This window comes from Duganella sp. GW821-FHT07F09, assembly GCF_059418705.1.
In genome coordinates this window covers 1-57,671 of sequence record NZ_JBWKQJ010000019.1, presented here as the reverse complement: position 1 = coordinate 57,671, position 57,671 = coordinate 1, and the positions used below count along the sequence as shown (strand labels likewise).

General features: G+C 66.0%; 37 protein-coding genes (1 of these 37 running past the window's edge). 27 read left to right on the top strand and 10 right to left on the bottom strand.

What is annotated here, in order from left to right; genetic code table 11:
* The 3 genes from AC07P1_RS31525 to AC07P1_RS31515 all read left to right on the top strand — a co-directional run.
* Positions 1-427 carry the 3' portion of an NADPH-dependent F420 reductase gene (locus AC07P1_RS31525; protein WP_494699548.1) on the top strand. The gene continues 170 nt to the left of window position 1, outside the view, so 427 of the gene's 597 nt are visible here — the last part of the coding sequence; its start codon lies beyond the left edge, outside the window; the stop codon is at positions 425-427.
* 89 nt (positions 428-516) lie between these two features.
* Entirely contained in the window at positions 517-2,121 is a 1,605-nt protein-coding gene (locus AC07P1_RS31520; protein WP_494699547.1) for a methyl-accepting chemotaxis protein, read from the top strand.
* Between the two features lie 22 nt (positions 2,122-2,143).
* Positions 2,144-2,557 (top strand): hypothetical protein, encoded by a 414-nt coding sequence (locus AC07P1_RS31515; RefSeq protein WP_494699546.1) that lies wholly within the window; start codon positions 2,144-2,146, stop codon positions 2,555-2,557.
* A gap of 167 nt (positions 2,558-2,724) precedes the next feature.
* On the opposite strand, the gene AC07P1_RS31510 is transcribed toward AC07P1_RS31515, so the two are convergent.
* The 3 genes from AC07P1_RS31510 to AC07P1_RS31500 all read right to left on the bottom strand — a co-directional run bounded on the left by AC07P1_RS31510 (position 2,725) and on the right by AC07P1_RS31500 (position 6,084).
* Positions 2,725-4,353 (bottom strand): methyl-accepting chemotaxis protein, encoded by a 1,629-nt coding sequence (locus AC07P1_RS31510; RefSeq protein WP_494699545.1) that lies wholly within the window; start codon positions 4,351-4,353, stop codon positions 2,725-2,727.
* A 203-nt stretch (positions 4,354-4,556) separates the two neighbouring features.
* The gene (locus AC07P1_RS31505) at positions 4,557-4,916 is read right to left on the bottom strand and encodes a DUF4148 domain-containing protein (RefSeq protein ID WP_494699544.1); all 360 of its coding nucleotides are present in this window, start codon (positions 4,914-4,916) and stop codon (positions 4,557-4,559) included.
* 169 nt (positions 4,917-5,085) lie between these two features.
* The gene (locus AC07P1_RS31500; protein ID WP_494699543.1) at positions 5,086-6,084 is read right to left on the bottom strand and encodes an aldo/keto reductase; all 999 of its coding nucleotides are present in this window, start codon (positions 6,082-6,084) and stop codon (positions 5,086-5,088) included.
* Positions 6,085-6,188: 104 nt separating this feature from the next.
* Between AC07P1_RS31500 and AC07P1_RS31495 the strand changes: the two genes are divergently transcribed.
* Together AC07P1_RS31495 and AC07P1_RS31490 are read left to right on the top strand one after the other, a co-directional pair.
* Positions 6,189-7,097 carry a LysR family transcriptional regulator gene (locus tag AC07P1_RS31495; protein ID WP_494699542.1) on the top strand — a complete coding sequence of 303 codons (909 nt, stop codon included), beginning with the start codon at positions 6,189-6,191 and terminating at the stop codon, positions 7,095-7,097.
* A gap of 30 nt (positions 7,098-7,127) precedes the next feature.
* Positions 7,128-8,843, top strand: a complete 1,716-nt coding sequence (locus AC07P1_RS31490) for a M28 family peptidase (RefSeq protein ID WP_494699541.1) — start codon at positions 7,128-7,130, stop codon at positions 8,841-8,843.
* Between the two features lie 110 nt (positions 8,844-8,953).
* On the opposite strand, the gene AC07P1_RS31485 is transcribed toward AC07P1_RS31490, so the two are convergent.
* Together AC07P1_RS31485 and nudC are read right to left on the bottom strand one after the other, a co-directional pair.
* Positions 8,954-10,273 carry a thioredoxin family protein gene (locus AC07P1_RS31485; protein WP_494699540.1) on the bottom strand — a complete coding sequence of 440 codons (1,320 nt, stop codon included), beginning with the start codon at positions 10,271-10,273 and terminating at the stop codon, positions 8,954-8,956.
* A complete protein-coding gene (gene nudC, locus AC07P1_RS31480) occupies positions 10,270-11,088 on the bottom strand; it encodes an NAD(+) diphosphatase (protein ID WP_494699539.1) in 819 nt (272 codons plus the stop codon). Before nudC ends, AC07P1_RS31485 begins: the two co-directional genes overlap by 4 nt.
* Positions 11,089-11,295: 207 nt before the next feature.
* On the opposite strand from nudC, the gene AC07P1_RS31475 reads away from it, so the two are divergent.
* The 13 genes from AC07P1_RS31475 to AC07P1_RS31415 all read left to right on the top strand — a co-directional run bounded on the left by AC07P1_RS31475 (position 11,296) and on the right by AC07P1_RS31415 (position 36,722).
* On the top strand, positions 11,296-23,697 hold the full coding sequence (locus tag AC07P1_RS31475; protein ID WP_494699538.1) for a beta strand repeat-containing protein: 12,402 nt from the start codon (positions 11,296-11,298) through the stop codon (positions 23,695-23,697).
* Between the two features lie 251 nt (positions 23,698-23,948).
* Positions 23,949-27,161: an O-linked N-acetylglucosamine transferase family protein gene (locus AC07P1_RS31470; RefSeq protein ID WP_494699537.1), complete on the top strand. Its 3,213-nt coding sequence runs from the start codon at positions 23,949-23,951 to the stop codon at positions 27,159-27,161.
* Positions 27,162-27,175: 14 nt separating this feature from the next.
* Positions 27,176-28,066 carry a glycosyltransferase gene (locus tag AC07P1_RS31465; RefSeq protein WP_494699536.1) on the top strand — a complete coding sequence of 297 codons (891 nt, stop codon included), beginning with the start codon at positions 27,176-27,178 and terminating at the stop codon, positions 28,064-28,066.
* Entirely contained in the window at positions 28,063-28,485 is a 423-nt protein-coding gene (locus AC07P1_RS31460; RefSeq protein WP_090327764.1) for a sugar 3,4-ketoisomerase, read from the top strand. Before AC07P1_RS31465 ends, AC07P1_RS31460 begins: the two co-directional genes overlap by 4 nt.
* The gene (locus AC07P1_RS31455) at positions 28,482-29,588 is read left to right on the top strand and encodes a DegT/DnrJ/EryC1/StrS family aminotransferase (RefSeq protein ID WP_494699535.1); all 1,107 of its coding nucleotides are present in this window, start codon (positions 28,482-28,484) and stop codon (positions 29,586-29,588) included. Before AC07P1_RS31460 ends, AC07P1_RS31455 begins: the two co-directional genes overlap by 4 nt.
* Positions 29,585-30,328, top strand: coding sequence for an acyltransferase (locus AC07P1_RS31450; RefSeq protein WP_494699534.1), 744 nt, complete (start codon positions 29,585-29,587; stop codon positions 30,326-30,328). Before AC07P1_RS31455 ends, AC07P1_RS31450 begins: the two co-directional genes overlap by 4 nt.
* A gap of 21 nt (positions 30,329-30,349) precedes the next feature.
* Positions 30,350-33,184 carry an O-linked N-acetylglucosamine transferase family protein gene (locus tag AC07P1_RS31445; protein WP_494699533.1) on the top strand — a complete coding sequence of 945 codons (2,835 nt, stop codon included), beginning with the start codon at positions 30,350-30,352 and terminating at the stop codon, positions 33,182-33,184.
* 126 nt (positions 33,185-33,310) lie between these two features.
* Entirely contained in the window at positions 33,311-33,946 is a 636-nt protein-coding gene (locus tag AC07P1_RS31440; protein ID WP_494699532.1) for a PI-PLC domain-containing protein, read from the top strand.
* Positions 33,933-34,568, top strand: a complete 636-nt coding sequence (locus tag AC07P1_RS31435) for an HAD family hydrolase (RefSeq protein ID WP_494699531.1) — start codon at positions 33,933-33,935, stop codon at positions 34,566-34,568. Before AC07P1_RS31440 ends, AC07P1_RS31435 begins: the two co-directional genes overlap by 14 nt.
* Positions 34,561-35,304: a glycosyltransferase family 2 protein gene (locus AC07P1_RS31430; RefSeq protein ID WP_494699530.1), complete on the top strand. Its 744-nt coding sequence runs from the start codon at positions 34,561-34,563 to the stop codon at positions 35,302-35,304. The genes AC07P1_RS31435 and AC07P1_RS31430 overlap by 8 nt, the downstream gene beginning before the upstream one ends.
* Positions 35,305-35,311: 7 nt before the next feature.
* The gene (locus AC07P1_RS31425) at positions 35,312-35,647 is read left to right on the top strand and encodes a nuclear transport factor 2 family protein (protein WP_494699529.1); all 336 of its coding nucleotides are present in this window, start codon (positions 35,312-35,314) and stop codon (positions 35,645-35,647) included.
* Positions 35,648-35,649: 2 nt separating this feature from the next.
* Positions 35,650-35,979, top strand: coding sequence for a hypothetical protein (locus AC07P1_RS31420; protein ID WP_494699528.1), 330 nt, complete (start codon positions 35,650-35,652; stop codon positions 35,977-35,979).
* Positions 35,976-36,722, top strand: coding sequence for a glycosyltransferase family 2 protein (locus AC07P1_RS31415; RefSeq protein ID WP_494699527.1), 747 nt, complete (start codon positions 35,976-35,978; stop codon positions 36,720-36,722). Before AC07P1_RS31420 ends, AC07P1_RS31415 begins: the two co-directional genes overlap by 4 nt.
* Here AC07P1_RS31415 and AC07P1_RS31410 read toward each other — a convergent pair.
* Positions 36,719-37,567 carry a hypothetical protein gene (locus tag AC07P1_RS31410; RefSeq protein ID WP_494699526.1) on the bottom strand — a complete coding sequence of 283 codons (849 nt, stop codon included), beginning with the start codon at positions 37,565-37,567 and terminating at the stop codon, positions 36,719-36,721. The two genes, AC07P1_RS31415 and AC07P1_RS31410, sit on opposite strands and share 4 nt — an antisense overlap.
* A 169-nt stretch (positions 37,568-37,736) precedes the next feature.
* Between AC07P1_RS31410 and rfbF the strand changes: the two genes are divergently transcribed.
* The 9 genes from rfbF to AC07P1_RS31365 are packed head-to-tail and all read left to right on the top strand — an operon-like array spanning position 37,737 to position 48,261.
* Positions 37,737-38,510, top strand: coding sequence for a glucose-1-phosphate cytidylyltransferase (gene rfbF, locus AC07P1_RS31405; protein WP_494699525.1), 774 nt, complete (start codon positions 37,737-37,739; stop codon positions 38,508-38,510).
* Positions 38,507-39,580 carry a CDP-glucose 4,6-dehydratase gene (rfbG, locus tag AC07P1_RS31400; RefSeq protein ID WP_494699524.1) on the top strand — a complete coding sequence of 358 codons (1,074 nt, stop codon included), beginning with the start codon at positions 38,507-38,509 and terminating at the stop codon, positions 39,578-39,580. The genes rfbF and rfbG overlap by 4 nt, the downstream gene beginning before the upstream one ends.
* A 10-nt stretch (positions 39,581-39,590) precedes the next feature.
* Positions 39,591-40,916 (top strand): lipopolysaccharide biosynthesis protein RfbH, encoded by a 1,326-nt coding sequence (gene rfbH / locus AC07P1_RS31395; RefSeq protein WP_494699523.1) that lies wholly within the window; start codon positions 39,591-39,593, stop codon positions 40,914-40,916.
* On the top strand, positions 40,916-42,739 hold the full coding sequence (locus AC07P1_RS31390; RefSeq protein WP_494699522.1) for a thiamine pyrophosphate-binding protein: 1,824 nt from the start codon (positions 40,916-40,918) through the stop codon (positions 42,737-42,739). Before rfbH ends, AC07P1_RS31390 begins: the two co-directional genes overlap by 1 nt.
* Before the next feature lies 1 nt (position 42,740).
* Positions 42,741-43,679 (top strand): NAD-dependent epimerase/dehydratase family protein, encoded by a 939-nt coding sequence (locus AC07P1_RS31385; RefSeq protein ID WP_494699521.1) that lies wholly within the window; start codon positions 42,741-42,743, stop codon positions 43,677-43,679.
* 20 nt (positions 43,680-43,699) lie between these two features.
* Positions 43,700-44,632, top strand: coding sequence for an acetaldehyde dehydrogenase (acetylating) (locus AC07P1_RS31380; RefSeq protein WP_494699565.1), 933 nt, complete (start codon positions 43,700-43,702; stop codon positions 44,630-44,632).
* Positions 44,625-45,650, top strand: a complete 1,026-nt coding sequence (dmpG, locus tag AC07P1_RS31375) for a 4-hydroxy-2-oxovalerate aldolase (protein ID WP_494699520.1) — start codon at positions 44,625-44,627, stop codon at positions 45,648-45,650. The genes AC07P1_RS31380 and dmpG overlap by 8 nt, the downstream gene beginning before the upstream one ends.
* Positions 45,647-46,714, top strand: coding sequence for an NAD-dependent epimerase/dehydratase family protein (locus tag AC07P1_RS31370; RefSeq protein WP_494699519.1), 1,068 nt, complete (start codon positions 45,647-45,649; stop codon positions 46,712-46,714). Before dmpG ends, AC07P1_RS31370 begins: the two co-directional genes overlap by 4 nt.
* Positions 46,714-48,261, top strand: coding sequence for a glycosyltransferase (locus tag AC07P1_RS31365; RefSeq protein WP_494699518.1), 1,548 nt, complete (start codon positions 46,714-46,716; stop codon positions 48,259-48,261). The genes AC07P1_RS31370 and AC07P1_RS31365 overlap by 1 nt, the downstream gene beginning before the upstream one ends.
* Before the next feature lie 150 nt (positions 48,262-48,411).
* Here AC07P1_RS31365 and AC07P1_RS31360 read toward each other — a convergent pair whose 3' ends face one another.
* The 4 genes from AC07P1_RS31360 to AC07P1_RS31345 form a co-directional block, all read right to left on the bottom strand.
* The gene (locus AC07P1_RS31360; protein WP_494699517.1) at positions 48,412-49,461 is read right to left on the bottom strand and encodes a putative sugar O-methyltransferase; all 1,050 of its coding nucleotides are present in this window, start codon (positions 49,459-49,461) and stop codon (positions 48,412-48,414) included.
* A 19-nt stretch (positions 49,462-49,480) separates the two neighbouring features.
* A complete protein-coding gene (locus tag AC07P1_RS31355) occupies positions 49,481-50,845 on the bottom strand; it encodes an HlyD family type I secretion periplasmic adaptor subunit (RefSeq protein ID WP_494699516.1) in 1,365 nt (454 codons plus the stop codon).
* Positions 50,818-52,980, bottom strand: a complete 2,163-nt coding sequence (locus AC07P1_RS31350) for a peptidase domain-containing ABC transporter (protein WP_494699515.1) — start codon at positions 52,978-52,980, stop codon at positions 50,818-50,820. Before AC07P1_RS31350 ends, AC07P1_RS31355 begins: the two co-directional genes overlap by 28 nt.
* Positions 52,981-53,195: 215 nt before the next feature.
* Positions 53,196-57,671, bottom strand: a 4,476-nt coding sequence (locus AC07P1_RS31345) for a beta strand repeat-containing protein (RefSeq protein ID WP_494699514.1), incomplete at its 5' end; no start/stop codon positions are given.

Here is a 57,671-nt window from a genome sequence, read left to right as displayed (position 1 = left end):
GGCCGACGTGGTCTTCCTCGCCGTGCAGTGGAGCCGCATCCCCGAGGCGGTGCGCAATCTGCCGGCATGGAACGGCCGCATCGTCGTCGACGCCAACAACGCGCTCGAAGCGCCGTCGTTCAAAGCCGTGGACCTGGGCGGCCGCGCATCGAGCCTGGTGCTGGCCGACCTGCTGCCCGGCGCCCGCGTGGTCAAGGCCTTCAACCATCTGGGCGCCGCGCTGCTGCAAAGCGATCCGCAAGCGGAGGGCGGACGCCGCGTGCTGTTCTACTCCGGCGACGACGCCGACGCCAAGAAAACCGTCGGTCAACTGATCGAGCAATTGGGATTCGCCGGCGTCGATCTGGGTACCCTCGATGGCGGCGGACGCTTGGCGCAGTTCCCCGGCGGCCCGCTGCCGGTGCTGAACCTGGTCAAATTCGGCTAACGTTGCTGCACCACGACAGCGCATTCCTTTAACGGACACGGACGGGTATATTGGAGAGAATTGCCCCCGTGAACTAAAGGAATGCCGCCATGACCCTCGACCGCGTAAAAATCGGAACGCGCCTCGGCGCCGGCTTCGCCATCGTCCTGGCGCTGCTGGTGGCCGTGCTGGTGCTGGGACTCAGCTCCATGGGCCGCATCGGCAGCCGCACCCAGGACATCATCGAAGACAAGAACGTCAAGATGGAAGCGGCCAACCACATGGTCGACGCCGTCCGCGACATCACACTACACCTGACCAATATCGTCGTCGTCCCGAGCACGCCGGAAGTGAACGCCGAGCTGCAGAAAATCGCCGAGGCGCGCCAGAAGTACGGCGAGGCGAAAAAAATCCTGTCCGGCCTCGCCACGGATGAAAAGGAAAAGGCCATGCTGGCCAACCTGGACGCGCTGATCGCCGACGGCGCGGCCAAGAACAACAAGGTCATCGAGCTACGCAAGGATGGCGAGATCCAGGACGCCACCGCCTATTTGACGCAGACGGCCGCTCCCAGCCTGCAAGGCGTGCTGAAGGTACTGGGCGACATCGTCGCCCACGAAAGCGCGCAGGCCAAGCATGCCGGCGACGAAGTGTCGGCGGTGCTGCGCTCATCCAAGCTGCTGCTGGTGGGTCTCGGTCTGCTGGCCGTGGCGCTGGGTGCGGCGGTGGCCTGGTTCATCACGCGCTCGATCACGGTGCCGCTCAACGCCGCCGTCGACCTGGCCGAGACGGTGGCCGCCGGCGACCTGTCGACCCGGATCGAAGTTACCGCCACCGACGAAACGGGCCGTCTGCTCAACGCGCTCAAGGCCATGAACGACAGCCTGCTCAACGTCGTCGGCCAGGTAAGGCAAGGCACGGACACCATCACCGTCGCCTCCAATGAAATCGCCGCCGGCAACATGGACCTGTCCTCGCGCACCGAGCAGCAGGCCAGCTCGCTGGAGGAAACCGCGTCGTCGATGGAGGAGCTGACCTCCACCGTCAAGCAGAACGCCGACAACGCGCGCCAGGCCAACACCCTGGCGCGCAGCGCGTCGGAGGTGGCCAGCAAGGGTGGCGCCATCGTCGCCCAGGTGGTCGACACGATGGGCTCCATCAACGCCTCGTCCCGCAAGATCGTCGACATCATCTCGGTCATCGACGGCATCGCCTTCCAGACCAACATCCTCGCGCTGAACGCGGCGGTGGAGGCGGCGCGCGCCGGCGAGCAGGGTCGCGGCTTCGCGGTCGTGGCGTCGGAGGTGCGCAACCTGGCGCAGCGCTCGGCGGCGGCGGCCAAGGAGATCAAGGAATTGATCTCGGCCTCGGTGGCCAATGTCGACGACGGCTCCAAACTGGTCAACGAGGCCGGTCAAACCATGGGCGACATCGTCGACAGCATTCAGCGCGTGACCGACATCATGGGCGAGATCACCTCGGCCAGCCAGGAACAGACGATGGGTATCGAGCAGATCAACGTCGCCATCACGCAGATGGACGAGGTCACGCAGCAGAACGCCGCGCTGGTCGAGCAGGCGGCGGCCGCGTCGCAGAGCATGCAGGAACAGGCGGAGGCGCTGGCCAGGGTGGTCGGTTTCTTCAAAACCGGCGCGTCGGCGCCGGCATTGCGGGGGGCGGCGCCGGGGACGGCTATAATGTTGCACACTCGATAGCACCCCGACCGGAAACCCGCCCATGCGCAAGATACTGATAGTACTGATGTCCCTGATGCTGACGGCGTGTGTCGACGATAGCGCCTCGTACTACCCGGAGAGCGGCAACAGCGAGCACGTGATGACCGTGCACCGGACGCAAAAGTACTTTTGGAGCAGCGAGAGCAGCGTGGAATTGATCATGCAGCATCTGCCGCGGTGTTTGCGCAGGATCGAGTTGTCGGACATGCCGGCCGACGATGTCGAGATCGAGTTGCTATCGGGCGGGGATAATGTCTGGACCTTGCGCGCCGGCGGCGAGATGTGGCAGATCGAGACGCAAACCTGCACCCAGTACCCGGATGTCAAAGGCAACGGCGGGGAATTGATCGGCGTGTTCCGCGTGGACGGGGGCAAGCTGGTGTTTGAAGAGGCCGTGCTGGAGCCGGCCCAATAGACCCGCGCAATAAAATATATCAACGGCGACACGTAGGGCGGACTAGGCGGAACGCCGTAATCCGCCATTTATGAGCCGCCGACGGCGCATGCATGGCGGATTACGCTGCGCTAATCCGCCCTACGTGTCTCCCCGAGGGATCGAAATATCCATCCCCCGGACGAATCTCAGCGCGACAACGCCACCCGGCGCGGCGCCGGCTTGGCCACCGGACGCGGCTGATGGCTGGCCACGCTCTGCTGCTGATCGCCGCTCAACTTGAACCGGCTCACCAACTCCGCCAGATTGCCGGCCTGCTCCTGCATGCTGCCCGCCGCGGCGGCCGCCTGCTCCACCAGCGCCGCGTTCTGCTGCGTGACCGAATCCATCTCCGTGATCGCCGTATTCACATGCCCGATCCCCGTGCTCTGCTCGCTCGACGCGGCCGTGATCGCCGACATGATCTGCGTCACGCGCGACACGCTGGCCACCACCTGATCCATCGTCGTGCCGGCCTCGGCCACCAGCGCGCTGCCGGCGCTGATGCTGTCGACCGAAGCGTTGATCAGCTCCTTGATCTCCTTGGCCGCGCCGGCCGAGCGCTGCGCCAGGTTGCGCACCTCGGAGGCCACCACCGCGAAGCCACGGCCCTGCTCGCCCGCGCGGGCCGCCTCGACCGCCGCGTTCAACGCCAGGATGTTGGTCTGGAAAGCGATGCCGTCGATGACGCTGATGATGTCGACAATGCGGGTCGCCGACGCGTTGATCGTGTCCATCGTCTGCACCACCTGCGATACCACCTTGCCGCCTTTTTCGGCGACCGCCGAGGCCGACATGACCAGCTGGTTGGCTTGCACCGCGTTGTCCGCGTTCTGGTTCACGGTCGAGGTCAACTCCTCCATCGACGCGGCCGTCTCCTCCAGCGAGCTGGCCTGCGATTCGGTGCGTGCCGACAAGTCCATATTGCCGGAGGCGATTTCGCCCGAGGCGGTGGCGATGGTGTCGGCGCTGCGGCGGATCTCGCCGATGGTCTCGGCCAGCCGCGCCTGCATCGACTTCATCGCGAACAGGATGCTGGCGTCGTCGGTGGCATGGGTCTTGATCGGCGCGCTCAGGTCGCCGCCGGCGATCTGCAGCGCCACCTGGCTGACGTAGTCGGGGTCGCCGCCGATGGTGTGGCGCAGGCTCTTGTTGACCAGGCTGACGATGGTCCACAGCAACAGGCATACGCCGGCCAGCAGCCCGGCCGATTTGAGCAGCGAGGCGCGGAAGGCGGCGTCGACGTCGTCGGTGTAGACGCCGGTGGTCAAGTCCCAGTTCCATGGCGCGTAGTGCACCACGCGGCTCAGCTTGGGCACCGGCACCGTGGTGTTCGGCCGTATCCACCAGTAGCGCACGAAGCCCGCCCCTTCCGGCGAGGCGCCGGCGGCCTGGATGTCGCGGTACAGATAGGTGCCGTTCGGGTCCTTGAAATCGACCATGTCCTTGCCGTCGTTTTCAGCCTTGAACGGATTCATCAGCGACACGGTGCCGCTGGTGATGGTGATGTAACCGTCCTTGCCGTAGCGCAGACCCTTGATCAGCGCCATGGCTTGCTTTTGCGCCTCTTCCTTGGTCATGGTGCCGTTGGCGGCCTTGTCGCCGAACTGCTTGACGATGCTCAGGCCGGCCTCGTCGATGTGACGCAATTCGTTGCTGCGTTCTTCCAGGCGCAGATTGCGAGTCTGGATCGTCTCATACAGGAAAATCGCGGTGATGCAGAGCAGGCTGCAAATCAACGGCACCCAAAGCTTCTGCTGGAAAGACAATTTGTTCATGGAGGTCTCCTGTTTTCTACAGGAAACTATACCGAAAAATGTTAAATGCCGGGCGTGATAACGCTACCCTGTTGTTTATTTGGGAATGGACTATTGGTAGCTCAACAATAAAAAACGGGCGCGGCGATCTGTATCGCCGCGCCCGTTGGCTGACTATTTGTGTCGGCGGCCGGTGGCCGGGCCCGACACATCGTTGACCGATGTTATTGCGTCGTGCTGCCCTTGGCGGTTTTGGCGGCCATTTGCGCCTTCACGTTGCCCTTGCGGGCGCTCGGCGACATGTAGGCGACGTCGTCATAGGCTTCGTTGCGGTCCAGTTCGCCGGCGTTGCGGGCGGCGATGGTCTGGGCTTTGACGTCGTCACGGCTCAGGGTGCTGGTCGAGGTGTTCGCGAACGATTGATTGATCGTCGCTTCGTTCTGGTCCAGCTGGCCGGCGGCGCGCGCGGCGACGGTCTCGGCGATGACTTGTTCGCGGGTCAGCTGGCCCGATGGTGCCTGGGCGAAAGCGGCGCCGGCGGCAACCAGCAGGGAAACCGATGCGATGATGGATTTGACGTTCATTTTATTGCTCCTTATCTGATTAGCGTAATGCTCCGGAGAGCGCTTTATCGGCTGGGTTGCGGGCTTGCTGCGTTGTTTGTCGATAAGTTCATCTTAGTATTAAAAATTCAGATATAAAAGTGCAATTTTCCGGTCAAATCCATCCGATAATCCGATCTAAAGACTGGTGTCAGCGCTTTTCGCTGTCGAGCGCGACGGCCGCATGGGCGTTGTAGCGATCGCCGGCGGCCGCGTCGGCGGGCACCGCCAGCGCCAGCCGCGCCAGGTCGGCCGCCGACAGCCGCACCGCGTTCGCGCCCAGCGCCTCCGTCAGGCGGGCGCGGGTGCGGGCGCCCACCAGCGGAACGATGTCCCCGCCCTGGGCCGCCACCCAGGCGATCGCCACCTGCGCCACCGACACGCCGAGCTCGTCGGCGATGGCGCGCACTTTTTCCACCAGCCCCAGGTTGTGGTCCAGGTTCTCGCCCTGGAAGCGCGGGCTGGCCAGGCCACGGAAGTCGGCCTCGCCGGCGCGCTGCTTGCTCCAGTGACCGCTGATCAAGCCGCGCGACAGCACGCCATAGGCGGTGATGCCGATGCCCAGTTCGCGGCAGGTCTGCAGGATGCCGTCCTCGATGCCGCGCGAAATCATCGAATATTCGATTTGCAGATCGGAGATCGGATGCACGGCGTGGGCGAGGCGCAATGTTTCGCTGCCCACCTCGGACAGCCCGATGTGACGCACATAGCCGGCCTTGACCAGTTCCGCGATGGCGCCGACGGTCTCCTCGATCGGCACGGCAGGGTCGAGCCGCGCCGGGCGGTAGATATCGATATGCTCCACGCCCAGCCGTTTGAGGCTGTAGGCGGCGAAACTTTTCACGGCCGCCGGACGGGCGTCGTAGCCAATCCAGTTGCCGGCCGGATCGCGCATCGCGCCGAACTTAACGCTGATGCTGACGTTGTCGCGGCCGCCGGCTTGCAGCGCCTCGCTCAGCAGCAGCTCGTTGTGGCCCATGCCGTAGAAATCGCCGGTGTCGAGCAGGGTCACGCCGGCGTCCAGCGCGGCGCGGATGGTGGCCAGGCTTTCGGCGCGGTCGGCCGGGCCGTACAGGTCGGACATGCCCATCAGTCCGAGGCCCAGTTGCGAGACTTGCGGGCCGGTGCGGCCTAGATTACGGGTTTGCATGATGTGCTCCTAAGGTCGGTAAGCGGAGAAATCATTATGCTATTATCGATTGAGGTAATAAATATGCGCATATCCATTACTTAATTCGAAAATTTATAACAATCATGGACCAGTTCAAGGTGATGCAGATCTTCCGGGCGGTGGCCGACTGCAAGAGTTTCACGCAGGCGGCCGAGCGGCTCAACCTGCCCAAGCCGACCGTCACCAACGCCGTGCAGGCGATCGAACAGCAGCTCGGCGTGCGATTGCTCCAACGCACCACGCGCAAGGTCAGCCTCACGGCCGAGGGCGCGCAATACCTGGAGCGCTGCACCGCCCTGCTCAACGACCTGGAGGACATGAACGGTTTGTTCGCCGGCGACGGCCGCCTGCTCGGCGGCGCGGTGCGGGTCGAGCTGCCGGAGCGGCTGGCGCACCTGATCGTCATTCCGGCGCTGCCCGATTTCCTCCAGCGCCATCCGGGCATCCAGGTGCGGCTGGGATCCGGCGACCGGTTTGCCGACCTGGTCGGCGAAGGCATCGACTGCGCCGTGCGCGGCGGCACCCTGCGCGACTCCACCCTGGTGGCGCGGCGCATCGGCAACCTGCAACAGGTCAACCTTGCCTCCCCGGCGTATCTAAAACGCCACGGACGGCCGCAAACACTGGACGATTTACAACAGCACTACGCCGTCAATTTCTTCTCCAGCCAGAGCGGTCGCGACATGGACTGGGAATACGTCGACAACGAGGGCGTCGAGCGCACCCTGGCGATGCGCAGCCAGGTCTCCGTCAGCGGTACCGAGGCGTATATCGCCGCCTGTGTCGCCGGGCTGGGCCTGATCCAGGTGCCCAGCCAGACCATCATGCCGCTGCTGGCATCGGGTGCGCTGGAGGAAGTGCTGCCGGCGTGGCGGCCCGCGACTATGCCCATTCACATCGTTTATTCGCACAATCGCCACCTGTCGCCACGGGTGCGGGTGTTTGTGGATTGGTTAATTAGTGTCATTGGGCAACAAAATGTGTCAGAATGAGGCTATCGTCCCTTAACAAAAGTTATTTTCATGAAACTGCTCCTGTCGACGGCGCTGCTGGCTGGTTTTTCGTGCGCCGGCTTCGCGGCCACGCCCCAAGCGTCCGGCACGGCCAAGGCCGCCGCAGCGCCGTCGCCGGCCCGGATGCTGCACAACGCGCAGCAGCAGATCGACGCCGCCAGCTGGCTTGAGCACGTCGCCATGCTCTCGTCGGACGACTTCGAGGGGCGCGCGCCCGGCACGCGCGGCGAGCAGCTCACGATCGACTATCTGCAGCAGCAGTTCCGGAAACTGGGCCTGGAGCCGGGCAATCCGGACGGCAGCTATCTGCAGCAAGTGCCCACCGTCGGCATCTCCAGCCATCCGACGATGAGCTACACCCCCAAGGACGGGCCGGCCACCCAATTGATCTTCGGCGACGACTACGTCGCCTGGTCGGCGCGTGCCGAGCGGCAAATCGACGTCATCGACTCCGAGCTGGTGTTCGTCGGCTACGGCGTGCAGGCGCCGGAATATCGTTGGGACGACTACAAGGGCGCCGATCTGAAAGGCAAAACCCTGGTCATGCTGATCAACGACCCGCCGCTGCCGGACCCCAAGCATCCCAAGCGGCTGGACCCGGCCGTGTTCGGCGGCGCCGCGATGACCTACTACGGCCGCTGGGCCTACAAATACGAAATGGCCGCCAGGATGGGCGCGGCCGGCGCGCTGATCGTGCACGAAGCCAAGCCGGCCGCCTACCCGTACGAGGTCGTGCGCAACAGCTGGAGCCGCGAGAACTTCGCCATTTTCGACAAGACGCCGGACCCGGACTTTCCGGCCGTGCCCGGATGGCTGCAGATCGACCGCGCGCGCGACGTCTTCCGGGCCGGCGGCCACGACTTCGAAGCGCTGAAAAAGCAGGCGCTGTCGCGCGACTTCAAGCCGGTGCCGCTGGGTGTCAAGCTCAGTGTGAGCGAGCTCAACGCGTGGCGCGAAATCGTCTCGCACAATGTCGTGGCGAAGATCGCCGGTTCCGATCCGCAGTTGAAGAACGAAGTCATCGTCTACAGCGCGCACTGGGACCACTTCGGCATCGATGAAACCCTGCCCGGCCCGCGCACGCAACAGATCTTCCACGGCGCGCTCGACAACGCCGCCGGCGTCGCCACCTTGCTGGAGATCGCCAAGGCGTACAAGGCGTTGCCGGTCGCGCCCAAGCGCACCATCGTGTTTCTGGCGACCACAGGCAAGGAGCGTGGCCAGCTGGGCGCCAAATACTACACGCGCAACCCGCTGTACCCGATCGACAAAACGCTGGTCAACATCAACCTGCAGGGTATGAACGTCTGGGGCCGCACGCGCACGGTGGAATTGCGCGGCATGGGCCAATCGACGGCGGACGACGTGGTGGTCAAAGTAGCGCGCGGCCAGGGCCGGGCCGTGCGTCCGGACAGCAACGGCGAATACGGCAATTTCTACCGTGGCGACCAGATCGAATTCGCCAAGGCCGGCGTGCCGGTGGTGTATCTCAGCGACAGTCTCGACTTCATCGGCAAGCCGGCCGCGTACGGCCGCGAAAAGCTCATGCGCTACAGCACGCAGCAATACCACACGGTCAACGACGTGATCGATCCCAAGTGGGACACGCGCGGCGCGGTGGAGGACATCGCCCTGTTATTCCAGACCGGCTACCACATCGCCCAAAACAAAGACGTGCCGCAATGGAAGCCAAACGCCGAGTTCCGCCGCAAGCCGGGCCGGTAACCGCGATAAACCTCTCAACCACGTAGGGCGGATTAGGCGGAACGCCGTAATCGGCCATGTATGCGCAGTCGGCGGCTCGTGCATGGCCGATTACGCTGCGCTAATCCGCCCTACTTTGCGCGTCCTGCGAGCCATTTCTCATCGCGCAGTTTTTGTAGCTGCGCCAGGTTGCGTTGCTCGAAGGCGTCGGGGCCGGCTGCGGCGATGTCGGCCCGCAAGCCTTGCCCGGCTTGATCGATGCGCGCGGCGTCCTGCGGCAGCAACTCCGTCAAACTGTTTAGATACGTTACGCCCCACTGCAAGCGCGTCGCCGGACCAACCGCCGCGTTCCACGCCTTTTCATACCAGTCGACCGCGGCCGCCATGTCGCCGCGCCGCTTCGCGCCTGTCGCCAGGCTTAGCATGAAATAGTAGGGCGAATGGGAGCGCGGCAATTCCGCCATCAACACCTGCTCCGCTTGCGCGCCCAAGCCGACATCGTTCAGCGCGCTGACCGCCGTGTTGACCAGCGTGTGCCGCTCATATGGATCGGTCGATTCCGCCAGCGCCGCTTCCACGCGATCGCGCACCTGCTGTTGCAACCCCTGCGTCGATGCGAGCAAACGCGTCAGCCGCATTTGCAGCCGCACCGCCGCCAGGCGGTCCGGCGCGCCGAGCCAGAAATCGTCGGCCCATTGCGCGGCGGCGACGCCGAGCACGGCGGCCAGCTCCTCGCGCCGGCTGGCGAACTTGATCAGATTGACGCCGCTGTTGCCAAGGATGTCCATGTTGGCGCGCGCCAGGCGCGCATCCGAAAACACCGCCATCAAAGCATCGGCGTTGGCCGCCGCGTCGACGCCTTTGCCGGCGGCGGCCAGCTGCGCATGCAGGCCCAGGCGCGCGGCCGCGTCGGCATCGTCGCACACGCGCGTCAGCGCCAGCAAGGTCGCGGCCGGATCGCGTCCGCCCAGCAAACGCCCCTCGTCGGTATCCCAGGAATAATGACTCAGCAACGACCATTCGTTGGCGCCGAGCTTGCGGGCGCCGGACAAGGCCGCCTCCAGCGCGACGGCGGCGCTGGAACCGGACGCATGCACGGCCAGCGCCGTGTCGAAAGCGCCGACGAATAGTTCGCCGTCGAGCTCGCACGGCAGGCGCGTGATCTCGCCGCCGCCGGGCGCGAACAGCACCAGGGTGGGATAGCTGCGCAGCCCGTAGCGCGCGGCCAGCGCCTGCGCGCGGGGACTGTCGCCGTCGAGGCGGCAGCACAATACCGACGCCGAACGCCGCACGAATTCATCGCGCGCGAAGATTTCGGCTTTGACGCGATTGCACGGCGGACACCACACCGCGCCCCAGTACAGGAACAGCGGACGTTGTTGCGAGCGCGCCAGCGCGAAGGCGGCCTGCAGTTCGCCGGCTTGCCGGACTTCATTCCATTCTATGCTCATGCTTTGGGACGGTGGGCATTCAATAATTTGGCCGCGATCGACACGGTCACCGGCGAATCGGGCCAGACATCGTCCGGCCCGAACCAGCGCGCATCGGCGATCTCCGTTTGATCGACGCGGATCTCGCCGTCCAGGTAGTCGGCGGTGTAGGCGATCATCAGCGAGTGCGGGAACGGCCACGACTGGCTGCCGAAGTATTGCAGGTTGTGCACGCGCAGCCCGACCTCCTCGAACACTTCGCGGTGGATGGCCTCCTCGATCGATTCGCCCGCCTCCAGGAATCCGGCCAGCGCCGTGTAACGCTTGGCAGGCGAATTGGTGTGCATCGCCAGCAAGACCGAGTCGCCCTTGCGGATCAGCACCATCATCGCCGGCGAGATGCGCGGATACGCGGTCATGCCGCAGTTCAGGCATTTGTAGCAGCGCTCGCCAGTCAGCCGCTGCGTGGGGGTGCCGCAGGCGCCGCAAAAGCGATGCGTGCGCGCCCACTCGGCCAGCTGGAACGCCCTGCCCGCCAGCCCCAGAAAGCCATCGTCGACCGCGCCGAACAGCGAGCGCAGCCCGTGGTAACCATGCTCCGCATCCACCGGCAGCGGCTGGTCCAGCCATGCCAATTGATAGTAACGATCCTCCCATTTTCCCAGCGAATGCACGCGTTCGGCCGGCAAATCGAGCGCCGCGACCGCGTCGGGGTCCGGCAAGCCCAAAGTGGCGTTGTGCAATAGCAACTCCCCGCGATGGAACACGAACGTGAGCGCACGGTCGTGCTGTTCGGGATTAATCAGTGGAATAAAAGTGGCGGGCGTGAGCAGCATAGAGGGAAGGGGAAAGGTTACGCGCGAACGCTTATCTTACAGTGTTTCTTATTTGCTTCTTTTGCCTGGCACATCGTCTTGACAAGCTGATGACAGAAGCAACGCTAAGCCCTTGTTTTTAGACCAAGATTTACCAGGCTTTTAGACGTCTTTTCCCTCAATGAGATCAATTGCCGGTAAGATATATTTCCGTCAGGAGATTAAATTATGCCATCGATAGTACCTGGATTCACCACCGACCAAATCGTCAGCCTGCAACCGAGCCAAATGGCGCTGCTGACGACTGCGGAAATTGCCTTGCTCACGACCACGCATATGACCGTGTTGTCGAGCACGCAGTTGGCCGCGATCGGCACCACCCAGTTACGGGCGCTATCGACCCAGAATCTGCGCGTGCTCAGCACCGACCAGATCGGCCACGGCTTCACCACCAAACAGATCCAGGCGTTGACGACCGGACAAATGATCAGCCTGACGAACGATCAACTGGTCCATGGCTTGACCACCGACCAGTTCGCCGCGCTAGCCACGGTCCAGGTCGCCGCGCTGACGACCGCGCAAATCGCGCTGGTCGAGGCCGACGACATCGCCGCGCTGCAAACGCGCCAGGTGGTCGCGTTGAACACGGCGCAGCTGCGCGCGCTCGGCACCGCCCAGATCGCCGCGTTGACCTCCAGCCAGACGGCAGCCCTGCAAACCCGGCAACTGGCCGCGCTGAGCAGCGCTCAGCTGGCCAGCATCGACACCGACGACATCAGCGCCATGACCACGCAGCAACTGGTCTCGCTCGGCACCGCCGCGCTGGGCGCGCTGACCACCGACCAGATGGCCGCGCTGCGCACCGCGCAAAGCAGCAGCCTGTCGACCGTGCAGATCGGCGCCCTCGGCAGCGATCAGCTGGCCGCGCTGGGCACCGCCGGCTTCGCCGCGCTCAAAACCGCGCAGATCGCCGCGCTGACCACCAAGCAATTCGCCGCGCTCAGCACCGACCAGATCGTCGCGCTGACGACCGCGCAAACCGCCGCGCTGACCACGCTGCAACTGGGCCAGATGAGCAGCGCCCAGCTGGCCGCGATGGAAACCCAGGACTTCGCCACGCTCAAGAGCCAGCAGCTGAACGCGCTCGGCACCGCCACCACCAGCGTCCTCAGCACCGACCAGATCGCCGCGCTGACGACCACCCAGGTGGCGGCGATGCGCAGCGGCCAGTTGCGCGCCCTGAGCACCGACCAGATCGCCGCGCTGGGCACCCAGCAAGTGGCCGCGCTGACCACCGCGCAAATCATCGTGCTGAGCTCTGAACAGGTGACCGCGATCGAGACGCGCGACATCGCCGCCATGAAAACGGCGCAGGTCGCCGCCTTCACGACGGCGCAGCTGAACGCGCTGACGGCCGGCCAGATGGCCGCGCTGACCACCGCGCACGCGGCCGGCCTGACCACGATGCAAATGGCATCGCTGGGCACGGCACTGCTGGCCGCGCTGGAAACCCAGGACCTGGCGGCGCTGCGCACCCACCAGATCGCCGCCATCTCGAGCCAGGGCATCGCCGCGCTCGGCACCCAGCAGGTGGCCGCGATGACGACGGCGCAGATCGGCGCGCTGAAAACGGGCCAACTGGCCGCGCTGGACACGGCCCAGATCGCCGCGCTGGGCACCGCCCAGGCCAACGGTCTGAGCACGCAGAACATGGCGGCATTGTCGACCTTGCAGCTGAGCGCGCTCAGCACCGCCAACCTGGCCTCGCTCAAGACCCAGCAACTCGCCGCGATGGGCACCGCCCTGATCGCCGCGCTCGACACCGACCAGATCGTCGCGCTGAAAACCGCGCAAGCCAACGCCCTGAGCTCGCTGCAGCTGTCGGCCTTGTCGAGCGACCAGCTGAACGCCATGGAAACGCAAGACCTGGCAGCGCTGCGCACGCAGCAGCTGGCCGGGCTGAGCACCGCCAATATCGCCGCGCTGGACACCAGCCTGGTCGCGGCGCTCACCACCGCCCAGGTCGCCGCACTGTCGACCCGGCAAATCGCCGCCCTCGGCACGGACCAGGTCATCGGCCTGACGACCGGCCAGGCCGGCGCGCTGACCAGCCAGCAGATCGGCGCGTTTAGCAGCGATCAGGTCGCAGCCATCGAAACGCGCGACCTGGCCGTCATGAAAACCAGCCAGCTCGCCGCCATGGGCACCGGACAGTTCGGTGCGCTGACCACGCAACAGATCGCCGGACTGACTTCGCTGCAAACGACATCGCTGCTGACGCAGCAAGTGGCAATGCTCAACAGCGACCAGATCGCCGCGATGGAAACGCAGGACCTGGTGGCGCTCAAGTCGCAGCAGGCCGCCGCGCTGTCGAGCAACGCCGTCGCTGCCTTGACGACGACCCAGTTCGCCGCGCTGGCCAGCACGCAGCTGAGCAACTTCACCAACAGCCAGCTCGCCGCGCTGACGACCGATCAGATCGTCGCGATGACGAGCGCCCAGACCGGCGCGCTGAGCACGCGCGCCATCGCCGCCCTGTCGACCGACCAGCTCAACGCGCTGCAAACGATCGACTTCGCCGCGCTGAAAACCGCGCAGATCGCCGCCCTGACTCCGTCCCAGGTGGCCGCGCTCAACACCGACCTGATCGTCGCGCTGACGACCCAGCAGGCCGCCGCCTTGAGCGGCACCCAGTTGCAAGCGCTCACCACCGGCCAGCTCGCGGCGATGGAAACACGCGACTTCGCCGCGCTCAAAACCAGCCAGTTGCTCAGCCTGGGCACCAAGGCTATCGCCACCTTGAGCGCCAACCAGGTCGCCGCGCTGCAAACCGCGCAGATCGCGCAACTGAGCTCGGACCAGATCCAGGTATTGAACACGGCCCAGCTGGGCGCGCTGACGACGGCGCAAGTCAACGCCTTCAGCACCGCACAGATCGGCTACCTGCTGACCGCGCAAATCGCCGTGCTGACCACCGCCGACTGGGCCACGCTCAAATCGTCGCAGTTGAACGCGCTGAGCTCGAACCAGCTCGGCGCCGTCACCACCGACCAGATCGTCGCATTGACCACGGCGCAAACGGGCGCCCTGTCCACCCAACAACTGGCGCTGCTGTCGACCGACCAGTTGGTCGCGATGGAAACCCGGGACCTGGTCGCGCTCAAGACGCAACAAGCCGCCGCGTTGTCGAGCAACGCGGTCGGCGCCTTGACGACGACCCAGTTCGCCGCGCTGGCCAGCACCCAGCTGAGCAACCTCACCAACAGCCAACTGGCAGCGCTGACGACCGATCAAATCGTCGCGATGACGACCGCCCAGACCGCCGCGCTCAGCACCCGCGCCATCGCCGCCCTGTCGACCGACCAGCTCAACGCGCTGCAAACGATCGACTTCGCCGTACTGAAAACCGCGCAGATCGCCGCGTTGACGCCGGCCCAGGTGGCCGCCCTGAACACCGACCTGATCGTCGCGCTGACGACCGCCCAAGCCGGCGCGCTGACCGGCGCCCAGTTGCAAGCGCTCACCACCGGCCAGTTGACCGCGATGGAAACGCGGGACTTCGCCGCGCTCAAGACCAGCCAGTTGCTCAGTCTGGGCACCAAGGCCATCGCCACGCTCACCGTCAACCAGGTCGCCGGGCTGCAAACGGCGCAAATCGCGCAACTGAGCTCGGACCAGATCCAGGTGCTGAACTCGGCCCAGCTGGGCGCGCTGACCACGGCCCAAGTCAACGCCTTCAGCACCGCCCAGATCGGCTACCTGCTGACCGCGCAAATCGCCGTGTTGACCACCGCCGACTGGGCCACGCTCAAATCGTCGCAGTTGAACGCGCTGAGCGCGAACCAGCTCGGCGCCGTCACCACCGACCAGATCGTCGCGCTGACCACGGCGCAAACCGGCGCCCTGTCCACCCAACAACTGGCGCTGCTGTCGACCAGCCAGCTGGTCGCGATGGAAACGCAGGACCTGGCCGCCCTCAGAACGCAACAAATCACCGGCCTCGGCACGTCCAACATCGCGGCGCTGACCACCGAACAACTGCAAGCGCTGAAGACCCACCAGCTCGCCGCGCTGAGCAGCAAGCAGATGGCCGCGCTGACGACCGACCAGATCGCCGCGCTGACCACCGCGCAAGCGAGCAACCTCGGCACCGCGCAGATGGCCGTCTTGTCGAGCAAGCAGTTGCTCGCGCTTGAGACCGCCGACCTGGCCGCGCTGACGACGGCACACCTGGCCGCCCTGGGCACCGACCAAATCAGCCTGCTGAGCACCGACCAGATCGTCGCGCTGACCACCATGCAGGTCGCCAACCTGGGCACGCGCCAGTTGCAGGCGTTGACGAGCAACCAGATCGCCGCGATGGAAACGCGCGACCTGGCCGCGCTGAGAACCGCGCAACTGGCCGGCCTGAGCACCGCCAACCTGAACGCGCTAAGCGCCGACCAGATGCAGGCGCTGACCAGCGCCCAGCTGAATGGCCTGGGCAGCGCGCAGCTGCAATCGCTGAACAGCGCGCAAATCGCCGCGCTGGGCACCGCGCAGGTGACCAGCCTGTCCACCGCACAAGTCACTTTACTGAGCAGCGAGCAATTGCTGGCCTTGGGCACCGACGTGCTGGCACTGATGAAAACGGCACAAATCGCCGCCGTCAAAACCGCGCAAATCGCCGCCCTCAACAGCGACCAGCTGATCGCGCTGACCACCGCGCAAGTGAGCGGACTGGCCACGCAGCAAGTCGCCGCCCTCGGCAGCAACCAGCTCAACGCGCTGGAAAGCCAGGACTTCGCCGCCCTGAGAACGTTGCAGATCGCCGCGCTCGGCACTGATCTTTTCGCCAATTTGAGTACGGCGCAGGCGGCCGCGCTGACCAGCGTCCAGGTGGCGGGACTGAGCACCGGCCAGTTGGCCGCGCTTGGCACCGACCAGTTGCAAACCTTCGCCACCGGCGACATCGCCGCGCTGAGGACCGCGCAAGTGGTGGCGTTGACCACCGGCCAGGTCGGCGCGCTGACCAGCGACCAGTTCCGCTCGATGACCGCCGCCCAGATGGCGGTGCTCACCAGCGCCCAGATCCGCGCGCTCGGCACCGACCAGATCGTTGCGCTGAGCACCCTGCAGGCAGGCAACTTGACCACCGACCAGGTGCACGCGCTGACCTCCGGCCAGCTGGCAGCGCTGGAAACGCAAGACTTGGCCGCGTTCAAGACCCAACAAGTGGCGGCGCTCAGCACCGACCAGTTCGTGCTGCTCAACAGCGACCAGATCGCCGGCCTGAGCGTCACGCAAGTGGCCAACCTGACCAGCCAGCAGGTGGCAGCGCTGATCACCGACCAGATCGTCGCACTGGAAACGCGCGACCTGGCCGCGTTGCGGACCGTGCAGTTGCAAGCGTTTAATAGCGCCCAGCTCGGCGCGATCTCCACCGACCAGTTGCAGGGCATGACCGCCGCCCAGCTGGCATCGCTGGGCACCTCGCAATTCCAGAGCCTGCTGACCGCGCAGATCACCTCGCTGACCACGCAGCAGGTCGCCGCGTTGGCCACCGGCCAGATCGCCAGCCTGACCAGCAACCAACTGTCCGCGCTCAACACCGCTGAAATCACCGCCCTCAAGACGGCGCAGATCACCGCGTTCAACACCGCCCATATCGCGCTGCTGAGCACCGACCAGGTCACCGCGCTGACCAGCGCCCAGGTCGCCGCGATGTCGACCAGCCAGCTGTCATCGATGAGCTCGGACCAGATCCACGCGCTGAGCTCGGAAGATTTCGCCGCCCTGAGCGCCGCGCAACTGACCGCCATCGGCGGCCTGAGCTACCTGAACACCGACCAGATCCAGGCCCTGACGCAGAACCAGATCGCCGGCCTGACCACCGACCAGATCGCCGTGCTGAGCACCGACCAGATCGCGGCGCTGACCACGCGCCAGATCGGCAGCATCAGCACCGCCGGCGTCGCCGCCCTGAGCAGCGACCAGTTGCGCGCGATCGAACTGGAAGACATCGCCCAGCTGAAAGTGCCGCAACTCGCCGCGCTGAGCACCGAGCGCATCGCCCAGCTGACCAACGACCAGATCATGTCGCTGACCACCGCGCAGCTCGGCAGCCTGGCGACCGCCCAGATCGCCGCGCTGACCACCACGCAAATGCAGGCGCTGACCACCGGCGAGGTGGTGTCGCTCAAAACCGTGCAAATCGCCGCGCTAGGCAGCGACCAGCTCGCCGCCCTTGTCATCGACCAGGTGCAGGTCCTGAGCTCCGGCCAGCTCAACGCCCTCAGCAGCACGCAACTGCGCTCGCTGACCGCCGACCAGATCATTCAGCTGACCACGCAACAATACGCGCTGCTGGCCACGGCGCAAGTGGCCGCCCTCAGCACGCAGCAACTGGGCGCCATCGAACTGGAAGACCTGGCCGCGCTCAAGACCGCGCAGATCGCCGCGCTGGGCACCGAGCAAATCCAGTCGCTGACCCTCGACCGCGTCGCCGCGCTGACCACCGCGCAGACCCAGGCGCTGGGCACCAACCAGTTGCTGGCGCTGACCACGACCCAAATCCAGGCGCTGACCACCGACGAATTGCTGGCCCTTAAGTCCACCCAAATCGCCGCGCTGGCCACCGACCAGCTCAACGCGCTGCTGGCCGACCAGTGGCAAAGCCTGGGTTCGGCGCAGCTCAACGCGCTGACCACGGACCAATTCCAATCGCTGAGCAACGACCAGATCATCCAGCTGACGACGCGGCAATTCGCCCAGTTGGCGACCACCCAGATCGCCGCGCTGGGCACCGCCCAGCTGAACGCGATGGAGCTGGAAGACCTGGCCGCGCTGGTCAGCAACCAGATCGCCGCGCTGGGCACCTTGCAGGTCAGCCAGCTCGGCCTGACCCAGATCGACAACCTGACCACTGCCCAGGTCGCCGCGCTGACCAGCAACCAGCTGGTCGCGCTCGGCACCGACCAGGTGCGGGCGATCGCCACCGACGACCTGCAGGCGCTCAAAACGTCGCAGGTGCAAGCGCTGACCACCGTCCAGTTGACCGCGCTGACCATCGACCAGCTGCAAAACCTGACCACCGCCCAGCTCGACGCGCTGACGTCGGCGCAGGCGGTCTCGCTGACCACGGACCAGATCGCCGCGTTGACCACCTTGCAGATGGACAACCTGGCCACCCGCCAGATAAGCGTGCTCGGCAGCGAGCAGATCGCCGCCATCGGCACCGACAACTTCGCCACCCTGTCCAGCGCCCAACTGGGCGCGCTCAACAGCGCCCAGTTCGCCGCGATCACGACCGACCAGATCGTCGCGCTGAGCAGCGTGCAGACGGCCGCGCTGAGCACCGCACAAGTGGCCGCGCTCGGCAGCGACCAGCTCAACGCGCTGGAGACGGCCGACTTCGCCGTGCTCAAGACGGCGCAGATCGCCGCCCTGACCACCGCCAACGTCGCCGCGCTGACAACCGACCTGGTTAGTACCCTGGGCACCGCGCAAATCGGCGGCCTGAGCACCGGCCAGATCGCCGCCTTGAACACCGACCAGATCATGGCGCTGGGCACGGCCCAGGTCGGCGTCCTGGGCACCGCGCAGATCAGCGTGCTCAGCACCGACCAGATCGCCGCGCTGAGCACGATGGATTTCGTCGCCCTGCACAGCAACCAACTGGCCGCCTTCAACACCGACCAGATCGGCGCGCTGACCGCCGAACAGCTCAACGCGCTGTCGACCAGCGCCGTCACCGGCCTGACCACGCAACTGCTGGGCGCGCTGACGACCTTGCAATTGAGCCTGCTCGAAACCGCCCATGTGGCGGTGCTGACCTCGATCCAACTGCCGTCGCTGAACACCGCCCAGTTGGCCGCGCTCAACACCGACCAGTTCGCCGCGATCAACACCGGCGCCATCAAGAATCTGCAGGCGGTGCAGTTCGCCGCGTTGACCACCGACCAGATCGTCGCGTTGACCACCGCCCAGGTCCGCGCGCTGGGCAGCACCCAGCTGACCGCGCTGGTCAGCGACCAGGTGGCCGCGCTGGAGACGGTCGATCTGGCCGCGTTGTCCACCGCGCAAGTGACTGTGCTGGGCACCGACCAGTTGCAAGCGCTGCTGACCGACCAGTTGGCCTCGCTGGCCACGGCGCAGCTCACCGCGCTGACCACCGACCAGATCGCCGCAGGCCTCAATACCGACCAGATCGCCGCGTTGACCACGGAACAGGCCGCGTCGCTGGCCACCAAACAGGTGGCGGCGCTGACGACGGCCCAGATCGTCGCGCTGGAAACGGCCGACCTGTCGTCGTTCACCACGCGCCAGATCGTCGCCCTGACCAGCGACCAGATTGGCGTACTGAACAGCGATCAACTCAACGGAATGACCACGACCGAACTGGCCGCGCTGACCACCAGCCAGATCAGCAGCGGCCTGAGCACGGCCCAGCTGGTGGCCTTGGACGCCGACCATGTCAGTTCCCTGACCACCGCGCAACTGGTGTATGGCCTGGGCAGCGACAGCATCGCCGCCCTGACGACCGACCAGCTTGTGGCGCTGCGTACCGCGCAAACCTCGGTGCTGAACAGCAGCCAGGTGCAGGCGCTGACCACCGACCAGATCGTCGCGCTGGGCACCGCACAGGCGTCGACCCTGACCACGCAACAAGTCGCCGCGCTGACGACCGCCCAGGTCGTCGCGCTGGAAACGGCCGACCTGTCCTCCTTCACGACGCGCCAGATCGTCTCGCTCACCAGCGAGCAGATCGGCGTATTGAACAGCGACCAGCTCAATGGCCTTGCCACGAGCCAGCTGGCGGCGCTGACCACCAGCCAGATCAGCAATGGCCTGAGTACGGCCCAGCTGATCGCACTGGATGCCGACCACGTCAGTTCCCTGACCACCGCGCAACTGGTCTATGGCCTGGGCAGCGACAGCATCGCCGCCCTGACGACCGACCAGCTCACCGCATTGCGCACCGCGCAAACCTCGGTGCTGAACAGCAGCCAGGTGCAGGCACTGACCACCGACCAAATCGTCGCGCTGGGTACCGCGCAGGCATCGACCCTGACCACACAGCAAGTCGCAGCGCTGACGACGGCCCAGTTCGTCGCGCTGGAAACAGCCGATCTGTCGTCCTTCACGACGCGCCAGATCGTCTCGCTCACCAGCGATCAGATTGGCGTACTGAACAGCGACCAGCTCAACGGAATGACCACGACCGAACTGGCCGCGCTGACCACCAGCCAGATCAGCAGCGGCCTGAGCACGGCCCAGTTGGTGGCCTTGGATGCCGACCACGTCAGCTCCCTGACCACCGCGCAACTGGTGTATGGCCTGGGCAGCGACAGCATCGCCGCGCTGACGACCGACCAGCTCACCGCATTGCGCACCGCGCAAACCTCGGTACTGAACAGCAGCCAGGTGCAGGCACTGACGACCGACCAGATCGTCGCGCTGGGCACCGCGCAGGCATCGACCCTGACCACACAGCAAGTCGCCGCGCTGACGACCACGCAGGTCGTCGCGCTGGAAACAGCCGATCTGTCGTCCTTCACGACGCGCCAGATCGTCTCGCTCACCAGCGAGCAGATCGGCGTATTGAACAGCGATCAGCTCAATAGCCTTGCCACGAGCCAACTGGCGGCACTCACCACCAGCCAGATCAGCAACGGCCTCAGCACGGCCCAACTGGTCGCACTGGATGCCGACCACGTCAGTTCCCTGACCACCGCGCAACTGGTCTACGGCCTGGGCAGCGACAGCATCGCCGCGCTGACGACCGACCAGCTCGTGGCGCTGCGCACCGCGCAAACCGCGGCGCTGAACAGCAGCCAGGTGCAGGCGCTGACCACCGACCAAATCGTCGCGCTGAGCACCGCGCAGGCGTCGACCCTGACCACGCAACAAGTCGCCGCGCTATCGACCGCCCAGGTCGTCGCGCTGGAAACGGTCGACCTGTCGTCCTTCACCACGCGCCAGATGGTCGCCCTGACCAGCGACCAGATCGGTGTACTGAACAGCGACCAGCTCAACGGCCTGACCACGACCGAACTGGCCGCCTTGACGACCAGCCAGATCAGCAACGGCCTGGGCACGGCCCAACTGGCCGCGCTGGACGCCGACCACGTCAGCTCCCTGACCACCGCGCAACTGGTGTACGGTCTGAGCAGCGACAGCATCGCCGCGCTGACGACCGACCAGCTCACCGCATTGCGCACCGCGCAAACCTCGGTGCTGAACAGCAGCCAGGTGCAGGCGCTGACCACCGACCAGATCGTCGCGCTGAGCACCGCGCAAGCGTCGACCTTGACCACGCAACAAGTCACCGCGTTGACGACGGATCAGATCGTCGCTTTGGAAACCGACGACCTGGTCGTCCTGAGCACGCGTCAGATCGCCGCCATCAACACGGTGCAGGTCGCCGCGCTGGCCGCCGGCCAGCTCAATTCGCTCACCTTGGCGCAACTGGCCGCCTTCGGCACCAGCCAACTGGCCAACGGCCTGCAAACGGCGCAGGTCGCCGCGCTCGACATCGCCCACATCGCCGCGCTGAGCACCGCCCAGCTGGCTTACGGCCTGACCATCGACAACCTGCTGGCGTTAACCACCGATCAGATCCGGGCGCTGGGCACCACCCAGATCGCCGCCATGACCACCGCCCAGGCCAGCAACCTGAGCACCGATCAGATCGCCGCGCTCGCCACGGCGCAAATGACCGGCCTGTCCACCGCGCAGATGCAGTGGCTGACGGCGGACCAGCTGGCCGCGTTGAGCACCGACCAGGTGGCCGCGCTCGACACCCAGGACGTCGCCGCGCTGACTGCCGGCCAGTTCATCGGCCTCAGCACCGACCAGACCGTGGCGCTGACCACCAACCAGGTGCGCGGCCTGAAAACGGCCCAGATCGCCGCCATCGACGGCGTGCAGATCACCGTCTTCAGCACCGACCAGCTCGGCGCGCTGAGCACCGCGCAGGCGGCCTCGCTCAGCGTCAATGCGGTGATCGCGCTGTCGACCATCCAGATCGGCGCGCTCGCCACGGCCAACGTCGCCGCGCTGGGCACCTTGCAAGTTGCCAGCCTCGACGTCACGCAATTGCCGGGTCTGAACACGGCCCAGGTGCAGGCGCTCACCAGCGCCCAGCTCGGCGCGATGACGGCCGACCAGCTGTTCGCCATGAGCACCAGCCAGATCAGCGCCTTGCGTACCGCACAGATCGGTTACCTCAACACCACGCAGTTGTCGTCGCTGTCGAACGGCCAGATCCAGGCCCTCACCACGGAACAAGTGGCCAGCATCAAGCTGAGCCAGGTCACCGCGCTGACGGTCGACCAGGTCGCCGCCTTCGACACCAACCAGCTGCAGTCGCTGACCACGGCGCAAATCCAGACGATGACATCGACGCAACTGAACGCGCTGACCGGCACCCAGGCGGCCGCGCTGACCACCGTGCAGATGGGCGCGCTGAAGAATACCCAGATCGCCGCGCTGACGATCGACCAGATCAACGCCTTCACGCCGACGCAGCTGGCCGCCTGGACCACCAGCCAGCTCGGTTCGCTGACGGTGACGCAGATCGGCTACCTGTCGACCACGCAGATCGCCGGCCTGACCAACACGCAAGTGGCCGGCCTCAAAGCGAGCCAGTTGCAAGTCTTCACCACCGACCAGATCGCCGCGTTCACGGCGGGGCAGATCCCGTCGCTGACGACGACCAACCTGACCGCGCTCAGCATCGCGCAGGCGGACGCCCTCACCGGCGCCCAGGTGGCGGCCATGTCGGTCACGCAAACGATGGCGCTCAACGCCGCGTCGGTCAACTACGCCACGCCGCTGGTGCTGGATCTGGACGGCAACGGCGTGCGCACGCTGAGCATCGCGGCCGGCGTCCAGTTCGACATCCGCGGCGACGGCCAGGCCGTCAACACCGGCTGGGTCGACAACAAGGACGGCCTGCTGGCCCTGGACCGCGACGGCGACGGCGTCATCAACGACGGCGGCGAACTGTTCGGCAGCGCCACGACCCTGGCCGACGGCACCAAAGCCGCCGACGGCTACGCCGCGCTGGCCGCGCTCGACGGCAACGGCGACGGCCATATCAGCGAAGCCGACGACGCCTTCGGCGCGCTGCGCGTCTGGGTCGACGGCAACTCGGACGGCGTCAGCCAGGCCGACGAGCTCAAGACGCTGGCGCAGCTGGGCATCGCCACCATCGCCACCGGCGCCAGCAACGCGCTGACGCAGCAAAACGGCAACGTGATCGGCCTGACATCGCGCTACACCGGCACCGACGGCAGCGTGCACGACAGCGCCGACGTCTGGTTCCTGGCGCAAAAACAGGCAGCATCGGCAACACCAGCTGCCACTTTACAACAGCAAGTCAGTGGCCTGAGCAGCGCCCTGTCGAGCTTCACCGCTGCCAATCCGGCAACAACGGGCATCGACAATGCGGCACAAACGCAACAGCTGACGGCATTGAAAGCCACCGGGGCGGGCGCCGAAAACGGCGTGCAAGCGCTGACGGACGCGCTCAAGCAGTACCACGCCGGCCAAGGCTTGCAAGGTGCCGCCGGCGCGCTCACCAACACCCGCCGCGAACCGGGCGGCCACAGCGCCACCAGCTGGTTCAGCGTCCCCGACCGCTAACCCCACCCCGGGGTCAGGTCCGACATTCGGACACGCTCACAACCGTATTTCCATGATACGGCCGAGCTTGTGTCCGAATGTCGGACCTGACCCCGGGGGTTGTGATCGGTCGAGGAGACGGGGTTTTACATTCTTGCTCCTGAGCCAAAAGTTGCCCCGTATCCAGCGACAAAAGGTATGATAGTGCCTACCTTTTATGGCTCTGCGGGCCGTTCGCCGCGTGCCGGATCGATCCAACTTTAAGCCCAGCCATGACCGCTCAAGCTCCTGCCGCACCCGCTCCCTCCGATACCAGCCCGCTGGGCAATGTGATGGCCCTGGCCGCCAGCGGGGCGCTTTCCATCGGCGATCTGTTCGGCGCCGCCGCCGTGCTGCAGGAAAGCGGCCAGCTGCCCGCCGCGATCGGCCTGTATCAAACCTGGATCCTGAACACGCCGTCGCCGCTTGTCTATGCGGCCTGCTTCAACCTGGCCGTGGTGCTGTCCAATAGCGGCGACGATGCCGGCGCCGAGAAAGTGCTGCGCCAGGCGATCGCGCAAAATCCCAACTTCGTCGAGGCCCGCCTGAATCTTGGCACCTTGCTCGAACGGGTCGGTCGTCCGGAGGAGGCGCTGGCGATGTGGAACTCGGTGCTGACCGACGTCCAGCCGGATATCAAGACCAATCCAACCCTGCACGTGCAAACCCTGAACAACCTGGGACGCCTGCTGGAGATCCGCAAGCGCTACCCCGAGGCCGAGAAGATGCTGGCCCTGAGCCTGGGCGTCGATCCGCAGCAGGCCAACGTGATGACCCATTGGGTTCACCTGCGCCAGAAGCAGTGCGAGTGGCCCGTCTACAGCGGCCTGGAACACATCTCGGTCACTACCATGATCGATGGCACCTCGGCGCTGGCGATGCTGAGCGCCTCCGACGATCCCGCCCAACAGCTGGCCGCCGCCCGTCGCTTCGTCAACGAGAAGGTCAACGCCGCCGTCGCGCCGCTGACCGGCGCCCATGGCTACGGCCACAGCCGCCTGCGCATCGGCTACCTGTCGTCCGACTTCTGCTCGCACGCGGTATCCATCCTGACCGCCGAACTGTATGAGCTGCACGACCGCAGCAAGTTCGAGGTCTATGCCTTCAGCTGGAGCCGCGAAGACGGTTCGCCGATCCGCGCCCGCGTGGTCAAGGCGATGGACCATTACATCCGCATCGATGCGCTGACCGACGAACAGGCCGCGCGCACCATCCGCGCACACGAAATCGATATCCTGGTCGACCTGCACGGCCTGACCCTGGGCGCGCGCCCGAACATCCTGGCCTTCCGCCCGGCGCCGGTGCAGCTGACCTATCTCGGTTTCCCCGGCAGCACCGGCCTGCCCGGCGTCGATTACGTGCTGGCCGACGAATTCCTGATCACGCCCGAGATGACCAAGGACTTCACCGAGAAGCCGCTGTACCTGCCCGACACCTTCCAGATCAACGACCGCCAGCGCGCCATCGCCGCCAAGCCGACCCGCGCCAGCGTCAACCTGCCGGACGACGCCTTCGTCTTCTGCTCGTTCAACAACAACTTCAAGTTCACGCCCGACATGTTCGGCACCTGGATGAACATCCTGCGCCGCGTGCCGAACAGCGTCCTGTGGCTGGTGGCCGATTATCCGGAAGTGCGCGAGAACCTGTACCGCTACGCCGAGGAGGCGGGCATCGACCGCAACCGCCTGATCTTCAATACCCGCGCCGTGCCGGCCGAGTACCTGGCGCGCTACCAGCTGGCCGACCTGTTCCTCGACACCTTCCCGTTCAACGCCGGCACCACCGCCAGCGACGCGCTGTGGGCCGGCCTGCCGCTGCTCACCTGCGCCGGCCACACCTTCTCGTCGCGCATGGCCGGCAGCCTGCTGCGCGCGGTCGACCTGCCGCAGCTGATCACCTATAACTTCGCCGACTACGAAGAGAAGGCCGTGGCGCTGGCCAACGATCCTAACCGCATCGCCTCGATGAAGCGCCAGCTGGTGGCCAACCGCATGACCTGCGCGCTGTTCGACACGCCGCGCTTCGTGCGCAACCTGGAGGCGGCGCTGCAGCAGGTGGCCAAGCCGGCCGCGCCGCGCATGCCCGCGCCGCAGCACGCGGTGCGCCCGTCCGACGATCCGTCGCAGAGCACGGCGTCCGAACCGGTGCGCATCGACCAGATCCCGATCGTCAGCGTGTCCTACAATTCGCCGGACCTGATCGAGGCGCTGCTGCGCACCCTGCGCCAGTTCTACACCAACCGCGTCTACATCATCGACGGCTCCAACCCGGACGTGGCCGAGAAGATCCGCGCCATCACCGACGGTTTCGACAACGTCGAGTTCATCCCGTTCGGCTACAACATCCACCACGGTCCGGGCCTGAGCTGGGCGATCAACCATCTGGGGCTGTCCGGCGAGGTGCTGTTCCTCGACTCCGACGTCGAGATCCTCAAGGGCGGTTTCATCGAATCGCTGCACAGCCATCTGCGCCCCGGCATGTACGGCGTCGGCACCATCCAGCCGGTCAACGAACAAGGCTACGACCGCGCCGACGGCGCCGTGCGCTACCTGCATCCGGCCTGCATGCTGACCAATATCGAGGTGGTGCGCCAGTGGCCGATGCCGATCAAGCACGGCGCGCCGATGATTTCGACCATGCTGGCGATCCACCAGGCCGGCGCCCACCACCTGATCGAGAGCATCGAGTGGGTGCGCGAGGACTTCGCGCCCAAGCCGCCCAAGCGCAACTACATCAAGCATGACTGGCAGGGCACCGTGATCCGCACCGGCGGCTACCACTACGACCTGCCCAGCGCCACCACCGTGGTCAACACCGACCTGCTGCAGTTCGTGCCGCAGGAGGCGCGCAAGATCGTCGAGGTGCATTGCCGCGACGGCGCCTTCGCCAAGGCCTACAAGGCCCGCAACGCCATCGTCGACTACACAGGCATCGAGGCCGATCCCGCGCCGGCCCAGGCGGCCCGCCCGCACTGCGATTTCGTCTTCAACGTGGAGATCGAACACGCCGGCCCGGACCTGTGGGACCACGTGCGCGGCGCCGATTGCTGGGTGCTCGACGAAGCGCTGGAGATGATCGACGATCCATGGACCCTGCTGCAGAAGATCCGCACCAGCATCGCGCCGGGCGGCAAGATCGTCGCCACCATCCGCAACTTCCAGCACTGGAGCATCCAGGCGCGCATGAACGCCGGCGACCTGCGCTACGGCCCGGCGGGCCTGGAGAAATCGCGCAAGCGTATCTTCACGCGCGGCGCCATGCTGGAGATGTTCCAGCAGGCCGGCTTCCAGATCAGCGGCGGCAGCGCGCGCATCGTCGACGAACCGGCGCGCGAAAAATACCTGCCGGCGATCCGCCTGATGGCCGGCGCCAGCGGCATCGATCCGGTGGTGGCGGTGGAAGACGCGCTGCCATGGCAATACATCGTAACGGCAGTCGCCGCCTGACCCGGGAACGCACCATGAGTTTGCCATTAGTTAGCATCGTCATTCCGTCGTATAAGACCGGCCATTTCGAGACCTGCCTGCGCTCCGCGCTGGGCCAGAGCTATCCGAACATCGAAATCCTCGTCAGCGACAACTGCCCGACCGAGGCGATCAAGGACATCTGCGCCAAGTACAGCGGCCACCTGATCTACCAGCGCAATTCGGCGATCCGCGAGCAGAACGTGCTCACGGCGCTGTTCGCGGCCAAGGGCCAGTTGATCAAGCCCCTGTTCGACGACGACGTGCTGCATCCGTTCTGCGTCGAGCGCATGGTCGCGACCATGAACATGGACCCGGAGATCCAGCTGGTGTTCTCGGCCTCGCAGGTGATCAACGTCGACAACGAGCGCACCGACACGCGCCGTCCGTATGAAGCCAGCGGCAGCATGCCGGCGCGCGATATGCAGCGCAGCATGGTGCTGGGCATGCGCAACTTCGTCGGCGAATTCAGCTCGATCATGTTCCGCCGCGAGCGACTGTGGGAGATCGGCCGCCACTTGTTCAAATACCACAACCACGATTGCACGCTGGGACTGGCCGACGTCGCCGCCTACTTCAATCTGGCGCGCGACGGCAAGGTGTTTTACATCGACGAAGAGCTGTCCTACTTCCGCCACGACCGCCGGCTGGAATCGAACTCCAACCCCAACGCCAACCCCAACTTCGGCTACTGCTTCTCCGACTACATCGATCTGCTGATCGAATCGGCCGACATCGGCATCGTCGCGCCGGACGAACTGGCGGTGATGGCGCCCACCGTCGACGACGTGGCCGTGCGCCTGGGCGGCGTATTCCCGATGATGGCCACGTCCCAGCAGCGCTTCCACGCGGCGGTGGCGGCCAACCGCGAGGGAGCGCCATCATGATGGACCAGTGCCGGCTGATCGACCTGCCGCCGCACCACGACGTGCGCGGCAACCTGTCGGTGATCGAGGGCGGCGTGCATATCCCGTTCGATATCAAGCGCGTCTACTACCTGTACGACGTGCCGGGCGGATCGGCCCGCGCCGGCCATGGCCACATCGAGCTGCAACAGCTGTTCGTGGCCATGTCGGGCAGCTTCGACGTCATCGTCGACGATGGCTTCGAGCGCAAGAAATTCCAGCTCAATCGTTCCTACTACGGCCTGTACGTGCCCGGCATGATGTGGCGCGAAGTCGAGAACTTCTCGTCCGGCGCGGTGTGCGTGGTGATGGCATCGACCCTGTACGACCCCAAAGACTACTATCACGACTACGACGAATTCGTGGCCGCGGCAAACCACCATAAGCGAGTGTCACCATGAGCGTCCCTTTCCTCGACCTGAAAGCCATCAACCTGTCGCAAGCCGATGAACTGGAAGCGGCATTCAAGCGCGTGCTGCACTCCGGCTGGTATGTGCTGGGCGCCGAAACGTCGGCCTTCGAAGCCAGTTTCGCCACCTACTGCAAGAGCGGGCACGCCATCGGCGTGGCCAACGGCCTCGATGCGATCTTCATGATCCTCAAGGCCTACGGCGTCGGCCCCGGCGACGAGGTGATCGTTCCGTCCAATACCTTCATCGCCACCTGGCTGGCGGTCAGCGACTGCGGCGCCACGCCGATCCCGGTCGAGCCGACCGCCGACGGCTTCAACATCGATCCGGCGCTGGTGGAGGCGGCCATCACGCCGCGCACCAAGGCCATCCTGGCGGTCCACCTGTACGGCCAGACCGCCGACATGGACCCGCTCAAGGCGCTGGCGGCCAAACACAATCTGAAGCTGATCGAGGACGCGGCGCAGGCGCACGGCGCGCTGTATCGCGGCGGCGTCGCCGGCCAGCTGGGCGACGCGGCGGCCTTCAGCTTCTACCCGGGCAAAAACCTGGGCGCGCTGGGCGACGGCGGCGCCGTCACCACCAGCGACGACGACCTGGCCGACAAGATCCGCACCTTGCGCAACTACGGCTCCAAGGTCAAGTACTACAACGAGGTGCCGGGCTATAACTCGCGCCTGGACGAGGTGCAGTCGGCGCTGTTGAGCGTCAAGCTGCCCAAGCTGAACGCGGACAACGCGCGCCGCCGCGCCATCGCCGCCATCTACGACCGCGAGCTGGCCGGCATCGCCGGCCTGGCGCTGCCGTTCGTGCCCGAGTGGGCCGAGCCGGTGTGGCATCTGTACGTGGTGCGCCACGCCCAGCGCGATGCGCTGGCCAAGGCGCTGGCCGAACAGGGCATCGGCACCATCGTCCACTATCCGGTGCCGCCGCATCTGCAGCCGGCCTACGCCGATTTGGGTTACGCCGAGGGCGCGTTCCCGCTGGCCGAGGCGATCCACCGCGAGGTTCTGAGCCTGCCGATCGGCCCGACCATGAGCGACGGGCAGGCGCTCGAAGTGGCCGCCGCCGTGCGTAAATTCTGCACCGTATGATCCATCCCAGCGCACTCATTTCGCCGAAAGCCAAACTGGGCGCCGACGTCAGCGTCGGCCCCTTCACCATCATCCACGACAACGTGGAGATCGGCGACGGCTCGGTCATCGACGGCTACTGCGAGATCGGCTATCCGACCCCGCTGGCCGACGGCCAGCCGCTGGTGATCGGCAAGGGCGCGCGCATCCGCTCGCACTCGGTGTTCTACGAGGGCTCGCGCTTCGGCGGCAAGCTGGTGACGGGCCACCGCGTGGTGGTGCGCGAGAAAACCGTGGCCGGCGTCGCCTTCCAGATCGGCACCATGAACGATATCCAGGGCGACTGCCAGATCGGCGACTACGTGCGCTGCCAGTCGAATGTCTTCATCGGCAAAATGTCCAAGGTCGGCAACTTCGTCTGGCTGCTGCCGTACGTGGTGCTGACCAACGATCCGCACCCGCCCAGCAACGTGTTGATGGGCGCCGAGATCGGCGACTACGCGGCCATCGCCGCGATGTCGGTGATCCTGCCGGGCGTGAAGGTCGGCGAGCGCGCGCTGGTGGCGGCGCACAGCAAGGTGCACCGCGACGTCGCCCCCGGCACCGTCGTCGCCGGCAATCCGGCCGCCTTCCTGTGCGACGCCTCCAAGATCCGGCTCAAGGACGGCACCGGCGCCCCGGCCTATCCGTGGACCACCCACTTCAAACGCGGCTACCCGGCGGATATCACCGACGGCTGGGACGCGGGCCCCACGGCCTGACCGGCCGCCGAACGGACGCCCATGACCCGCCAACTTCACGCAGCCATGGCCGCCGGCAATCTGGCGGAAGCGGGCACCCTGGCGATGGCGCTGGCGGGACTGGGCGAACTATCGGTCATGGATTTGATCGGCGTGGCCGGCCTGATGGCCGCGCAGGGCAGGACCGAACAAACCATCGCGCTGTACACGCTGTGGCTAAAACACTGCGACTCCCCGCTCGAATATGTGGCCTGGTACAACCTGGCCGTGGTGCAGGCGCAGGGGCAGGACGACGCCGGTGCCGAACGCGCCTACCGCGAATCGCTCAAGCTGCGTCCCGGCTTCACCGAAAGCCAGCTCGGTCTGGGCGTGCTGCTGGAGCGCAAACGCCAGCCGGAAGCGGCGCTGACCCTGTGGCGCGAGGCGCTCGATCTGCTGGAGGCGGTGCCAGCGGGCGCGCCGCCGGCGGCGGCCTCGCTGCAGGTACGCCTGCTTAACAACATCGGCAGGCTGGCGGAGGCGCAAGACGATGCGGCGCAAGCCGAGGACGCGCTGCTGCGCAGCCTCCAACTGGATCCCAAGCAAAAACTGATCGTGCCGCGCTGGCTGGACCTGCGCCTGAAGTTGTGCGCGTGGCCGGTGCACGGCTTCATCCCCGGCGTCAGCGAGACGGCCCTGCAGCACCACACGTCGGCGCTGGCGATGCTCAGCCTGGGCGACGATCCGGCGCGGCAGCTGGCCTACGCGCGGCGCGAGGCGGCGCTGCACTTCCCGCCGCCGTCGACGGCGCTGTCCGACCAGGATGGCTATGCCCACCGCAAGCTGCGCGTCGGCTATCTGTCGTGCGGTTTCGGCGCGCAGCCGGCCGGCCGCATGGTCGCCGAGCTGCTGGAGCTGCACGACCGCGACCAGGTGGAGGTATACGGCTTCTGCTGGAGCGGCGAGGATCACTCGGCCCTGCGTCAACGCCTGCTGCGCGCCTTCGACCTGCATGTGCCGATCGGCCCCTTGAGCGATATGCAGGCGGCGCAGGCGATCCGCGCCCACGAGATCGACATCCTGGTCGACCTGCATGGCGTACTGCCGGGCGGACGGCCGGGCATCCTGGGCCACCGTCCGGCGCCGGTGCAAATCGGCTGGCTCGGACAGGCCGGCACCAGCGGCAACAGCCGCGTCGACTACGTTTTGGCCGACAGTTTCGTGCTGCCCCCGGAACTGGCCGGCTACCATACCGAAAAACCGCTGTATCTTCCGCACTGCTTCCAGCCGCAGGACCGCCAGCGCGCGCTTCCCCGGCCGCCGGCGCCCGGCGCGCGCGCCGGCTTCGGCCTGCCCGGCGACGCCTTCGTGTTCTGCTGCTTCGGCGCCGCCGGGCATATCGTCCCGGAGCGCTTCGCCACCTGGATGCATATTTTGCGCGCGGTGCCGGGCAGCGTGCTGTGGCTGCAAACCGATAGCGAACAGGTACGCGACAATCTGCGCCTGGCCGCCCTGCGGCACGACATCTCCAGCGACCGCCTTTGCTTCGCCGCGCCAGCAGCCGGCGAATTGGCGATGGACCGCTACCAGGCGGCCGACCTGTTCCTCGACACCGGCCCGCACAACGCCGGCGCCATCGGCGGCGACGTGCTGTGGGCCGGCCTGCCGCTGCTGACCCGCGCCGGCCGGACCTTCGCCAGCCGCGTGTGCGGCAGCCTGCTGCAAGCGGCCGGCCTGCCGGAGCTGATCGCGCTGACGGAAAAGCGATATGCCAACAAGGCGATCCGGCTCGCCACCCATCCAAAAGAACTGGCCCGCCTGCGCAATCGCCTCAACAAGAACCGCGCCAACGCGCCGCTGTTCGACACGCCGGCGCTGACGCGCGACCTGGAACGACTTTACCTGCGCGTGGCGCGCGGCACGCTGAAACGAAGCAGGCGCAAAACACCCCAACAAGCCGACGGCACCGCCCCGCCGCTGGTCAGCATCCTGATCCCGGCCGACGATCCACTGCCGCTGGCAACCACGCTGGCCGGCGCGCTGGCGCAAACCCACGTCAATTGCGAGGTGATCGTCTCCGACAGCAGCCCGCACGGCGCCTGCCACGCGCTGCTCAAGCCACTCTTGAAAGCGCACCGCCACCTGCGCTACAGCCACGCGCCCGGCCTGGGCTCCCTCGACAACCTCAATCACTGCCTGGCGCTGGCACTGGGCGAATACATCGCCGTCGCGCCGCCCGGCGACACGATGGCGCCGGACAAGATCGCCGTCATGCTGCCCTACTTCGTCGACCACGCGCGCGTGCGCCTGGTGGCCGCCTGGCGCCAGCCGCGCGCGCCGGACGGCACGCCGCTGCCGGCGGCGCCGCTGTTCCCGAACGAGCTGCTGATCGACGGCGCCTCGCTGGCCAACATGCTGCTCGGCGGCGACACCGGCGACAACGGCGCCGCCGCCGCCATGTGCGCGCCCGGCGCGCTGCTGTTCAAGCGCGTCACGCTCGGCCAAGCCTTCGGCCGCTACGGCGGCCACGCCTATCCCGAACGCGCCGACGTCGCCACCGCCCTCGCCGCGCTGGCCGGGGGCGACTACGTCTATCTGCCGCAAGCGCTGTCGGCCTGCCCGGCCGCGCCGGCACCGGCGGCATCGGCGGCAAAGGCCGCGCCAGCGGCCGCGCTGGATGCCGCCCTCGAAAGCCTGCGCCTGCTGCACCAGGCGCGCGAACAAGGCCACGACTTCGGCACGCCGGCGCGCTTCAAGGAGTTGCTGTCGGCCCGCCTGTCGGAACTCAACGTCCTGCTGTCGACACACTATCCGCAATTGGCCGCCACCGCCGACGACCGGCTCGACGCCGTGCAGCGCGCCATGCGGATGGCCTATCAGCTGCTGCTGGCGCCATGATGCGATGGCGGCCCATCCCCCGCGCGCCAACCACTCCATGCGTTGCCTATTAACAACGCGGATGGCCTTGCCCCAAGCGATCCCCGGTTACAATCACAGGTTCTTCTTCCGCACACACACGCAAGCATGAAAATCGTCGCGCACCGGGGTTACTGGCTTGAAGAAAGCGAAAAAAACTCGCCGGCCGCGTTCGAGCGGGCGCTCGCGGGCGGCTTCGGCATCGAAACCGATCTGCGCGACGCCGGCCGCGAGGTCGTCATCTCGCACGACATGCCTGGCGGCGGCGAGATGACGCTCAATACCTTCCTGGCACTGTGCGCACGCTACCCGGCCGGGCGGCCGCTGGCGCTCAACATCAAGGCCGACGGCCTGCACGCGCCGGTGGCGGCGGCGCTGGCCGCCCACGCCACCGCCGACACCTTCGTGTTCGACATGGCGGTGCCCGACGCGCTGGGCTACCTGCAGCGCGGCCTGCCGGCCTACACCCGCCACAGCGAATACGAGACCGTGCCGTCCTTCCTCGAGCGCGCCGCCGGCGTCTGGCTCGACGCCTTCCACGGCGAGTGGTACCAGCCGCGCGACATCGAGAACTGGCTGGAACGGGGCAAGGCGGTGTGCGTCGTTTCGCCGGAACTGCACCGCCGTCCCCACCTGGACCTGTGGCGCCGTTTGCGCGCCGCCGGCCTGCACCGGCACCCGGCCCTGAGCCTGTGCACCGACTTCCCCCAAGCCGCGAAGGATTTTTTCGATGACCAGGATTAAAGCCATCATCTTCGATATGGATGGCGTGCTAATCGATGCCAAGGAATGGCACTTCGAAGCACTCAACCGCGCGCTCACGCTGTTCGGCATGGCCATCAGCCGCTACGACCACCTGGTGACCTACGATGGCCTGCCGACCAAGACCAAGCTGCGCATGCTGTCGATGGAGCGCGGCCTGCCCGAGGCGCTGCACGGCTTCATCAACGAGATGAAGCAGATCTACACGATGGAAGTGATCTACGCCAAATGCAAGCCGGTGTTCCACCACCAGTTCGCGCTGTCGCGGCTCAAGGCCGAGGGCTACCGCATGGCGGTGTGCTCCAACTCGATCCGCAACACCATCGCCATGATGCTGGAACGCGCCGAACTGCTGCCCTTCCTCGAATTCTTCCTGTCGAACCAGGACGTGACGGCGCCCAAGCCGGCGCCGGACATGTACCTCAAGGCCATCGAGCGCATGGGATTGCGCCCGGACGAATGCCTGATCGTCGAGGACAATCCGAACGGCATCAAGGCGGCGCGCGACTCCGGCGCGCACGTGATGTGCGTGCACGACGTGCGCGAGGTCAACCACGCCAACATCACCCGCACCATCGCCGAACTGGAGGCCGCTCATGCTTAACATCATCGTGCCGCTGAGCGTGTCGTCGCCGTTCTTCGAGGGCGCCGACTTCCCCTTCCCCAAGCCGCTGATCGAGATCGCCGGCAAGCCGATGATCCAGTACTTGATCGAGAACCTGGACGGCATCGCCGAGGACAAGCGCTTCATCTTCATCCTGCGCGACGAGGATTGCAGCCGCTACCACCTCGACAGCACGGTGCGCCTGCTGGCCGGCGCCGACACCGCCATCATCCGCCTGATGCACCAGACCGAGGGCGCCGCCTGCAGCGCCCTGCTGGCGATCGACTACATCGGCGCCGACGAGCCGCTATTGATCGTCAACGGCGACCAGTTGTTCGACGTCGACCTGAACGACTACCTGGCGCGCTTCCGCGCCGGCGGCGCCGACGCCGGCGCGCTGACGTTCGATTCGGTGCACCCGCGCTGGTCGTACGCGCGCCTGGAGGGCGGCGATACGATCATCGAGACGGCCGAGAAGCATCCGATCAGCCGCCACGCCATCGCCGGCTTTTACTACTTCGCGCGCGGCGCCGATTTCGTGCTGGCGGCCCAGCACTCGATCCGCAAGAACACCAGCGTCGACGGGGTGTTCTACATCGCGCCGGTGCTCAACGAACTGGTTCTGCTGAACCGCAAACTGACCGCGCTGGCCGTGCCCAACGACGCCTACCACACCTTCTATTCGCCGAAAAAGATCGAGGAATACGAAGCCGCGCTGCACCGACTACCCAATTGACACGACCATGAGCAAACAACTGACAGAAGCCTACATCCGCGCCTTCGACGCCCGCGACCTCGACGCCGTGGGCGCCCTGCTGGCCGACGATTTTTCGCTGGAGGACCCGGTGGTCAAGCGCATCGACGGCAAGCCGGCCGCGCTGGCCATGATGAAGGGCATGTTCGAGGGCTGCCAAAAGCTGTCCTTCCGCGCAAAAAACATCTACGCCGACGGTGCCACCACCGTGATCGAATTCACGCTCGACATCGACGCCACCCACCTCGAGGGCGTCGACATCATCGAATGGCGCGACGGCCGCATGCACGCGCTGCGCGCCTACCTCGACATCCCGAAGGGCTGATCATGGAACGCTACAAGCTTGACGACATGGTGCGCGGCTGGTTCGTCGGCGACTTCACGCCGACCGCGCTGGCCACCCGCGCCGCCGAGGTGGGCATCAAGCACTACCGCGCCGGCGACCGCGAGGCGCGCCACTACCACAAGATCGCGCAGGAGATCACGGTGATCCAGAGCGGCCGCGTGCAAATGAACGGCGTCGAGTACGCCGGCGGCGACATCGTCGTCATCAATCCGATGGAGTCGACCGATTTCGTCGTGCTGGAGGACACCGTGACCGTGGTGGTCAAGGTGCCCGGCGCGGTCGACGACAAATACCTGGGCGAGGCGCCATGATCAACATCGTCGTGCCGATGGCGGGCCATGGCAGCCGCTTCGCCAACGCCGGCTACACCGATCCCAAGCCGCTGATCCCGATCGGCGGCCGGCCGATGATCGAGGTGGTGATCGAGAACCTGCGCCCGAGCCAGCCGCACCGCTTCATCTTCCTGTGCCAGCAGGCGCACCTGGAACAATATGGACTCGGCGCGCGGCTGGAGGCGATCGCGCCCGGCTGCGCCGTCGTGCCGGTGGCGCACGTGACGCAGGGCGCGGCGTGCACGGTGCTGCTGGCGCGCGCGCTGATCGACGACGCCACGCCGCTGATGATCGCCAACTGCGACCAGTACATCGACGCCGGCATCGACGACTACCTGGACCGCATGGCGGCGGAAAACCTGGACGGCCTGATCATGACGATGAGCGCCGACCACCCGAAATGGTCGTACGTGCGGCTCGACGCCGAAGGCGCCATCGTCGAGGTGGTGGAAAAGCAGGTGGTCTCGAACGAGGCCACGGTGGGCATCTACAACTTCGCGCGCGGCGCCGATTTCGTCGCCGCCGCCGACGCCATGATCGCCGCCGACCTGCGCGTCAACGGCGAGTTCTACGTCGCGCCGACCTACAACGCGATGATCGCCGCCGGCGCCCGGCTGGGCTACCACAACATCGGCGCCGACCGCGCCGGCATGTACGGCCTGGGCGTGCCGGAGGACCTGGACTACTTCCTGGCCCACCCGCTGGGGCGCGCGCTGGGCTAGGCCGCCGGCGTCACGCGCTCGTTCTGGCCCGAGACGCCCGGATCGATCTGCGCCAGCAGCTCCGCCACCGTCAGGCCGCCGCTCAGCGCCATCTCGGTACCGAACGAGCGGCTGGCTTGCAGCGATGGATCGACCTCCTCGAAGTAGCGCGGTATGCCGCGCCAGATCACCGAGTCGTGCACCTCCTTGCGCATGCTGATGATGCGCCCGACCACGCCCTGCTCCTGCAGCGACAGAAAAGTCATCGTGTGGTCGACGTGCGACGACACGTGGAACGCGGTGCCGGCGCGGCTGCGTTCATACAGCCCGGTGTAGATGGCGTCGAGCACCGCCACCTCGCCCAGCAGCATGAAGTCGGGCGTCGAATGGATCTTCTTGACGTCGCAGTATTCGATCATGATGTCGCCCGAGCCGCGACGGATCTGCGCCATGTGCATCACGATATGGGCCTGGTGCACCGTGACGTCGGCGCGCAGGCGGTAGACTACCGCGTCGTCGCCCAAGCCTTCGCGCACCGCGCGGATGCCGGCCAGCGCCGCGTAGTACAGCTTTTCCTTGTTGTTGCCGATGACCTTGCCGCGATAATTGCTTTCGGTATGCAAGGTATGCTGGTCGGAAACCACCAAGAAGTCGAACAGGGCGGCGTTCTCGCGCAGCCACTCGCCGTCCTCCTCCCAGCCGCTGAAGGCGATCTTGAAGCCGATCGCGCGGAACACGCTCGCCATCAGGATGATGCCCGGGCGGCTGTCGTACGGGACGTTCGGATAAAAGAGCAAGCCCGGAAACGGCGGACGAAACGGCAGCTGCGTCGGGCCGTGCAGCAGAAGGACTTTTTCGATCGCCATCACTGTTACTCCTAAGATATAGTCAGCAGAGTATAACAAAGACATCTCCCCATGGTTGCCGGTTGTGGCTATAGGTAAACAGAGGGCAAAACCTGTCTTGCTTTTCGTTTAGAATATGACGGTTCCGGCGGATAATGCAGTCTGGACATCCTCACACTCCGGAGATCGCATGAAGGCAGTCATATTGGCGGGCGGGCTGGGCACACGGCTCAGCGAAGAGACCACTGTCAAGCCGAAACCGATGGTCGAGGTCGGCGGCAAGCCGATCCTGTGGCACATCCTCAAAAGCTATTCCGCCCACGGCATCAACGACTTCGTCATCTGCTGCGGCTACCGCGGCTACGTGATCAAGGAGTTCTTCGCCAACTACTTCCTGCACACCTCGGACGTCACCTTCGATCTGCAAAAAAACAGCATGGAAGTGCACGAGCGCTATTCCGAACCGTGGAAGGTCACCTTGATCGACACCGGCGCCGACACGCTGACCGGCGGCCGCCTGCGCCGCGTGCGCCAGCACGTCGAGCACGAGGAGGCGTTCTGCTTCACCTACGGCGACGGCGTGTCCGACATCGACATCGGCGCCTCGATCGCCTTCCACAAACAGCACGGCAAGCTGGCCACGATGACGGCGGTGCAGCCGCCGGGCCGCTTCGGCGCCATCGACATCGACGGCCAGCGCATCGTCAGCTTCAAGGAAAAACCGCAGGGCGACGGCGCCTGGATCAACGGCGGCTACTTCGTGCTCTCGCCGAAGGTGATCGACTACATCGCCGGCGACGGCACCACGTGGGAAAAGGAGCCGATGGAAAAGCTGGCCAACGAAGGCCAAATGGACGCCTTCCACCACCACGGCTTCTGGCAGCCGATGGACACGCTGCGCGACAAGGTGCTGCTCGAAGACCTGTGGGAAAGCGGCAAGGCGCCGTGGAAGCGATGGCCATGAATCCCTCGTTCTGGCACGGCAAACGCGTATTCCTGACCGGTCACACCGGCTTCAAAGGCAGCTGGCTGAGCCTGTGGTTGCAACAACTGGGCGCGCACGTCACCGGCTTCGCGCTGGCGCCAGGCCAACCAAGCCTGTTCGACACCGCGCAAGTGGGCGCCGGCATGACCTCCATCATCGGCGACATCCGCGACGGCGCCGCGCTGCGCGACGCCATGCTCGAGGCGCGGCCGCAGATCGTCATCCACATGGCCGCGCAGGCGCTGGTGCGCTACTCCTACGCCAACCCGGTCGAGACCTACGCCACCAACGTCATGGGCCTGGTGAACTTCTTCGAAGCGGTGCGCAACACGCCCGGCATCAAGGCGGTGGTCAACGTCACCAGCGACAAGTGCTACGAGAACAAGGAGTGGGCCTGGGGCTACCGCGAGAACGAAGCCTTCGGCGGCTACGACCCGTACAGCAACAGCAAGGCCTGCGCCGAACTGGTGACGGCCGGCTACCGCTCGTCGTTCTTCAACCCGGAAAAATACGCCGAGCATGGCGTGGCGCTGGCCTCGGGCCGCGCCGGCAATGTGATCGGCGGCGGCGACTGGGCCGAGGACCGTTTGATACCCGACATGGTGCGCGCCATCGCCGCCGGCAAGCCGGTGCGCATCCGCAGCCCGCACGCGATCCGTCCGTGGCAGCACGTGCTGGAGCCGCTGTCGGGCTACCTGACCCTGGCCGAGCACCTTTACGACCACGGCGCGGCCTATGCCGAAGGCTTCAACTTCGGCCCGCACGACATCGACGCCCGTCCGGTCGAATGGATCATCTCGCGCCTGTGCGCGAGCTGGGGCGACGGCGCCGGCTGGGAGCTGGACCAGGCGCCGCAACCGCACGAGGCGCATTACCTCAAGCTCGATTGCTCCAAGGCGCGCGCGCGCCTGCACTGGCAGCCACGCTGGCACCTGGGCCACACCATCGACATGATCGTCGGCTGGCACAAGGCGCATGCGGCGAACGCCGACATGCGCGCCTTCACGCTGGCGCAAATCGACACCTACCAAAACACCGAACACATCTAAGGCAGCAACCATGAGCGAAGCAAAAACCAAAGAACAACTCCGCGCGGAGATCAACAAGCTGGTCGCCGAGTACGGCGCGCTGGCCAGCGTGCCCAAGGCCTTCGAGCCCGGCGTGACGGTGATCCCGCCGGCCGGCAAAGTGGTCGGCGCGCCGGAAATGGAACTGATGGTCGAAGCCTCGCTCGACGCCTGGCTGACCACCGGCCGCTTCAACGACCAGTTCGAGGCCAAGCTGGCCAAGATGATCGGCGTGGACTTCCTCATCACCGTCAATTCCGGCTCGTCGGCCAACCTGGTCGCGTTCAACACCCTGACCTCGCCGAAGCTGGGACCGCGCGCGATCCAGCCGGGCGATGAAGTCATCGGCGTGGCCGCCGGCTTCCCCACCACCGTCAACCCGATCATCCAGTTCGGCGCGATTCCGGTGTTCGTGGACGTGGAACTGGGCACCTACAACATCGACGTCACCAAGCTGGAAGCGGCGATCTCGCCGAAGACCAAGGCCATCATGCTGGCCCACACGCTGGGCAATCCGTACAACCTGGACGTGATCGTCGCGATCTGCAAAAAGTACAACCTCTGGCTGATCGAGGATTGCTGCGACGCGCTGGGCTCCACCTACGACGGCAAGATGGTCGGCACCTTCGGCGACATCGGCACCATGTCGTTCTACCCGGCCCACCACATCACGATGGGCGAAGGCGGCGCCGTCTTCACCAACAACGCCGAACTGAAAATGATCGCCGAGTCGTTCCGCGACTGGGGCCGCGATTGCTACTGCCCGCCGGGCAAGGACAACACCTGCGGCAAGCGTTTCTGCCAGTGCTTCGGCACGCTGCCGGCCGGCTATGACCACAAGTACACCTACAGCCACCTGGGCTACAACCTGAAGATCACCGACATGCAGGCCGCCTGCGGCCTGGCGCAGATCGACCGCGCGGCCGGCTTCATCCAGGCCCGCAAGGACAACTTCGCGTATCTCACGGAGCGGCTGCAGTCGTGCGCCGAGTTCCTGATCCTGCCGGTGGCGACCGAGAATTCCGACCCGTCGTGGTTCGGCTTCCCGATGACGCTCAAGCCGGAAGCGAACGTGGCGCGGGTCGACCTGCTGACCTATTTGGACCAGCACAAGATCGGCACCCGCCTGCTGTTCGCCGGTAACCTGACGCGCCAGCCGTACATGATCGGCCGTAACTACCGCGTCTCCGGCGACCTGACCAACACCGACCGCGTGATGAACGACACCTTCTGGATCGGCGTCTTCCCGGGCCTGACCCGCGAGATGCTGGACTTTACGATCGAAAAACTGGAAGCCTTCTTTGGCGTGAACTTCTAATGAGCGACAACAAGATCAAGGTCGCCGAACTGGTGGCCGAGTCCCTGGAGAACCTGGGCATCGAACACGCCTTCGGCATCATCGGCGCCGGCAACGTGCACCTGTTCGAGGCCATCGCGCGCCGTGGCTTCACGGAGATCGTCTGCGTCCACCACGAGCAGGCCGCCTGCATGGCGGTGCAAACCTACTACCGCACCAACGGCCGCCTGGCCGCCGTGCTGCTGACCACCGGCGCCGGCTCGACCAACGGCGTCACCGGCGTGGTGTCGGCATGGGCCGATTCGATCCCGTGCATCGTCATCGCCGGCAACGAGAACTCCAAGTTCTGCTTCGCCGAGAATCCGCTGCGCATGTGGGGCGTGCAGGGCTACGACTCGTGCCAGATGGTGGAGCGCGTCAGCAAATACCAGATGCGCGTGACGAAGATGGAACGCGCCGTCTACGAGCTGGAAAAAGGCGTGCACCTGGCGCTGAACGGCCGTCCCGGTCCGACCTGGATCGAGATCCCGATGGACATCCAGTCCGGCCGCATCGATCCGGCCACCATGGAGCACTTCGTCCCGCCGCCGGCCGTCGACTACCTGACCGCCGCCGTGTCCGCGCAGGTCGACAGCGTGATCGCCGCGCTGGCGAAGGCCGAACGTCCGGTGCTGTGGCTCGGCAACGGCATCCGCCTGGCCGGCGCCGAGGCGAAGATCAAGCCCTTGCTGGAGAAATCCGGCTCGCCGGCGCTGGTCTCGTGGGCCGGCATCGACATGATCGACTCCTCGCACCCGCTGGTGTTCGGCCGCGCGGGCGTCTACGGCCAGCGCGCCGCCAACTTCATTTTGCAGAACAGCGACTACGTGCTCGCCATCGGCACCCGCCTGGCGATCCCGCAGATCGGCTACGACATCAACGAGCTGGCGCGCCTGGCCCGCATCGACGTGGTCGACATCGACAGCGACGAAGCGGCCAAGCATGCCAAGCGCGCGCGCGAAACCATCGTCTGCGACGCCCGCGTCTTCATCGACGCGCTGCTGGCGCGCCTGGAGTCGCTGGCCGTGGCGCCGAAGACCGAATGGGTCGCCAAGTGCCGCGCCTACGAGGAGCAGTTCCCGTGGGTCGGCGCGGAGCACGCGGACCCGGAAGGCTTCATCAACTCCTACCGCTTCATGGAGCGCCTCAACACCTTCTTCAAGAAGGACCAGATCGTGGTGACCGACATGGGCACCGCGCTGCTGAGCGGCCACCAGGTGCTGCGCTTCAAGGAAGGCCAGCGCTTCATGACCTCCACCGGCCTTGGCGAGATGGGCTACGGCCTGCCGGCGGCGCTGGGCGTGTCGTTCGCCAACGATCGCGGCGAAGTCATGTGCCTGAACTGCGACGGCGGCATGATGATGAACTTGCAGGAGCTGCAAACCGTGGTCCACCACAACCTGCCGATCAAGCTGTTCATCTTCAACAACGACGGCTACCTGATGATCAAGCACACGCAAAAGTCGCTGTTCAAGGGCGGCTACGTGGGCACCGACCGCAAGTCCGGCGTCTCCTGCCCCGACTTCTCCAAGCTGGCCGCCGCCTTCGGCATGCCGGCGTACCAGATCCGCACCTGGGACGAGTGCGACGCCACCCTGGAAGCGGTGCAGGCGGCCACCGGCCCGGTGATCTGCGAAGTGTTCATGCATCCGCAGCAGGTGTTCTCGCCCAAGCTGGGCGTGGTCGCGCGCGCCGACGGCACGCTGGTGTCGCCGCCGCTGGAGGACCTGTCGCCGCTGCTGCCGCGCGAGGTGCTCGACCGGGCCATGATCGGCGGCATGCACGAGAAGTCGAAAACGCTCTAGCATGGAACGCATCGCCATCCTCGGCGCCAGCAGCCAGATCGCAAAGGATCTGATCCAGTCGCTGGCCGCCGCCGGCCGCTCCGAGCTGCTGCTGTATGTGCGCGATGCCCACGCGGCGGCGCAATGGCAGCGGGCGCGCGGGCTGGACTTCCCGGTGATGTCGTACGCGAACTACGGCCACGAGCCGCACGACGCCGTGCTCAATTTCGTCGGCGTCGGCGATCCACATCGCGCCGCGCAAATGGGCGGCGCCATCTTCGGCGTTACCCAGCAGTTCGACGACCTGGCGCTGGAGCAGCTGCGGCTGCATCCGGAGCGGCGCTATATCTTCCTGTCCAGCGGCGCCGCCTACGGCTCGACCTTTTTGCAGCCGGCGACGGCCGACACCCGCGCCAGCATTCCGCTCAACGCCGTCACGCCGCAGGACTACTACGCCGTCGCCAAGCTGCACGCCGAATGCAAGCACCGCTCGGCGCCGGAACTGGCGATCACCGATCTGCGCGTGTTCAACTACTTCAGCCGCACCCAGGATTTGAACGCGCGCTTTTTCATCACCGATATCCTGCGCGCCATCCGCGACGACCAGGTGCTGCAAACCTCGGCCGGCGACATGGTGCGCGACTACCTGCATCCGGCCGACTTCCACCAGCTGGTGCGGCGCGTGCTCGACGCGCCGGCGGCCAACCGCGCGCTCGATTGCTACAGCGCCGGCGCGGTCGACAAGCGGGAACTGCTGGCGCAAATGCAGGCGCGCTTCGGCCTGCGCTACGAAGTGGCGGCGGCCGACCAGGCGCCGGCGGTGGTCAACGCCACCGGCGCCAAACCGAATTACTACTCGCTCAACCGGCAAGCCGCCGAATTGGGCTATCAACCAGCGTACTCCTCCATCGATGGCATCCGCACCGAATCGGCGATCATCCTTGGCAGGGACGCGGCATAACGAAAACTTGGGTGAACCAGATGACAAGCTCCGACAAACTGAAGATAGCCATCATCGGCTCCGGCAACATCGGCACCGACCTGATGATCAAGGTGATGCGCTCCAAACACCTGGTGTGCACCCTGTTCGCGGGCCGGAACTTCAATTCGGCCGGCATGAAGCGCGCCAGCCAATTGGGCGTGCCGATCTCCGACCGCGGCATCGAGGCGATCATCGCCGATCCGTCGATCTGCGACATGGTGTTCGACGCGACGTCGGCGCAAGCCCACATCGGCCACTGGGCGACCCTGGAAAAACTGGGCAAGACGGTGATCGACATGACCCCGGCCAAGCTGGGCGAGTTCTGCATCCCCGCCATCAACGCCCAGGACTGCATCCGTGACGGCATGGTCGGCGGCACCGCCGCCGGCAACATCAACATGATCACTTGCGGCGGCCAGTCGTCGATACCGATCGCCGCCGCCATCGGCCAGGTGCATCAAAACATCGAGTACGTGGAGGTCGCGTCCAGCATCGCCTCGCGCAGCGCCGGCCCGGCCACGCGCGCCAACCTCGATGAATACATCGAGACCACCGAAGAGGCGCTGCAGCGGTTCTCCGGCGCCAGGCGCGCCAAGGCGATCCTGATCCTCAACCCGGCCAATCCGCCGATCGACATGCAGACCACGATCTACGCCAAGATCGACAATCCGGACCTGGACGCGATCCGCGCCTCGGTCGAGGCGATGGTGGAAAAGCTGAAGACCTACGTGCCTGGCTATTCGCTGGTGATCCCGCCGACGCTGGAGGCGGGCCGCGTGATCACCACCATCAAGGTGATGGGCGCGGGCGACTACCTGCCGCAGTACGCGGGCAACCTGGACATCATCAACTGCGCCGCCATCGCGATGGCGGAAATGCTGGCCGAGGCACGGCTGGCGAAAGCACCAACCAAGGAGCGCAAGCATGGCTAAGAAAATCCTGATCAGCGACCCGACCCTGCGCGACGGCAACCACGCCGTGCGCCACCAACTGAGCCGCGAGAGCTTCATCGCCTACTGCCAGGCCGCCGAGGCGGCCGGCGTGCCGATCGTCGAAGTCGGCCACGGCAACGGCCTGGGCGCGTCCTCGCTGCTGGTCGGCGAATGCCGCCTGACGGACGAGGACATCCTGGTCATCTCGCGCCAGCACCTGAAGAACTCCAAGCTGGGCATCCACGTGATCCCCGGCTTTTGCACCATCAAGAAGGACCTGTCGCGCGCGGTGGAACTGGGCGTGGATCTGTTCCGCATCGCCTCGCACTGCACCGAGGCCGACATCACCGACCGCCACATCGCCTACGCCCGCAAGGAGGGCAAGGAAGCCTGGGGCATCCTGATGATGAGCCACATGGCCAGCGCCGCCACCCTGCTGGAGGAGGCCAAGAAGATGGAATCGTACGGCGCCGAGGCGATCGTCATCATGGATTCGGCCGGCGCCTACTTCCCCGACGACGTCAAGGAACGCATCTCGACCCTGGTCGACGGCCTGAATATCCCGGTCGGCTTCCACGGCCATAACAACCTTGGCATGGCCGTCATCAACTCGGTCACGGCCGTCAACGAGGGCGCCACCATCATCGACGGCACCATCCGCGGCTTCGGCGCCGGCGCCGGCAACACGCAACTGGAAGTGCTGGTGGCGGTGTTCGACCGCCTCGGCTTCGAGACCGGCATCGACCTGTATAAGATCCTCGACGCCGCCGACATCGCCGAGAAGGAATTCAATCCGGTGGCGCCGTCGATTTCGCCGCTGTCGATCGTCTCCGGCCTGGCCGGCGTGTTCTCCGGCTTCGCCAAGCCGGTCGCCAACGCGGCCAAGGAATACAACGTCGACCCGCGCGACATCTTCTTCGGCCTGGGCAAACGCAACGCGGTGGCCGGCCAGGAAAGCCTGATCATCGAAGTGGCGCGGGCATTGGCCGCCGAAGCGGCACAGAAAGGACAATCATGACCGCATCAAGCATCGACTCCAAATTCGCCGAGATGCGCCAGGACTGCCTGGCCGCCTGCGAAGGACAAGCGGACGTGCGCGCAGGCCTGGCGCGCCAGCACATCGCCGTCACCGGCGGCACCGGCTTCCTGGGCAGCTGGATCGCCGAGATGGTGGCGGCGCTCAACGACCAGTACCAGCTGGGCATCACGCTCGACCTGTTCGCCCGCAACGTCAGCGAATGGCCGACGCAGTATCCGCACCTGGCCGGACGCTCCGACATCCGCCTGCGTTCGCAGGACGTGCGCTCGCCGTTCGAATTCGCCAAGAACACCAGCTTCGTGATCCATGCCGCCGGCATCCCGAACAACCGGGTGCACGCCTCCGATCCGCTGCGCGTGCACCAGACCACGGTGGCCGGCATCGGCAACGCGCTCGACGCGGCCGCGCAGCTGGACGGCCTGCGCCGCTTCGTCAACATCAGTTCCAGCCTGGTGGCCGGCACACCGCAGCGTCCAGGCCCGCTGGGCGAGAACGACTACTACCCGATTCCGTCCGGCCAGTTGCACAAGGTCTACGTCGACGCCAAGCGCTCGGCCGAGATGCTGGCGTCGATCTACCGCAGCCAGTACCGGCTGCCGGTGTCGACGCTGCGCCCGTTCACCTTGACCGGCGCCTACCAGCAGCTCGACCGCCCGTGGGCGATCAACAACTTCCTGCGCGACGTGCTGACCGGCAGCGAGATCCGCATCCACGGCGACGGCAGCGCGCGCCGCAGCTACCTGTATGGCAGCGACGCCGCCTGGTGGACGCTGGCCGCGCTGGTCAAGGGCGTCGACGGCGAGGTGTACAACCTCGGCAGCGCGCAGGCGGTCACCCACCTCGAGCTGGTGCGCATGATCGGCGAGCGCGTCTCGCCGGCGCCGCGCGTGGCGCTCAACACGGCGCCGGGCAAGCAGCCGGTCCAGGACGACCTGTATCCGGACGTCGCCGCCACCGAAAAACGCCTGGGCGTGCGCCAGACCTGCAACCTGGAGCAAACCATCGCCAAGACCTACCGCTGGTTCGCCGCGCCGCGCGCCTGATGAGCACGATGACCACCGCCCCGGCCCCGATCCTGTCGATCTGCATTCCGACCTTCAACCGCGCGCCGTTCCTGCAGCAGACGCTCGACAGCATCGTGGTGCAGGCGGCCTTCCGCGACACCGCCGACATCGAGGTCGTCATCTCCGACAACTGCTCGGACGACAACACCAAGGATGTCGGCGAGGCGTTCGCGGCGGCCTTCCCCGGCAAGATCCGCTACCAGCGCCATCCGGAGCCGGTGTTCCCCGACAAGAATTTCGAGGCGGCGCTGCGCATGGGCGCGGGCACCTACCTGAAGCTACACAACGACAACCTGGTGATCCTCGACGGCAGCTTGACCGAGCTGGTCAAGGTGTACTCGGCGGTGGCGGTGGAAAAGCCGGTGGTGTTCTTCACCAACGGCAATATGTTCACCGGCAATGCGCTCGAGGCGCTCAACACCCTTAGCGAGTTCGTCGCCAAGGTGTCGTATTTCTGCACGTGGATAGGCGGCTTCGGCATGTGGCGCGACGAGTTCGAGGCCATGCCGGACTTCAGCCGCAACGCCCACCTGAAGCTGGTGCAGACCGACGTCATGTTGCGCCTACTGGGCATGGGCAAGCGCGCCATCGTGCTGTACGGCGCCTACTTCGCCGGCCAGAGCACCGGGCGCAAGAGCGGCTACAACGTCGCCGAGGTGTTCGGCACCAACTATCTGTCGCTGATGAAGCCGTATCTGGACAGCGGGCAGCTGGAACGCGCCGTCTACGAGGCCGAGAAACAAAAGCTGTTGGTCAACCACATCATCCCCTACTATTTTGGCGACAACGATTTCTCCAAGAGCGGCTTTTTCCAATACATGCAGGACTACCTGCATGACGATTATTTCTACAAGGCGATCGAGCATTTGATCACCGACGTGCCGAAGGTTGCGGCCGTGGCCGCGCCGGTGCCGGAAAAATCGTTCGAGGAGCAAAAGGCCGACTACTGGCGCGCGCTCAATCCACACAACCACACGATGCTGACGATGTCGTCGGGGCCATTCGACTTCAGCCGGGTGACGGTGGGGCGCCGCTCGTATGGCGAGCTCAACATCATGGCCTACGGCCGCGACGCCGAGCGGCTGACCATCGGCAGCTTCGTCTCGATCGCCAGCGACGTCAAGTTCATGCTGGGCGGCAACCATCCGTATGATGGTTTCTCCACCTTTCCGTTCAAGGTCAAGTATCTGGGCGAGATGCTCGAATCGTCGACCAAGGGGCCGATCGTGGTCGGGGACGATGTCTGGATCGGCTACCAGGTGCTGATCATGTCTGGGGTGACGATCGGCCAGGGCGCCATCGTCGCCGCCGGCAGCGTGGTGACCAGGGACGTGGCGCCGTACACCATCGTCGGCGGCAACCCGGCCCGGTACATCAAGCACCGCTTCGAACCGGCGGTGGTCGAGCGCATGCTCAAGTTCGATTTTTCCAAGGTCAGCGACGAGGCCATCCTGGCCAACCGGGACATTTTGTACGAAGGCCTGACGGCCGATAACGTCGACGCCGTGCTGGCAAAGCTGCAATAAGCGCCGACGGCGGCGCGGTGGCGGATTACGGCGTGCCGCCTAATCCGCCCTACGTGGAACAAGTGGCCACGATACGATCAAACTTCCGGAGACACGTAGGGCGGATTAGCGTAGCGTAATCCGCCGCCGCGCCGCCAGCGGCGCATCCGCTTAGTTGAAGCTCAGATGCTTGGACTTGTAGATGTACTCGTACTCGTCCATGTCCTTGTTGCGCGCCATGTTCCACAGCGCCGGCGCGCGCGAGATCAATTCGAACTTGTCGAAGTCGAAGGCGAAGTCGTCGGACTTGACCGGCGGGATCGCCGTGTGGTTGACATGGTAGATGAACTTGCGCGACAGGCGGCTGAACTGCTGGACGTAGTTGGCCACGTTGTTGAGCGACATCTCCGCCAGGCTGTACGAGTTGAACGCCAGGTCCACCGTGTCGTCCTTCAGATCGGCCAGCGCGAAGTTCGGCAGCACCACCGCGTCGTATTGCGTCAGGTCGGCCGTGGCCAGGTCGATCTCGCCGAACAGCGCCACCTTCTTGTCCGGACAGCCGCTCAGCAGGTAGTAGGCGCTCAGCGCCATGTTTTCCGGCAGGTCGACGTCGATATAGGTCAGGTCCGGGTTGTCGCGCATCAGGAAGTGGCCCAGCCCGCCGAAGCCGCCGCCCAGTTCCAGCACCGTCTTGTGCTCCTTGCCGCGGATCAGGCGGGCGATGATGGTGGCGTAATAATGCTGGTAGTCGACGCCGGCGCGGAAGAACTTGCCGTCGATGTAGAAACCGTAGGGATTGCCGACGTTGGGCGTCTCCAGCGCGTCCAGGGTGTGCGACTTGCCCATCGAGTCGAGCCAGATGTTCATGCGGTGCATGACGTCGGCCAGGTACTTGCCCTTGGCTTCCTCGCTGATGTTGCCCGAGAAGTAAGTGCTCTGCATGTCGACCGGCATGCCGTGGATGCCGATGGTGCTGCGGTCGCGGAAGAAGTTGGCGTAGATGTGCGCCAGCTTGTCGACGTCGCGGTGCTCCATCGTCGCCATCAGGTCGTTCATGAAGCTCTGGTAGATCGGCAACCACATGTGGCTGACCTGATATTCCTCGGCCGCGTCCTTCTGCACCGCCTTGGCCTTGTTATAGGCCGTCATCACGCGCTCGACGATGGCGCGGTCGGCGATCGACGGACGTTCGATGAAGCCGTTATCTACAGTTAAATACATGGCGTTTCCCGGTTGGAGGTTATGGTTCGCGGATCGATTCGTCCAGCGCCCTGGTCAGCGGATACAACAGATACGACATCACGGTGCGGTGGCCGACGACGATCTCGGCCGAGACGGTCATGCCGGGCAGCAGCCGCGTGCCCTCGGTCATTTTCTTCAGGTTGCCGGTGTACTGGATGCGGCTCAGGTAGTAGGCGTCCAGGCCGCCGCCGTTCTTGTCGGCGGCGTCGCGCTTGAACGAATCCTGGCTGATCGTACGCACCTTGCCCTCCAGCATGCCGTGCTTCATGAACGAGAAGGCGTCCACCTTCAGGTGCGTGACGGCGCCGGTCTTGATGTAGCCGATGTCGAGCGAATCGATCTGCACTTCGGCCTCCAGCTCGGCGCCCAGCGGCACCAGGGTGAACAGCGCCTCGGCCTCGCGCACGATGGAGCCCACCGACAGCTTGCCGATCTCCAGCACCACGCCGTCGGCCGGCGCCACCATCTGGATCATCTTGAGCCGCTTGTCGGCCTTGGCCAGCTGCTCGTTGATGCCGTCGCGGTCGCGCGAGGCGGTCAGCAAATCCTCCATCGCCTTCTGGCGCCAGCTCTTGTCGAAGGCCGAGCGCTCGGCCTCGGCCGAGGCCAGCTCGCTGGCCATCTCGATCGCCTTGTTGCGCTGCATGTCCATGTCGCGTTCGACGCCGAGGCGGCGGTCGCGCGCCTCCAGCAAGTGCATCTTGGCGCCGAACTGCTCGGCCATCAGCTGCTCCTGCATGGCCTCGACCTCGCGCAGCGCCTTGACGCGCTGGGCCAGGATCACCTGGTCGTGCTTGTTGGTCTCCAGGCCGGCGCGCAGGCGCGCGATGTTCTGGTCCATCTTGGTTTTCTGCGCCTCGAAATTGGCCTTGCGCTCGTTCGACAGCTGCGACTGCAGCTGGGCGTCGGCGCTCGAGCCGCTGGTCACGGCGGCGCCGGCCTTGCCCGACAACTCGGCGCGCAGGCCGGCGGCCTGGGTGTCCAGGCTTTGCAGGCGGATGCGCAGCTGCGACTCGTCGGCGGCGGTGAAGGTCGGGTCGAGCGTGGCCAGCACCTGGCCCTTCTTGACGATCTGGCCGACGCGCACGTCGATGCTCTGGATGATGGACGTCTCGAGCGGCTGCACGATGATGTTGGGCAGCGGGTTGACCAGCCGGCCGTGGGCGGTGACGATCTTCTCCACCGGCGAGAAACAGGCCCACAGGATGAACGAGACGAACGCCAGCAGCAGCACGTGCAGCGTGACGCGCACGAAGCGGGGCAGCGGACCGCGCTCGATGGCGTCCGCGTCGGGCAGGAACTCGATCTCGGTCTCGTCCTTGCGGCGCTTGAAGCTTAAAGGTGACTTGTTTGCTGGTTCCATAGGTGCTGGTAAGTTTCGCTACGTGTAAGCAGTTCTTCGTGACGGCCCGCATCCATCAGGCTGCCCTGTTGCATGACCATGATTTTGTCGGCGTTGACCAGGGTCGACAGGCGGTGCGAAATCATCACCACCGTGCGGCCGACCGCGATCTTCGACAGGTTGCCGATGAAAATGGCCTCGCTTTCCGGGTCCAGCGCGCTGGCCGCCTCGTCGAGGATCAGGATGCGCGGGCGCGCCACCAACGTCCGGGCGATCGACAGGCGCTGCTTCTGGCCGCCCGACAGGTTGGACGCGTTCTCTTCCAGTACGGTGTCGTAGCCCATCGGCAGGCGTTCGATGAATTCGTCGGCGCCGGCCGCCGCCGCCGCCGCGACCAGTTCCTCGAACGTGGCGTCGGGCTTGGTGACGGACAGGTTCTCGCGCACGGTGCCGCGGAACAGGAAATTCTCCTGCAACACCACGCCGATCTGGCGGCGCAGGTGCGACAGCTCGATCTCGCGGGCGTCGATGCCGTCGAAGCGGACGATGCCCTCCTGCACCGGGTACAAACCCTGGATCAACTTGGTCAAGGTGGTCTTGCCCGAACCGCTGCGGCCGACGATGCCGACCACGGTGCCCTGCTCGATCGTGAAGCTGGCCTTGTTGAGCGCCATCGCTTGCGCGCCCGGATAGCGGAAGGTGACGGCGTCGAACTTGATCTCGCCCTCGAGCACCGGACGCAGGCCGTTGGCGCCGGCGCGGCCCTCCGGCGCGCGGTTCATCACCTCGCCCAGCATCTTGACCGACAGCGCCGTCTCCTGGTACTCGTTGACCAGGCCGACGAGCGAGATCAACGGACCGGTCACGCGTCCGGCCAGCATCTGGAAGGCGATCAGGCCGCCGACCGACAGCGTCTGGTCGAACACGTCGGCGGCGCCGACGACGATCAAGGTGACCGGCAGCAGCTTGCCGAGGAAGTCGGTGACGGCGTTGCCGGCGATCGAAATCTGGCCGACGCGGAAGTGCATGGTGATGGCCTCGGCCGAGCGCTGGTCCCAGATGCGGCGCTGCGACGGCTCGATCGCCAGGGCTTTCACGGTGCGCATGCCGTGGATGGTCTCGACCAGCATGCCCTGGCGCTGGCCCTCGGCCGAGTACAGCGCGTTGAGGCGGCGCTGGAAGGTCGGCACCATGGCCAGCACGATGCCGCCGATCATGGCCGCGAACAGCAGCACGATCATCGCCAGCTTGAAGGAATAACTAAACAGAATCGGCACGAACACCAGCAGCGCGATCAGGTCGAGCGCGGTGAAGAACAGGCGCCCGGTCAGGAAGCTGCGGATTTTTTCCAGCTGCTGCATGTGGCGCGTGACCACGCCGGCGCTGGTGGTCTCGAAGAAGTCGATCGGCAGCGACAGCAGGTGGGCGAACACGCGCCGCGTCAGGCGCATGTCGATCTTGTTGGACGCGGCCAGGGTCAAGGTCTGGCGCAGGAAGCCGAAGGTGGCGTCGAACACCAGCGCCATGACGATGCCCACGGCCAGCACCTGCAAGGTCGTCACGCTCTGGTGCGTGAGCACCTTGTCGATCACCAGCTGGAAGAAGATCGGCGAGGCCAGCGCCAGCAGCTGCATGGCGATGGCGGCGATGAAGATGTCGCGGAAGGCCGCCTTCTGCTTGAGGATCTCGGGGATGAACCAGCGCAGCCCGAACGGCTGGTTGGGGTCGGTCAGCTTGTGCTGGCGTTTGATGAACAGCACTTCGCCGGCCCAGCGCTTCTCGAACTCGCCGCGCGCGACCATGACCACGGTGGCGTTGGCGTTGGCCGGGTTGAGCACGGCGACCTGGTCCTCGGCGCCCGGATGGCCGACCGCGTCGGCCGGCTTGACGCCGACCACGATGATCATGTTGCCGTCGACCAGGCGCGCCATCAGCGGGAACACGCCGCCCTGCGCCATCAGCCGCGACCAGGTGAGCTTGTCCGCCTTGGCTTTCAAACCGATATCCGAGGCGATGCGCAGCAGCGCGCCGTCGCCCGGTTCCTCCGCGCGCAAGGCGTAGTCGTCGATCAGCCGCTCGGGATTGATTTGCAGACCATGATGCTGCGCGATGGCGGTCAGACACTGGATCGCGGTATGGGGAAATTTATCGTGCATAGGCCTGATGTATGGGAAAGAACCGAGCCGGGTCGTGGGGCGAAGTTTGCCTTCGCGCACTATCGTGCCAGCCTTCGGATTCTAACCCAGCGCAGAGCCCGCAAACGGCTTTTGTTGTTTCGAAGCACAACCGGGTTTACCCCGCTGTTCGACCGTTCAAAAAAAAACGGCAAGCCCCGCAGGGCTTGCCGTCTTGGCGGTGAGACTAACTAAGCTTACTTGGCGGCCAGGATACCCTGGTGATGGCCGCCCTGCAGGGCCTTCAGTCGCAGCGTCTCCTCGGTCGAGACCGAGTTGCTCACGGCGGTCAGCTTGGTGTCGTAGTTGCTGATCGCGCTGGCCATCGCCGCCACCGCCGTGTTCGTGCTGGAAGGCATTTCCAGCTTGGTCACGGTGGTGGACGCCGTCGCCGCGCCAAAGCTCGACATCGCCGAAGCCAGGCCGCTGACCGAACTGGTCAGGTTGGTGCTGGCCGCGCCGGCCGCGAACCAGACGTCGGCCGCGACATGGGTGGCGCCGTCGGCGGTTTCGTAGGTCGAGGTGATACCGACGAAGTTGCCGTTGTTGAGCGACACATCCTGCTTGGCGTCGAGGTTCAGCTTGGTGATGTTCAGGTCGGCGAGCGACTTGAGTTCACCGGCCTGGCTGACGCCGTCGGCGTTGCCGTCCACCCAGACACGCAGGCTGGAGAACTGCGCATCCTTGGCGTCGATGGTGCCGTCACCGTTGGTGTCGAGCTCGTCCATCGCCTGGTAGCCGGTGGCCGCTTTCTGACCGTTGGCCAGCGTGGTGCCCGAACCGAACAGCTCGGCGCCGCTGTCGATCACGCCGTCGCCGTTGCGATCGAGGGCCAGCAGGCCGTCGCCGCCACCCACCCAGCCGGTGTTCACTTTCTGACCGTTGGCCAGCATGTCGAACTGGACGCCGGCCGACACGTTCAGGGTGTCGATACCGTTGCCGTTCAGATCGAGCACGATCGGCGTGAAGGTCGGCAGCGCCTTGATCTGGTCGGTGCTCATCGCCTGGACCTGCGCGCTGGTGAGCACGTGGATCTGGGCGGTGGTGATCGCGGCGAACTGGGTCGTCGTCATCGCCTTGATCTGGTCGGTGGTGATGCGCGAGTACTGGGCGGTGCTCAGCGCTGCCATCGACGAGGTTTTCAGGGCGGCGATGTCGGCCGTTTCCAGCGCCTGGAGGTTGTTGGTCGACAGCGCCCGGATCTGCGCGGTGCTCAGCGCGTTGAGCTGGTTGCTCGACAGCGCCACGGCCTGGTCGGTGGTCAGGCCCAGGCTGTACGCCGCCGTGCTCAGCGCGGACACCTGCGTGGTGTTCAGCGCCGTGATCTGGTCGGTCGTCAACGCGGCGACCTGCTGGGTGCGCAGGGCGCCGATCGACGACGATTTCAGGCCGACGATGTCTTGCGTTTCGAGCGCGGCCAGGTTGCTGGTGGTGAGCGCCGCCACTTGCGACGAGCTCAGCGCGCCAACCTGGTTCGACGTCAGCGCGACGATCTGGTCGGTGGTCAGGGCGTTGCCGACCTGCGCGGTGGTCAGCGCCGAGATGCTGGCGGTCGACAGGCTACCCACCTGGTCGGTGGTCAGCGCGCGGATCTGGGCGCTCGACAGGCCGGTGATGGCGCTCGACTTCAGAGCGGCCAGGTCGGCCGTTTCGATCGCGGCGATCGCGTCGACGGTCAGCGCCACCACTTGCTGGGTGTTCAGCGAAGCGGCTTGGGCCGTGGTCAGCGCGGCGACCTGGTCGGAACCGAGGGCGCGGAACGATGCCGTGCTCAGGGCGACGATCTGGTTCGTCGTCAGCGTGGCCACCTGGGCGGTGGTCAGGCCGGCGATCTGCGCCGATTTCAGGCCGGCGATGGCGGCGGTGCTCAGACCGGCGATGTCGGCCGTTTCAATGGCGCCGATGTTGTTGCTCGACAGCGCGCTGACCTGGGCGGTGCTCAGGGCGGCGAACTGGCTCGACGTCATGGCCACGATCTGGTCGGTGGTCAGGCCGTTGGCGACGTTGGCGGTGCTCAGCGCAACGAGCTGGGTCGTGGCCAGGCCTTTGACCTGGTCGGTCGTCAACGCGCCCACCTGGGCCGAGTTCAGGCCGGCGAACGAGGCGGTGCGCAGCGCGGCCAGGTCGGCCGTTTGCAGCGCGGCCACGGCGTCGGTGCTCAGGGCGGCCACTTGGGCGCTGCCCAGGGCGCCGGCTTCGGCGGTGGTCAGCGCGACGACCTGGTCGGTCGTCAGGGCGCGGATCTGGTTGGTCGACAGACCGGCGACGGCGGCGGTCTTCAGCGCGGCGAAGTCGGCCGTTTCCAGCGCGGCGATGGCGTCAGTGCCGAAGGCGGCGACCTGCTGGGTGCTCAGCGCGGCGGCTTGGGCCGTGTTGAGCGCGACCACCTGGTCGGTGCTCATCGCACGGACACCGGCGGTGGTCAGGGCGCCCACCTGGTTGGTCGACAGGGTGGCCACCTGGTCGGTCACCAGGGCGGCGATCTGCGACGATTTCAGCGCGGCGATGCCGGCCGTGCTGATACCGACGATGTCGGCCGTCTCGATGGCGGCGATGCTATTGGTCGACAGCGCGCCGATCTGGGCGGTGCTCAGGCTGGCGAACTGGCTCGACGTCATGGCGACGATCTGGTCGGTGGTCAGGCCGTTGGCGACGTTGGCGGTGCTCAGCGCAACGAGTTGGGCCGTGGCCAGGCCTTTGACCTGGTCGGTCGTCAGCGCGGCGACCTGGGCCGAGTTCAGACCGGCGAACGAGGCGGTGCGCAGCGCGGCCAGGTCGGCCGTTTGCAGCGCGGCCACGGCGTCGGTGCTCAGGGCGGCCACTTGGGCGCTGCTCAGGGCGCCGGCTTCGGCGGTCGTCAGCGCGACAACCTGGTCGGTCGTCAGGGCGCGGATCTGGCTGGTCGACAGGCCGGCGACGGCGGCCGTCTTCAGTGCGGCGAAGTCGGCCGTTTCCAGCGCGGCGATGGCGTCGCTGCCGAAGGCGGCGACCTGCTGGGTGCTCAGCGCGGCCGCTTGCGCCGTGTTGAGCGCCACCACCTGGTCGGTGGTCAGGGCGCGGACGGCGGCGGTGGTCAGGGCGATCACCTGGTTGCTCGACAGCGTGGCGATCTGGGTGGTGACCAGGGCGGCGATCTGCGCCGATTTCAGCGCGGCGATGCCGGCCGTGCTGATACCGACGACGTCGGCCGTCTCGATGGCGGCGATGCTATTGGTCGACAGCGCGCCGATCTGGGCGGTGCTCAGGCTGGCGAACTGGCTCGACGTCATGGCGACGATCTGGTCGGTGGTCAGGCCGTTGGCGACGTTGGCGGTGCTCAGGGCAGCGAACTGGGCGGTTGCCAGACCTTTGACCTGGTCGGTCGTCAGCGCGGCGACCTGGGCCGAGTTCAGACCGGCGAACGACGCGGTGCGCAGCGCGGCCAGGTCGGCCGTTTGCAGCGCGGCCACGGCGTCGGTGCTCAGGGCGGCCACCTGGGCGCTGCTCAGGGCGCCGGCTTCGGTGGTCGTCAAGGCGACGATCTGGTCCGTCGTCAGGGCGCGGATCTGGTTGGTCGACAGGCCGGCGACGGCTGCCGTTTTCAGCGCGGCGAAGTCGGCCGTTTCCAGCGCGGCGATGGCGTTGGTGCTGAACGCCAGCACTTGCTGCGTGCTCAGCGCGCCAGCCTGGGCGGTGTTCAGCGCGACCACCTGGTCGGTGGTCAGGCCGGCGACACCGGCGGTGGTCAGCGCGGCGACCTGGTTGGTCGACAAGGTGGCGATCTGGTCGGTGACCAGCGCGGCGATCTGCGACGATTTCAGCGCGGCGATGCCGGCGGTGCTGATACCGACGATGTCGGCCGTTTCGATGGCGCCGATGCTGTTGGTCGACAGCGCGCCGATCTGGGCGGTGCTCAAGCCGGAGAACTGGGCCGACGTCATGGCGACGATCTGGTCGGTGGTCAAACCGTTGGCGATGTTGGCGGTGCTCATCGCGGCGAACTGGGCGCTCGACAGGCCTTTGACCTGGTCGGTCGTCAGCGCTGCCACTTGGCTCGAGTTCAACGCGGCGAACGAGGCCGTTTTCAGGGCAGCCAGGTCGGCGGTCTGCATGGCGGCCACGGCGTCGGTGCTCAGGGCGGCCACTTGGGCGCTGCTCAGGGCACCGGCTTCGGTGGTCGTCAAGGCGACGATCTGGTCGGTCGTCAGGGCGCGGATCTGGTTGGTCGACAGCGCGGCGACGGCGGCGGTCTTCAGCGCGGCGAAGTCGGCCGTTTCCAGCGCGGCGATGGCGTTGGTGCTGAACGCCAGCACTTGCTGCGTGCTCAGCGCGCCAGCCTGGGCGGTGTTCAGCGCGACCACTTGGTCGGTGGTCAGGCCGGCGACGCCGGCGGTGGTCAGCGCGGCGACCTGGTTGGTCGACAGGGTCGCGATCTGGTCGGTGACCAGCGCGGCGATCTGCGACGACTTCAGCGCGGCGATGCCGGCGGTGCTGATACCGACGATGTCCGCGGTCTCGATGGCGGCGATGCTGTTGGTCGACAGCGCGCCGATCTGGGCGGTGCTCAGGCCGGAGAACTGTGCCGACGTCATGGCGACGATCTGGTCGGTGGTCAAACCGTTGGCGATGTTGGCGGTGCTCATCGCGGCGAACTGGGCGCTCGACAGGCCTTTGACCTGGTCGGTCGTCAGCGC

Excerpts from the sequence above, each read along its gene's own strand:
- AC07P1_RS31520 (WP_494699547.1), top strand. The coding sequence starts at position 517 with ATGACCCTCGACCGCGTAAAAATCGGAACGCGCCTCGGCGCCGGCTTC.
- AC07P1_RS31515 (WP_494699546.1), top strand. The coding sequence starts at position 2,144 with ATGCGCAAGATACTGATAGTACTGATGTCCCTGATGCTGACGGCGTGT.
- AC07P1_RS31510 (WP_494699545.1), bottom strand. The coding sequence starts at position 4,353 with ATGAACAAATTGTCTTTCCAGCAGAAGCTTTGGGTGCCGTTGATTTGC.
- AC07P1_RS31505 (WP_494699544.1), bottom strand. The coding sequence starts at position 4,916 with ATGAACGTCAAATCCATCATCGCATCGGTTTCCCTGCTGGTTGCCGCC.
- AC07P1_RS31500 (WP_494699543.1), bottom strand. The coding sequence starts at position 6,084 with ATGCAAACCCGTAATCTAGGCCGCACCGGCCCGCAAGTCTCGCAACTG.
- AC07P1_RS31495 (WP_494699542.1), top strand. The coding sequence starts at position 6,189 with ATGGACCAGTTCAAGGTGATGCAGATCTTCCGGGCGGTGGCCGACTGC.
- AC07P1_RS31490 (WP_494699541.1), top strand. The coding sequence starts at position 7,128 with ATGAAACTGCTCCTGTCGACGGCGCTGCTGGCTGGTTTTTCGTGCGCC.
- AC07P1_RS31485 (WP_494699540.1), bottom strand. The coding sequence starts at position 10,273 with ATGAGCATAGAATGGAATGAAGTCCGGCAAGCCGGCGAACTGCAGGCC.
- nudC (WP_494699539.1), bottom strand. The coding sequence starts at position 11,088 with ATGCTGCTCACGCCCGCCACTTTTATTCCACTGATTAATCCCGAACAG.
- AC07P1_RS31475 (WP_494699538.1), top strand. The coding sequence starts at position 11,296 with ATGCCATCGATAGTACCTGGATTCACCACCGACCAAATCGTCAGCCTG.
- AC07P1_RS31470 (WP_494699537.1), top strand. The coding sequence starts at position 23,949 with ATGACCGCTCAAGCTCCTGCCGCACCCGCTCCCTCCGATACCAGCCCG.
- AC07P1_RS31465 (WP_494699536.1), top strand. The coding sequence starts at position 27,176 with ATGAGTTTGCCATTAGTTAGCATCGTCATTCCGTCGTATAAGACCGGC.
- AC07P1_RS31460 (WP_090327764.1), top strand. The coding sequence starts at position 28,063 with ATGATGGACCAGTGCCGGCTGATCGACCTGCCGCCGCACCACGACGTG.
- AC07P1_RS31455 (WP_494699535.1), top strand. The coding sequence starts at position 28,482 with ATGAGCGTCCCTTTCCTCGACCTGAAAGCCATCAACCTGTCGCAAGCC.
- AC07P1_RS31450 (WP_494699534.1), top strand. The coding sequence starts at position 29,585 with ATGATCCATCCCAGCGCACTCATTTCGCCGAAAGCCAAACTGGGCGCC.
- AC07P1_RS31445 (WP_494699533.1), top strand. The coding sequence starts at position 30,350 with ATGACCCGCCAACTTCACGCAGCCATGGCCGCCGGCAATCTGGCGGAA.
- AC07P1_RS31440 (WP_494699532.1), top strand. The coding sequence starts at position 33,311 with ATGAAAATCGTCGCGCACCGGGGTTACTGGCTTGAAGAAAGCGAAAAA.
- AC07P1_RS31435 (WP_494699531.1), top strand. The coding sequence starts at position 33,933 with ATGACCAGGATTAAAGCCATCATCTTCGATATGGATGGCGTGCTAATC.
- AC07P1_RS31430 (WP_494699530.1), top strand. The coding sequence starts at position 34,561 with ATGCTTAACATCATCGTGCCGCTGAGCGTGTCGTCGCCGTTCTTCGAG.
- AC07P1_RS31425 (WP_494699529.1), top strand. The coding sequence starts at position 35,312 with ATGAGCAAACAACTGACAGAAGCCTACATCCGCGCCTTCGACGCCCGC.
- AC07P1_RS31420 (WP_494699528.1), top strand. The coding sequence starts at position 35,650 with ATGGAACGCTACAAGCTTGACGACATGGTGCGCGGCTGGTTCGTCGGC.
- AC07P1_RS31415 (WP_494699527.1), top strand. The coding sequence starts at position 35,976 with ATGATCAACATCGTCGTGCCGATGGCGGGCCATGGCAGCCGCTTCGCC.
- AC07P1_RS31410 (WP_494699526.1), bottom strand. The coding sequence starts at position 37,567 with ATGGCGATCGAAAAAGTCCTTCTGCTGCACGGCCCGACGCAGCTGCCG.
- rfbF (WP_494699525.1), top strand. The coding sequence starts at position 37,737 with ATGAAGGCAGTCATATTGGCGGGCGGGCTGGGCACACGGCTCAGCGAA.
- rfbG (WP_494699524.1), top strand. The coding sequence starts at position 38,507 with ATGAATCCCTCGTTCTGGCACGGCAAACGCGTATTCCTGACCGGTCAC.
- rfbH (WP_494699523.1), top strand. The coding sequence starts at position 39,591 with ATGAGCGAAGCAAAAACCAAAGAACAACTCCGCGCGGAGATCAACAAG.
- AC07P1_RS31390 (WP_494699522.1), top strand. The coding sequence starts at position 40,916 with ATGAGCGACAACAAGATCAAGGTCGCCGAACTGGTGGCCGAGTCCCTG.
- AC07P1_RS31385 (WP_494699521.1), top strand. The coding sequence starts at position 42,741 with ATGGAACGCATCGCCATCCTCGGCGCCAGCAGCCAGATCGCAAAGGAT.
- AC07P1_RS31380 (WP_494699565.1), top strand. The coding sequence starts at position 43,700 with ATGACAAGCTCCGACAAACTGAAGATAGCCATCATCGGCTCCGGCAAC.
- dmpG (WP_494699520.1), top strand. The coding sequence starts at position 44,625 with ATGGCTAAGAAAATCCTGATCAGCGACCCGACCCTGCGCGACGGCAAC.
- AC07P1_RS31370 (WP_494699519.1), top strand. The coding sequence starts at position 45,647 with ATGACCGCATCAAGCATCGACTCCAAATTCGCCGAGATGCGCCAGGAC.
- AC07P1_RS31365 (WP_494699518.1), top strand. The coding sequence starts at position 46,714 with ATGAGCACGATGACCACCGCCCCGGCCCCGATCCTGTCGATCTGCATT.
- AC07P1_RS31360 (WP_494699517.1), bottom strand. The coding sequence starts at position 49,461 with ATGTATTTAACTGTAGATAACGGCTTCATCGAACGTCCGTCGATCGCC.
- AC07P1_RS31355 (WP_494699516.1), bottom strand. The coding sequence starts at position 50,845 with ATGGAACCAGCAAACAAGTCACCTTTAAGCTTCAAGCGCCGCAAGGAC.
- AC07P1_RS31350 (WP_494699515.1), bottom strand. The coding sequence starts at position 52,980 with ATGCACGATAAATTTCCCCATACCGCGATCCAGTGTCTGACCGCCATC.